Consider the following 42137-nt stretch of genomic DNA (forward strand, 5'->3'; position numbering starts at 1 on the left):
CCGATCCGTGGGTGGTTGCGGCAGGTGTCCGGGCGCTTGTCATAAATGGTGCACATGCGGCTTTTACGATCCAGATAGAGGCAATCGTCGTTGCTCATCTGCGCCAGGGTGAAAATCCCCGACTTCTGGTTGAAGCGCTGGATAATCCCGTCCTTCTGCAAACGCTTGGCAATGTTCTTCGGCGGCTCACCCACTTCGAACTCATCCACCACGCCCATGCGGATCAGGTCTTTGATTTTCACTTCCGTCGGCAAGGTGCAGCAGGTCGAGTTGCAGCCTCCGCACATATGGCTTTGGTACTTCTGCCAGGTTTCCAGGCGGTCGACTTCGGCGGCGGCAATCAGGGTCGGTTTCATCAGGTTCAGGTTTTAGAGGTTCTAGTAGGCGCGCGATCATACCGGAGTTGGTCAAAATGTGAACAACCATTTGCCGGTTCCACCAATGCCGACCGCTGTTTTTGTACAGAAACTCCAGAACCTGCGCTTTCGCTCTGTGTCGAACGGTCTAGGCTGAGAAATCTCCATCCGCATTCGTCAACCTGATCGAGGACGTCGCATGTCTCAGGAACCACTCGCTCGTGACGCAGAGGTGGCCGCTTTTCGCACCGCTGTACTGGACAAATTGACCTACGCGGTCGGCAAGGACCCGGAGCACGCCTTCGAACATGACTGGTTTGAGGCCATTGCCCTGGCAGCCCGTGATCACATGGTCGATCACTGGATGGACCATACCCGGCAGATTTATCGCAAGAGCCAGAAGCGGGTGTACTACCTGTCCCTGGAGTTCCTCATCGGGCGTTTGCTGTACGACAGCTTGAGCAACCTGGGCCTGCTGGACATTGCCCGGGAGGCGCTGAGCGGCCTGGATGTCGACCTTGAGCGCATTCGCTTGCTGGAGCCGGATGCGGCCTTGGGTAACGGTGGCCTTGGGCGTCTGGCGGCGTGTTTCATGGAGAGCATGTCGACCTTGGGCATCGCGGCCCACGGTTATGGCATTCGCTACGAGCACGGCCTGTTCCGCCAGGCGGTGGTCGATGGCTGGCAGCAGGAGCAGACCGAGAACTGGCTGGACTTCGGCAACCCCTGGGAATTCGAGCGGGCCGAGGTGATCTATCCGATCAGTTTCGGTGGCAGCGTCGAAACCGTGCATGACGCCAATGGCCAGCAACGCCAGGTGTGGTGGCCGGCCGAAACCGTGCGGGCGGTAGCCTATGACACACCGGTCGTCGGCTGGCGTGGCGCGAGCGTCAACACCTTGCGCCTCTGGCGTGCACGAGCGCTGGAGGAGTTGCACCTGGAGCGCTTCAACGCCGGCGACCACTTGGGCGCCGTGGCCGAGGTGGCCCGCGCCGAAAGTATCTCACGCGTGCTGTACCCGGCTGACAGTACCGAGGCCGGGCAGGAACTGCGCCTGCGTCAGGAGTACTTCTTCGTCTGCGCCTCGCTGCAGGATTTGCTGCGTCGCCACCTGAACATGCACGACAGCCTGCTCAATCTGCACGAATCGGCGGCAATCCAGCTCAACGACACCCACCCCTCGATTGCCGTGGCCGAATTGATGCGTCTGCTGGTCGATCAGCACGAGGTGCCCTGGGATACCGCCTGGCAACTGACCGTCGATACCCTTGCCTACACCAATCACACCCTGCTGCCCGAGGCTCTGGAAACCTGGCCGGTCAGCCTGATGGAACGCATGCTGCCGCGGCATATGCAGATCATCTACCTGATCAACGCGTTTCACATCGACGCCCTGCGGGCCAAGGGTATCCATGATTTTGACGTGCTGCGCGCGGTGTCGCTGATCGAGGAGGACAACGGCCGGCGAGTGCGCATGGGTAATGTGGCGTTTCTCGGTTCGCACAGCGTCAACGGCGTGTCGGCGCTGCACAGCAAGTTGATGCGCAGCACGGTGTTCGCCGAACTGCACAAGCTCTACCCCGAACGGATCAACAACAAGACCAACGGCATTACCTTCCGCCGTTGGTTGTATCAGGCTAATCCGCAGCTGACAGGCATGCTGGTCGAGGCGTTGGGAGAGGATGTGCTCGACAACCCGGAAGGCCGTCTGCGCGACCTCGAGCCTTTCGCTGACAAGGCGGCGTTTCGCAAGCAATTTGCCGAGCAGCGACTGCACAGCAAGAAAGCGCTGGCCAGTCTGATTCAGGAGCGTCTGGGTATTACCGTCAACCCGCAGGCGATGTTCGATGTGCAGGTCAAACGTATCCACGAGTACAAGCGCCAGTTGCTCAACCTGCTGCACACGGTGGCCTTGTACCAGGCAATACGCGCCGAGCCCGGAACCGGCTGGGCACCACGGGTGAAGATCTTCGCTGGCAAGGCGGCGGCCAGCTATCACCAGGCCAAGCTGATCATCAAGTTGAGCAATGACATCGCCCGGGTGGTGAACAACGACCCGACGGTGCGTGGCCTGCTCAAGGTGGTGTTTTTGCCCAACTACAACGTCAGTCTGGCGGAGAGCATCATTCCGGCGGCCGACCTTTCCGAGCAGATCTCCACCGCCGGCTATGAAGCCTCCGGCACCAGCAACATGAAGTTCGGCCTTAACGGCGCGCTGACCATCGGCACCCTGGACGGTGCCAACGTCGAGATGTGCGAGCAGGTGGGGGCTGAGAACATGTTCATCTTCGGCCTGACCGCGCAGCAGGTGGAGGCGCGCAAGCGCAGTGGCGACTTTGGCGCCAATGCGGCGATCAGCGCCTCGTACCGGCTCAATGATGTGCTCCAGGCCATTCGCAGCGGCGTGTTCTCTCCGGATGATCCGGCCCGTTACGTGGGGCTGGTGGACTCGCTGGTGGCCCATGACCGCTTCCTGGTTTGCGCCGACTTCGATGCCTACTGGGATGCTCAGTTACGCGTCGAAGCGCTCTGGCACGATCCCAAGGAGTGGTGGCGCATCGCGGTGCTGAACACTGCGCGGATGGGCTGGTTCTCCTCGGACCGGACCATTCGCGAGTACGCCACGCAAATCTGGAAAGCCCTCGACTAAGCTGTGCAGGACGGCCCGGGAGCGGTGAACTCTCGGGCCGATGTGCCGTCTGATCGGGCAAGCGTATCGGATTGCTCGCTAGCGCTGCACTCTCCCTGTAAACTGCGTGGGTTTTTATTACCCCTTCCTTCGGAGCCTTACATGTCCCGCGTTACCCTGAGTCGCTATTTGATTGAGCAGACCCGCAGCAACAGTACCCCTGCCGATCTGCGCTTCCTGATCGAAGTGGTGGCGCGTGCGTGCAAGGAGATCAGCCATAACGTTTCCAAGGGCGCCCTGGGCGGTGTTCTGGGCAGCATGGGCACCGAAAACGTGCAGGGCGAAGTCCAGAAGAAACTGGACGTGATTTCCAACGACATCCTCCTCGAAGCCAACGAGTGGGGCGGTCACCTGGCCGGCATGGCGTCCGAAGAAATGGACAATGCCTACCAGATCCCGGGCAAATACCCGAAAGGTGCCTACCTGCTGGTATTCGACCCACTGGACGGTTCGTCGAACATCGACGTCAACGTGTCGGTCGGCACCATCTTCTCGGTTCTGCGTTGCCCTAACGAGTACCTGAGCCAGAACGAAAGCCTCAACGAACAGGCCTTCCTGCAGCCGGGCACCAAGCAAGTAGCAGCCGGTTATGCGATCTATGGTCCGCAGACCATGCTGATCCTGACCCTGGGTAACGGCGTCAAGGGTTTCACCCTGGACCGCGAGCTGGGCAGCTTCGTCCTGACCCACGAGAACATCCAGGTTCCGGAAACCACCGCCGAATTCGCCATCAACATGTCCAACCAGCGTCACTGGGAAGAGCCGGTAACCCGCTATGTGGGCGAGCTGCTGGCCGGTGAGACCGGTCCGCTGAACAAGAACTACAACATGCGCTGGATCGCCTCGATGGTTGCCGACGTGCATCGCATCCTGACCCGTGGCGGCCTGTTCATGTACCCGCGTGATGCCCGTGAGCCTTCCAAACCAGGCAAGCTGCGTCTGATGTACGAAGCCAACCCGATGTCCTTCATCATCGAACAGGCCGGCGGTGCTTCCACCGACGGTCGCCAGCGCATCCTCGACATCCAGCCAGAGAGCCTGCACCAGCGCGTAGCGGTGTTCCTCGGCTCCAAGCAGGAAGTCGAGCGCGTTACCGGTTATCACCAGGAGTAAGTCATGCTCGCACCTTGGCAGCCGTTACTGGAATGGTGGTTCGGCTGGGGCACCAGTCCCCAGGACGTCGCTGACGAGAAGAGCACGCTGTGGTTCGGCAAGCACCATGACGTCGAGGCGCAAGAGCGTTTCGGCGATCTGGTCGAGCAGGCCCTGGCGGGTGGTCTGGATGAGTGGCTGCAGAGCCCGCAGGGCTGGTTGGGTCTGGTCCTGTTGCTCGATCAGTTGCCGCGCATGATCCATCGCGACACACCGCGCGCCTTCGATGGCGACCGGCGTGCTCAGGTCCTGGTAATGCAGGGTCTGGACAAGGCCTGGGATTACCAGCTGCTACCGATCCAGCGGGTGTTCATCCTGCTGGTGCTGGAGCATGCTGAAGTGCTGGATTGGCAGAACACCAGTGTCGAGCGTTATCAGCTGTTGCTTGATGCGCAGCCGGACGCTGACCGGCGTCTGTTCGAAGGTTTCCTCGACTATGCCGAGCAGCACCAGCGGGTGATTGCCCGCTTTGGCCGGTTCCCGCATCGCAATCTGCTGCTGAATCGGCCGAGTACCGATGAAGAGATGGATTTCCTGCTGGAGCCTGGGTCGCGGTTTTGAGTTGAATTCGATCGCGGGGCAAGCCCGCTCCCACAGGGTACCGGTGGGAGCGGGCTTGCCCCGCGATTAGTTTCAAATCCTGAAACTGCCCACCAACTGCTTCAACCGGTTGGCCTGATTCTCCAGGTCATTGCAGGCACGCAAGGTCGCTTGCAGGTTCTCCACCCCTTCCTGATTCAGCGTATTGATCTCGGTGATGTCGACATTGATCGACTCGACCACGGCCGTCTGTTCTTCGGTTGCGGTGGCTACTGACTGGTTCATGCCATCGATCTCGCCGATCCGCTGGGTCACGCTACCGAGGCGCTCACCAGCCTGGTTGGCAATGCCGACGCTGTGCTGGCTGTGGCTCTGGCTTTCGGTCATGGTGCTGACCGCCACTTGAGCACCGGCCTGCAGTTCTTCAATGATGCGCTGGACCTGTTGCGCCGAATCCTGGGTGCGATGGGCAAGGTTGCGCACCTCATCCGCCACTACCGCGAAACCACGACCGGCTTCACCTGCGCGTGCCGCTTCAATGGCAGCGTTTAGCGCCAGCAGGTTGGTCTGCTGGGAAATGCCGCTGATCACTTCAAGGATCTGGCCAATGTTCACCGTGTTGGCATTGAGGGTTTCGATGTTGCCGCACGAGTCGCTGATTTTTGCCGACAACTGGTTCATCACCTCGATGGTCTGGTCGACCACCTGTTGACCTTCCGCCGCCAGATTGCGTGCATCACTGGAGTGTTGCGAGGCGAGGGCGGCGTTCTGGGCGATCTCCTGGGCGGCGGCGCCCAGTTGGTTGATCGCCGCAGCAACGCTGCTGGTGCGGCTCGATTGCTGGTCGGCATTGTGGATCGAGGCATTCGAGGCACTGATGACGCGCAAGGCCACTTCGTTGACCTGGCCGGTGGCCGAGGACACTTCACGGATCGATTCGTGGATGCGTTCGACAAAACGGTTGAACGACTGGCCGAGGCTGCCGAATTCGTCCTGGCCGTGGATACGCAGGCGGCGAGTGAGGTCGCCTTCACCTTCGGCGATATCGTGCATAGCCCGGCCCATGACGTGCAGCGGCTCCATCAGAACGCGGATCAGGACACCGAGCAGGGCAATGATGATCAGCACGGCAATCACCGTGGCGACAATGGCCGAGGTGCGCAGTTCGCTGAGCATGGCGAAGGCGAAGTCCTGATCGAGCACCAGGGCCACATACCAGTCAGCCGAAGGCACGCCATTGACCTTGGTGAAGGTGATGAACTGTGAGTGCCCAGCTTGCTCAGTCTCTTTTAGACCGCTGCCGATCTGTGGAGTGTTGTGCGGGTAGGCCTCGCTGAGGTTTTTCAGCACCAGCTTGGCATCGGGGTGGACCAGAATCTTGCCGTCACCGTTGACGATGAATGCCTGACCGTGGCCGTCGAAGTTCAGCGCGTTGATGATGGCGCTGATGCTGTCCAGGTCGGTGTCGGCACCGTTGACGCCGATCAGCCGGCCTTGGTGCTGAACCGGCGTGGCCAGGGTGATCACCAGTTTGTTCGCGGACACCGAAATGTACGGCTCGGTGATGATCGTCTGGCCGGCGCTGCTGGCAGCCTTGTACCAGCCGCGCACCCGCGGATCATAATCGGCAGCGCGATTGCCCAGTGGCACCGACTGCATGTAGCCATCCTGGCCGCCGAAATAGGTCAGGAGGAAGTTGCTTCTGTACACCGGCAGGTTGAGGCTACGGGTCAGGCTGTCCTTGCTGGCGCCATCGATGGCCACTTGCTGGGACAGCGACTGGAGGATCTGCATGCGGCTTTGCAGCCAGGTCTGGATGTTGCTGCTGGTCAGGTTGCCGAGCTCCTGCATGGAAGCTTCGGTATTGCTGCGCAGGGTCTGACGCTGGCGGTAATCGTTGAACAGGACAAAACAGGTAAAGGCGACAGCGACCACCAGGGCGGCGGCGAGCAGAATCTTGTGGCTGAACTTCAGGTTTTTTGTCATTGCGGGGTCTGTCTGCACACGGCGGGTCAACGGGAGGGGCGCGGCAATACGTCGCAGCGCCTACCTGTGTCGTCCGGTGAATGGAAAAGATTAACGCGCAAATCGGTCTATTCGACCAAAGGCAGGGAATTGGCGTCAGGAAAGCGCAATCGCTCGGGAACCAGAGGCGCTTTTTCCCTTCTAAGCTGTCGGTAGGCCATCGCGCCTGCACCCTCATGTCCAGGAGTGACCCCTTCATGTCGTTGCGTTCCCTCGCCCTGCTGTCCTTGTGCGTGTTTCTGACTGCGTGCAACAAGATCAACCAGGAAAACTATTCAAAGCTTCAGGCGGGTATGGCCAAGGCCGAGGTAGAAAAGCTGCTCGGTTCGCCCAAGGAGTGTTCCGGCGCACTGGGCATGTCCAGCTGCACCTGGGGTGACGAGAAGAGCTTTATCAGCGTGCAGTACGCCGCCGACAAGGTACTGATGTATTCCGGGCAGGGACTCAAATGAAATCGCTACAGCTGCTGCTGGTCCTGTGTGCTGGCCTGATCCTCGGAGGCTGTGCCAGTACGGACAGCGGACCGATCCCGCCGAAGACCGCCAACAGCGTCGATCTCAAGCGCTACCAGGGCAAATGGTTCGAACTGGCGCGCCTGCCGATGTTTTTCCAGCGCGATTGCGCCCAGTCCGAGGCCCACTACAACCTCAAGCCTGATGGCTCGGTGGGTGTGCTCAACCGCTGCCAGACCCTTGAGGGTGAATGGCAGGAAGCCAGCGGCAACGCCACGCCACAAGTGCCGGGCAAGACCGACAAGCTCTGGGTGGTGTTCGACAACTGGTTCTCGAAAGTGCTGCCTGGGGTAGCCAAGGGCGAATACTGGGTGCTGTATGTCAGCGACGACTACCAGACCGCGCTGGTTGGCAATCCGGATCGCAAATACCTGTGGATTCTTTCGCGCACGGCGACCGTTCCGGCCTGGCAGCGTGAAAGCCTGCTGGCCAAGGCACGGCAGCAAGGCTACGACACCAATCGTTTGATCTGGCGGGTGGCGGACAGGGATATTGCTGCGCACAAGCAGTGAGACTTTTTCGCGGGGCAAGCCCGCTCCCACCGATGCTGATAAGTAGCCGGTGGGAGCGGGCTTGCCCCGCGATAATTCAGCCCAGCAAAGCCCGCAGCACCCCGGCAAACGCCTGGGCGCTTTCTTCTTCCTGGGCATGCCGCCCCTGGCGCACCACCCACTGGCCATTGACCATCACATCTCGCACCTGACGATCCCCACCGGCAAACAGCCAGCGGTTGAGAATGCCGTCCTCGCTGGCAGTCGCCAGATATGGATCGTTGCCATCGAGCACCAGCCAGTCTGCTCGCTTACCTACCGCCAGCTCGCCAATCGGCTGCCCCATTGCTTGGGCTCCACCGCTCAATGCCGCGTCATACAGGGTGCGCCCAACCATCGGCTGATCGCCACGATACAGACGGTTGCGGCGTTGGTCGCGCAGGCGCTGGCCGTATTCCAGCCAGCGCAGTTCTTCGACCACGCTCAGCGACACATGGCTATCGGAACCAATCCCCAGGCGACCGCCCTGGGCGAGGTAGTCCACTGCCGGGAAGATACCGTCGCCGAGGTTGGCCTCGGTGGTCAGGCACAAGCCGGCAACTGCTCCGCTGCGGGCCATGAGCGCGACTTCGTCAGGTTCGGCATGGGTGGCATGGACCAGGCACCAGCGTTGATCGACTTCAGTGTTTTCATACAGCCATTGCAGCGGCCGACGCCCACTCCAGGCCAGGCAGTCGTCGACTTCCTTTTGCTGCTCGGCGATATGGATGTGCACCGGGCACGCTTTGTCACTGGCTGCCAGCACCTGGGCAATCTGCTCCGGGGTGACCGCGCGCAGGGAGTGGAAGCACAAGCCCAGTGCTTGCGCGGGTTGTTCGGCCAGCAGTGGTGCCAGGCGCGCTTGCAGGTTCAGGTACTGTTCGGTGCTGTTGATAAAGCGCCGTTGGCCCTCGTTAGGCTTCTGCCCGCCAAAACCCGAATGGCTGTAGAGCACCGGCAGCAAGGTCAGGCCGATACCGCTGGCGCTGGCCGCCTGGCTGATGCGCAGGGACAACTCGGCCGGGTCTGCGTAGGCCTGGCCCTGGGTGTCATGATGCACATAGTGGAATTCGGCGACCGAGGTGTACCCGGCCTTGAGCATTTCGATGTACAACTGGCGGGCGATGACCTGCAGTTGCTCGGGGCTGATCTTGCCGACCAGGCGATACATCAGTTCGCGCCAGGTCCAGAAACTGTCATTGGGATTACCAGCCACTTCGGCTAGGCCGGCCATGGCTCGCTGGAACGCATGCGAGTGCAGGTTAGGCATGCCCGGCAGCAATGGGCCGGCGAGGCGCTCGGCCGCTTCGGCCGAGCCGTTGGCCTGAACACTGGCCAGCAGGCCATCGGCACCGACCTCGATTCGGACGTTTTCGGCCCAGCCCGTAGGGAGCAAAGCGCGTTCGGCAAAGAAGACGGACATCGACGCGGCACCTCATTGTGATTATTTGTATATACATATACAGACGTTTGCCTGCTGGGTAAACTCCGGCAAGCTACCGTTCATTCAACCGAACAAGGATATTTTCCGTGCCGACACCTCCTGTCTCCGCGCTGGTTGCCCAGATGGGCGAGGGGCCGGCGCCGCTATATGCCCGGGTCAAACAAATGATCGCCCAGCAGATCCAGAATGGCAGCTGGCCGCCGCATCACCGTGTGCCCTCGGAGAGCGAACTGGTCAACGAACTGGGCTTCAGTCGCATGACCATCAACCGCGCCTTGCGTGAGCTGACCGCCGAAGGTTTGTTGGTGCGCATGCAGGGGGTCGGCACCTTTGTGGCCGAGCCCAAGACCCGTTCGGCGCTGTTCGAGGTCAATAACATTGCCGATGAAATTGCCGCACGTGGCCACCAGCACACCTGCCAGGTGATCACCCTCGCCGAGGAAGCTGCGGGCTCCGAGCGCGCCCTGGCCCTGGACATGCGCGAAGGTCAGCGGGTGTTCCACTCGCTGATCGTCCATTACGAAAACGGCATTGCCGTGCAGATCGAAGACCGCTTCGTCAACGCACAGATCGCCCCGGACTACCTCAAGCAGGACTTCACCCGGCAGACGCCTTACGCCTACCTGTCCCAGGTTGCGCCGCTGACCGAGGGCGAACACGTGGTCGAAGCGATCCTTGCCGAGCCGGAAGAGTGCCGCTTGCTACAAATCGAACAGGGCGAGCCGTGCCTGCTGATCCGCCGCCGCACATGGTCGGGTCGTCAGCCAGTGACTGCCGCTCGTCTGATTCATCCCGGTTCCCGTCACCGTCTGGAAGGACGCTTCAGCAAATGAGCCAGTTGCAGGTATTACGCGCCAAAGACTACCCCCGCATGCCGTGGAAGAACGGCGGCGGCAGCACCGAAGAGATCACCCGTGATGCCGGCGAAGGCCTGGACGGTTTCGGCTGGCGCCTGTCGATTGCCGACATTGCCGAGTCCGGTGGCTTTTCCAGCTTTGCCGGTTACCAGCGAATCATCACCGTACTCGAAGGCGATGGCATGTGCCTGCAGGTCGATGGCCAGGCTACACGCTCGTTGCTGCCTTTCGATGCCTTCGCCTTCAAGGGTGAAAGCCAGGTCAGTTGCACCTTGCTCGGTGGCTCGATTCGCGATTTCAACCTGATCTATGCCCCCGAGCGTTACCGTGCCCGCCTGCAGTGGCTGGACGGCAGCCAACGGGTGTTCAGTTCGGCCTCGACGGTGTTGCTGTTTGCCGCCGCGTCTCAGGTGGACGTCGCGCTGGCGGGGCAGGGTGAATATAAGCTCGGACGCTATGACTGCCTGCATCTGGAAGGTAATGCCAGCCTGCAGACCTTGAATGTGCAGGGCCGCTGCTGCCTGATCGAGCTGTCGGCACACTGAAGCTGTTACGCCTCGGCCGAGCACTTCGGCCGAGGCTGTTACCGATTGACCCAAGGTGGTGCAACGCCACTGGTCGGCCGCATTTCACCGCTCATCCCCTGAAAATTATTTCTACGCGCCAAAGCCAGGCATTGCGGGGCTCTGGCGCCTGCATTTACGCCTGTGCAGCGGGTGCTCTGATGAGTTGGCACTTCAATTGCCTATGCTTGTACATACAAGTAAAGATGTGTTTGTATAAGTACCCATGACACACCCAATGCCTGGGTTGCCTTGGACTGATTGCTTAGGAGCCATTTCCGTGACTGACAACAACTTCAAAAAATTCCGTGACGTCGAAATCTGCGCAGCCCGCGGCAACACGCTGACCGCCAAAAGCTGGCTGACTGAAGCACCGTTGCGCATGCTGATGAACAACCTCGACCCGGAAGTCGCCGAGAACCCGAAAGAGCTGGTGGTCTACGGTGGCATCGGCCGTGCCGCACGTAACTGGGAGTGCTACGACAAGATCGTCGAGAGCCTGACCAATCTCAACGAAGACGAAACCCTGCTGGTGCAGTCGGGCAAGCCGGTCGGCGTGTTCAAGACCCACAGCAACGCGCCACGCGTGCTGATCGCCAACTCCAACCTGGTACCGCACTGGGCCAACTGGGAACACTTCAACGAACTGGATGCCAAAGGCCTGGCCATGTACGGCCAGATGACCGCCGGCAGCTGGATCTACATCGGCAGCCAGGGCATCGTCCAGGGCACCTACGAAACCTTCGTCGAAGCCGGCCGCCAGCACTACAACGGCAGCCTCAAGGGCAAGTGGGTACTGACCGCCGGCCTCGGTGGCATGGGCGGCGCCCAGCCACTGGCCGCGACCCTGGCCGGCGCCTGCTCGCTGAACATCGAATGCCAGCAGAGCCGCATCGACTTCCGCCTGAGCAGCCGTTATGTCGACGAGCAAGCCAAGGACCTCGATGACGCCCTGGCGCGTATCGCCAAGTACACCGCCGAAGGCAAGGCCATCTCCATCGCCCTGCTGGGTAACGCCGCCGAGATCCTGCCTGAGCTGGTCAAGCGTGGCGTGCGCCCGGACATGGTCACCGACCAGACCAGCGCCCACGACCCGCTCAACGGTTACCTGCCAGCCGGCTGGACCTGGGAACAGTACCGCGACCGTGCGCAGACCGAACCGGCTGCGGTGGTCAAGGCCGCCAAGCAATCCATGGCCGTGCATGTCCAGGCCATGCTCGACTTCCAGAAGCAGGGCGTACCGACCTTCGACTACGGCAACAACATCCGCCAGATGGCCAAGGAAGAAGGCGTGAGCAATGCCTTTGATTTCCCCGGCTTCGTCCCGGCCTACATCCGTCCGCTGTTCTGCCGCGGTATCGGTCCGTTCCGCTGGGCGGCGCTGTCGGGTAATGCCGAAGACATCTACAAGACCGACGCCAAGGTCAAAGAGCTGATCCCGGACGATGCCCACCTGCACAACTGGCTGGACATGGCCCGCGAGCGCATCAGCTTCCAGGGCCTGCCAGCCCGTATCTGCTGGGTCGGCCTGGGCCTGCGCGCCAAGCTCGGCCTGGCGTTCAACGAAATGGTCCGCAGCGGCGAGCTGTCGGCGCCGATCGTCATCGGTCGCGACCACCTGGACTCGGGTTCGGTGTCCAGCCCTAACCGCGAAACCGAGTCGATGCAGGATGGCTCCGACGCCGTCTCCGACTGGCCACTGCTCAACGCCCTGCTCAACACCGCCAGTGGCGCGACCTGGGTCTCGCTGCACCACGGTGGTGGTGTCGGCATGGGCTTCTCACAGCACTCGGGCATGGTCATCGTCTGCGACGGTACCGACGAGGCGGCTGAGCGTATCGCTCGCGTCCTGCACAACGACCCGGCTACCGGGGTCATGCGTCACGCCGATGCCGGTTACCAGATCGCCATCGACTGCGCCAAGGAACAAGGCTTGAACCTGCCGATGATCACAGGCTGATCTGCGGTAAATGGTTGATACTGATATCTATGCAGGCGAATACGCCTCACGAGTACGGAGCATTAACGTGACTGAATTGACCCTGAAGCCCGGCACCCTGACCTTGGCTCAGCTGCGTGCGATTTTCCAACAGCCAGTGAAACTCAAGCTGGACGCCAGCGCTGACCAGCAGATCGATGCCAGCGTCGCCTGTGTCGAGCAGATCCTGGCCGAAGACCGCACGGCCTACGGCATCAACACCGGTTTTGGCCTGCTGGCTTCGACCCGCATCGCCAGCCACGACCTGGAAAACCTGCAGCGCTCGTTGGTGCTGTCGCACGCCGCCGGCGTTGGCCAGCCAATCGACGATGCCCTGGTACGGTTGATCATGGTGCTCAAGGTCAACAGCCTGAGCCGTGGTTTCTCCGGCATTCGCCGCAAGGTGATCGACGCGCTGATCGCGCTGATCAACGCCGAGGTTTATCCGCACATTCCGCTGAAAGGTTCGGTGGGCGCTTCCGGCGACCTGGCACCGCTGGCGCATATGTCGCTGGTGCTGCTCGGCGAAGGCAAGGCGCGCCACAACGGCCAATGGCTGTCGGCCACCGAAGCCCTGGCGGTTGCCGGCCTCGAGCCGCTGACCCTGGCGGCCAAGGAAGGTCTGGCCCTGCTCAACGGCACCCAGGCTTCCACGGCCTATGCCTTGCGCGGCTTGTTCGAAGGTGAAGACCTGTTCGCCGCCGCCACCTCGATTGGCGCGCTGACGGTTGAAGCGGTTCTGGGCTCGCGCTCGCCGTTCGATGCACGTATCCACGAAGCCCGTGGTCAGCGTGGGCAGATTGACTCTGCTGCTTGCTACCGTGACCTGCTGGGCGATGGCAGCGAGGTTTCCGCCTCGCACCAGAACTGCGGCAAGGTTCAGGACCCGTACTCGCTGCGCTGCCAGCCACAAGTCATGGGCGCCTGCCTGACCCAGTTGCGTCAGGCTGCCGAAGTACTGGTCATCGAAGCCAACGCCGTCTCCGACAACCCGCTGGTATTCGCCAAGGAAGGGGACGTGATCTCCGGTGGCAACTTCCACGCCGAGCCGGTGGCCATGGCCGCTGACAACATGGCCCTGGCCATTGCTGAAATCGGCTCGCTGAGCGAGCGCCGCATCTCGCTGATGATGGACAAGCACATGTCCCAGCTGCCGCCGTTCCTGGTGGCCAATGGTGGGGTCAACTCGGGTTTCATGATCGCTCAGGTGACCGCTGCCGCGCTGGCCAGCGAGAACAAGGCGCTGGCCCATCCGCACAGCGTCGACAGCCTGCCGACTTCGGCCAACCAGGAAGACCACGTGTCGATGGCCCCGGCTGCTGGCAAGCGTCTGTGGGAAATGGCCGAGAACACCCGTGGCGTCATCGCCGTCGAGTGGCTGGCTGCAGCGCAGGGCCTGGACCTGCGCGAAGGCCTGAAAACCTCGCCGAAACTGGAGCAAGCCCGCCAGATCCTGCGCACCAAGGTCGCGTTCTACGAGAAAGACCGCTTCTTCGCCCCGGACATCGAGGCGGCCATCGCCCTGTTGGCTGAAGGGCGCCTGACTGGCCTGTTGCCGGCCAAGGTCCTGCCTAGCCTGTAATGTCCTGGGGCTGCTTCCCAGCCCTTCGCGGGGCAAGTCGGGTCGCCGCACCGCGATGGCTGACGAAAAAGCCCAATCATTCTCACGACCAGAACAAAAATAAGGACGTGACATGCAAGAAGCTCAAGGCCTCAAGCGCGGGCTGACCGCGCGGCATATTCGATTTATGGCCCTCGGTTCAGCAATCGGTACCGGGTTGTTCTATGGCTCTGCCGCGGCGATCCAGATGGCTGGCCCCGCCGTGCTGCTGGCCTACCTGATTGGCGGCGCCGCAGTGTTCATGGTTATGCGCGCCCTCGGCGAGATGGCCGTGCACAATCCGGTCTCCGGTTCATTCGGCAGCTATGCCACCACCTACCTGGGGCCGATGTCGGGTTTCATCCTGGGTTGGACCTACGCCTTTGAAATGATCATCGTCTGTATTGCCGACGTGACCGCATTCGGCATTTATATGGGCTTCTGGTTTCCCGAGGTTGCCCGTTGGATCTGGGTGCTGGGCATCGTTTTCCTCATTGGCGGCCTGAACCTGTGTAACGTCAAAGTCTTCGGCGAGATGGAGTTCTGGCTGTCGCTGCTTAAAGTCAGTGCCATTGTCGCGATGATCCTGGCCGGCTTCGGCATCATGATTTTTGGCCTGAACAACGCCAGTGCCGACAACGCGGTGGGTATCAGTAACCTGTTCGAGCATGGCGGTTTCATGCCCAATGGCATTGGTGGTCTGATCGCTTCCTTCGCCGTGGTGATGTTTGCCTTTGGTGGCATCGAAATCATCGGCATCACCGCCGGTGAAGCCAAGGACCCGCAGCGCGTGCTGCCCAAGGCAATCAACGCCGTGCCGATGCGCATCCTGCTGTTCTATGTGCTCACCCTGTTCGTGCTGATGTGCCTGTACCCGTGGCCGCAGATCGGCAGCCAGGGCAGTCCGTTCGTACAGATCTTCAGCAACCTGGGGATTGGTTCGGCGGCGACTGTGCTGAATATCGTGGTGATCTCGGCGGCCGTGTCGGCGATCAACAGCGATATCTTCGGTGCCGGCCGCATGATGTATGGTCTGGCCCAGCAAGGGCACGCGCCCAAGGGCTTCGCGAAGATCTCCCGTCACGGTGTGCCGTGGATGACCGTGTTGGTCATGGGCGCGGCGTTGCTCGGCGGCGTGGTGCTCAACTACCTGATCCCGGAAAACGTGTTCCTGCTGATTGCCTCGATCGCCACTTTCGCGACCGTCTGGGTCTGGCTGATGATCCTGGTGACCCAGGTTGCCATGCGTCGCAGCATGAGCCGTGAAGAAGTGGCTGAACTGAAGTTCCCGGTACCGTTCTGGCCTTACGGCCCGGCCGCGGCGATTGCCTTCATGCTGTTTGTGTTCGGTGTGCTCGGTTACTTCCCGGATACCCAGGCAGCCTTGCTGGTCGGCGTGGTCTGGGTACTGTTCCTGGTCGCCTCCTACCTGCTGTGGTGCAAGCCACGGGCAGCCAAGGGCAAGGCGCCGGTGGCCCAGGATGCGTCCTAACTACAACGCTTGAAACGGAGACATTGGATGAAAACCCTCTGGCAGCACTGCCATGTGGCGAGCATGGCCCAAGGCACTTACTCGATCATCGAGGATGCGGCGATCGTTACCAGCGCCGGCCACATCGAGTGGATCGGCCCACGCCAGTCATTGCCGGCCCTGACCGCTGACAGAAGCGTGGACCTGGGCGGTGCCTGGGTCACTCCGGGGTTGATCGACTGTCACACCCACGCGGTGTTTGGTGGTAATCGCAGCGGCGAGTTCGAGCAGCGCCTGCAAGGGGTGAGCTATGCCGAGATCGCCGCGCAAGGTGGTGGCATTGCCAGCACCGTGCGGGCGACCCGGGCTGCCAGCGAAGATGAATTGTTCGTCAGTGCCCGCCAGCGGGTCCAGGCGTTGATGCGCGATGGTGTCACCACCCTGGAGATAAAGTCCGGCTACGGCCTGGATCTGGCCAGCGAGCGCAAGCTGCTCAAGGTCATCCGCCGCCTGGGCGAGGAGTTGCCGCTGACCGTGCGCAGCACCTGCCTGGCGGCACATGCCTTGCCGCCGGAGTACAAGGACCGGGCTGACGATTACATCAGCCATATCTGCGACGAGATGCTTCCGGCCCTGGCGGCCGAAGGTCTGGTCGATGCGGTGGATGCCTTCTGCGAGTACCTGGCCTTTTCCCCGGCCCAGGTCGAGCGGGTGTTCATCAAGGCACGTGAGTTGAAGCTGCCGGTGAAACTGCATGCCGAGCAACTGTCATCCTTGGCGGGTTCCAGCCTGGCGGCGCGCTACCAGGCACTGTCGGCTGATCATCTGGAGTTCATGACCGAGGACGATGCGGTTGCCATGGCGGCGGCCGGAACCGTGGCCGTGCTGTTACCCGGGGCGTTCTACTTCTTGCGTGAGACCCAGTTGCCGCCAATGGACGCGTTGCGCAAGCACGGGGTGAAGATTGCCATCGCCAGTGACCTCAACCCCGGCACCTCGCCGGCGCTTTCGCTGCGCCTGATGTTGAACATGGCCTGTACCCTGTTCCGCATGACCCCGGAAGAAGCCTTGGCCGGTGTCACCACCCATGCCGCAACAGCCTTGGGGCTGGGTGACAGCCATGGCTCGCTGGAAGTGGGCAAGGTAGCGGACTTCGTTGCCTGGCAGATCGAGCGTCCGGCGGATCTGTGTTATTGGCTAGGCGGTGACTTGCCCAAGCGGGTAGTACGCCTGGGCCGTGAAATTTTCAATTGAAGGAAGGCTAATGGACAAGGTACTGAGTTTTCACCAGGGCAGTCTGCCGCTGCTGATCAGCATGCCTCACGCCGGCTTGCGCCTGACGCCGGTGGTCAAGGCCGGGCTGGTGACGCAGGCGCAAAGCTTGCCCGATACCGACTGGCATATCCCGCAGCTGTACGACTTTGCCCGTGAACTGGGTGCCAGCGTGGTAGCGGCCGAGTACTCGCGCTTTGTCATCGACCTGAACCGCCCGGATGACGACAAACCCCTGTACGCCGGCGCTACCACCGGTCTGTACCCGGCCACCCTGTTCGAGGGCGAGCCACTGTTTCAGGCGGGCAAAGAGCCGTCGGCAGAAGAGCGTGCGGAATACCTGGAAGGCATCTGGCGCCCCTACCACGACACTCTCCGTCGTGAGCTGGAGCGCCTGCGTGAGCAGTTTGGTTATGCACTGCTCTGGGATGCTCATTCGATTCGTTCGCACATCCCGCACCTGTTTGAAGGCAAGTTGCCGGACTTCAACCTTGGTACCTTCAATGGCGCCAGTTGCGACCCTGAGCTGGCCGAGCGCCTGCAGGGTGTCTGCGCCGGGTTTGCTCAGTACAGCCACGTGCTCAATGGCCGCTTCAAGGGCGGGCATATCACCCGTCACTATGGCGACCCGGCCAACAATATCCATGCTGTGCAGCTGGAGCTGGCGCAGAGTACCTACATGGAGGAGGTTGAGCCGTTTGAGTATCGCGAAGACCGCGCGCAACCGACACAAGTAGTTCTGCGACAGCTATTGGAGGCGCTGTTGGCGTGGGGCAAGCAGCGGTATGGCAAATAAAAGCCTTGGGCCTGTCCGCTTGGCCAGGCCCAAGGCAAGGTTCAGCTAGGTGGAACCTGTGATCAGTTGTCTCGGGAATAATCGTTTGTCAGCGCGCGGAGCAGTTCCATCTCCTGTTGATCCTTGTTCTTGTGCAGGCGTTCCTGCAAGGCCAGTTCTTCCTCCAGTGTGACGTCGAGTGCGGCCGCAGCAAGTACCCGGGCGCCAAAATCCTGTTCAATTTCGGCGAAGCGATCGCTGTGTTCGGCGCGCAAACGGCGGGTCCAGTCTTCGTTGGCCAGCAAGTAGTTGATGAACGCGTCACTGCTTTCGCGTTCTCGGATCGTATTCAGCACGCGAGTCAGCTCATCGGGTCGCAGCTGGGCGGCACTACGGAAGCGCATGCTGTCAGCTATCGGCAGATCCAGCTCTTTGGCGAGCGAACGGCGGTAGGCGAGGCGAACCGAGACGAGATCTCCAGGGTCGCTGCGTTGGTGGGCCAACAGGTCCAGTTGCCCGGTTCGATACAGTTGTCGCAGGCGTCGATGCAGAGACTTCAAGGTATCGCCAGCGTCGGTCAGCACCCGCTTTCCCATCAGGTACAGTTCTATATTGTTGAATTCCTGGAGCGCGCCATCGTGGCAAGTCTGCGAGCCGGTGAGTGGGTCGGGTACCCCCGCCGCAGCGATGGCGTTCATGGTTGGCCGCTCTGCGTCGTTGCTTGCGGCAGTGATCAGTACCATGCGAACGCGCTCGCTGAACGAGGCTTGCGAGGTCGGGTCGAGATAGGGGCCGGCGTTGCGCAAGCGGCCGACAAGATGAAACAGGTTGCTGCCATCCTCCAGTGTTTGAATGCGCTCCCAGCTATCTCTGAGCGCCTCGTTTTGTGCTTCGGTGCCCAGCATCCAGTCTTCGAGCCTGGGGGTATCGTCGCCACTGTAAGGAATTGGGAAATGTGGATGGCCCAGGAGCGAGCCTTCATCCGAGGAGTCGACCAGCATCAGGTTGTCAGGCAGGTCGAGGGCGAAGGAGTAGCTGTGCTGGCTATCCGAGAACGTGCGAACGCGTTGCACTGTTTCAACTGAAAGCGGGTTGTCGAACAGTGATATTGAAGAGATTGGCATCGGATTATTGATGTTGTGCAGGATATGGTCAGGCAATTGCGTGATGTTGTTTGAGCTCAAGTCCAGAAACTCCAGCGGCAGCAAACGGTCGCACCAGCTTGGCCAACCTTGCAGGTTCATGTTGGTCAGGGCCAGCGTTGTCAAATTCAAGGACAGGTTTTCGGGTACCTGGGAAATGACACCTAATCGGTTGCCTGATAGGTCGAGTGACGTGAGCTGCTGCAACTCGCCGAGGATATCGAGCGTGGCCTGATCGATTTCAAGGTCCATGTTGCGCAACTCAAGATCGGTCAGCCGGGGTAAGCGCGCCAGGACTGATGGTAACGACGGCATTGGCGCCACGTGCGCGTCAATGGTCAACCGGGTGATGTTGGGGAAGCGTCTGAGCAGCTCGTCAAGCTGCGAGGTAGATCCCCTCAGGCGTGTCAACGTCAAGGCGTTCACGCGCTCACCGAAGAAGGCCGGGAGCCGTCTGGGGAAATTTTCCAGTGCGACATCTTCGAGTCGCAGCCAGAGGTGTGGCAGGCCTCGCTCCTGACGATTCCAGAACTCGGTTAGCGCGGATTCGATGCGCTGCCGGTCCGCCAGAATCTCCTGGGTCAGTGGCGCGCTCGAACTCGAGGCATGCGCCCAGCCATCAATGGCGTCGCGCATCTGTTGGCGTTCACGGCGGATTTGCTCGAGCTGCTCGGTGAGCGCTGGTGACTGATCCACATTGAATCGTGTAGTTGAGCGTCTCTCGTTCAGCAGCAGACGCTGCAGCTGGGTTTCATTGAAGGCGTTACCTTCCAGCGAGAGAATAAACTGGTTGGGGAGCGTGTCGGGCTCACTGAGCAAGAACGATGGCAGTGTTCTGAGGTTGTTGTTACGCAGCGATAACCGCGTGATTCGACCGAGGGCCTCGCTGCCAAGGCCAATGGGCCATTGACTCAGTTGCATATGATCGAGGCCCAGGTAGTCCAGGCTCAGCTCGTGGAAACCGGGACTGTGGTGCTGCGCGAATCGATTGCCGCTCAGGTCCAGGTGCCTGAGCTGGCGCAGCCCGGCGAGCAGGTTCAGGTCGCTGGATGAAAGCGGGATGTTCTGGTTGGTGAAGGCCAGTGTATGTAAAGCAGGCAAGTGCTGGGTGATTGTCGGGATGCTGAAAATAGAAGAGGAGGGGGTTGCCCTGGGGTCATAGGCTCGGCTGATTTCCAGCGTCTCGAGCTGCGGCATCTGTCTGAACAGGCGTTGCAGCAGTCGTTCATGCTGCGCCCAGCCGGCCAGGGTGCCAGGTGCTAGATCCAGCAACCGGAGCGTGCGCACACGGGAGGTGAAGGACGCGGGCAAGGTCAACGGAATATCGGCCAGCGGTACCCGCTCCAGGTTCAGCTCCGCCGTGTGTTCGGCATGTTCGACCAGTGCGGTGTCGTACCAGTGCTGCATGATTGCATTGCGCAGATTGTCGTGGTCTCGTGCTGCCTGGTCGTCGGAAGGCGAAAAAGCTTCGTTCCAGTCGTCCAGCCTGCTTTGCAGCTCATTGCGCTGTTCGAGCAGTTCTTGCAGTCGCTCAAGAACTTGCAGCCGGGTACGACCTGGGTTGGCAAGGATCATCATGATCTGGTCCACCGACCTTGGGGTGTGCTCAGTCAGCCCGGTTGCGGCAACGGCGTCGAGTAAGGCCTGGCGCGTGATGCCCTGCTCAGCAGGCATACCGCCACTCAGCGGATAACCCAGGCGACCGTCGGCCAGACGCATGGGTGAACGGTAGCCGGGACGTACGGGTTGCATGCCCAGCACCTGGCGCAACGAGGAGCGGGGCAACAGCGGGCTTTCCTGCACCAGGCGCCGCAGTTCGTCTGCATTCACGCAACCCAGTTGAGCCATGACCTCAGGCAGTGCCTCATACAGTGCTGCATAAAGATTTGAATGTGCAGTGACCGCTGCGTCTGCCTGGAGCTCGTCGTGGACGATGTATCCGACCTCGGCGCTGGTGATGGTCTTATAGGGCTGCGCGTTCAGTATGCCAATGCTGGCACGCTGGCTTGGCCAGCGCCTGTTCTGGAGGAGTTCGAGCTTGGTCTGCGTCGGCCAGTCTGGCAGCTGTTCGAGTGTGTGCAGGGTCAGTCGGTCGGTATCCCAACTTCGCACACCCGTCAGGTACAACCCTTCATAGGCACGGTTAAGACGGATTTGCTGCTGGTAGACGCGGATTTCCTCAGCGAGGCGTAAAGGCACCTTGCCTGCACTGAGTGTTTGCCGTTCGTGCAGGCTGGCGTTGTCTATCAGCTCATCAGTGACGGCGGCTGGCAACGTCGGGTACACCCGCTGGATAACCTTGGCTCCGGGTGCTTGGCTTGCGGGCAGACGCGCGTAGGCGCGTTCGAACTCGGCTGGCTGGCCGTCGGCGTCGGGCAGCTGGCGAACGATCCGGTCCAGCTTGAAGCGCGCCATGCTGTCCTGGAGCATGGCCGGTAACCGCTGGCTCTCGGTCAGTGCGCGTCGCAGTATGTCCTCGTGGGTGTCGCTGACGCGTAATGCCTGCAGGGCTTCTTCATCAGTCAGCGGTGCGCCCATTCGTTGCAGCAGGGTGTTGAGTGGCCATTGCAGCGGTTGCTCGAAAGGCAGTAGCCAGGCGCCTGCGCCGTTGTGACGCAAGACGGGTTCATGCGCCAGGGTTCTGCTCGGATGTTCGAGGTGATACTCACCGGTCGAGGGGGCTTGCTTGACGACGTACTGGTTGTCCTGCAAAAGCAGCCAGCGCTTGCCTTGATGGTGGCGCAGGCCGACTTCATCCGGCTCCAGTTCTTCGGGCAGTACCTGGGCATGGCGATAAGGCACCAGGTCGGGCTTCCACAGGCGAGTCTCGCCGTTGGGCAATTCGACGTCCTCCAGCTCTTCGATGAAGGAGGGGGCTTCGACAGGCATGGGTTTTTCTGCGGGCGGTTCCTTTATGACCTCGACACCGTCCTTTATTGCAGAGGCTGCGGCGGCAAACGCAGCCATGATCGCTACGTTCTCGACCACATCGACGAGATAGCCGTAGGCTTGGTCTTTTTCGTCGTTTTCCCAGCTTTCGATGCCCTCATAGACCTCATGTGCCAATTGCACAACGTAAACGGCAAGCATTGCTTCGCCCAGGCCCGGTACAAAAAAGCCGGCAATGTTGAGTGCGGTCAGCACCCGCCCGGCGATCAATTCCCGATGGGCTTTGGCCGTGCGCAGGTCGACGACGTAGGTCGGGACAGCGTGGAAAACCACGTCTCTTTCATGGCGCTCGACTTTCTGAAACGCCATGACACTCAGGAACGAGTACCGGAAAGGACGCATGACCGGATTCAGCGTGGCGTGTGGGTCCGGGTTGCGTTCTTGTAGGCCGCGGATGCTCCATTCGATAGGTGTAAGGCGGTTCTTGAGCCGGGTGCTCACCGAGCCTTTGTCGCGGTCAGCGATATAGGTTTCCAGATAGCTGATATCTGCCAGTAGCCTGTTACGTAAGTCGGCTTTCAACGCGTCTACCGATACAAACTCTTTGATCGGCGTTGTGCTGTCGTCAGGGGTGTAGAGCGCCACGCTGTTTTGCCCGGCGATCTTGCAGGTGATGAGCGCGATGCCGGCCAACTCCACTTCCCAGAGCGTGACCAGGCTGAAGGTAATGTTGGACGCTGCAGGCGCGGGCAGTTCAGTTTCAAGTGGTGTGGCGAGCGCGGCGGTGTACAGCACCTCGCTTATGTCGCCCTTAAGGAACGCGAAGTGTAGCGACTGTCTGAATGCGGATGCCTCAGCACGGCCCAGGGTCTGGTACACCGTCAAAGCGTTTTCATCGGCGCTCTGTCCAGGCTCCGCAGCCGGGTAGTAAATGGTATGAAGCATGTCGTGATACTTGCCGCCGATGTCCAGGGTGCGGCACAAATCGGCGAAATCTTCGGCATGGATGTCCAGCGCATTGGTGATCGGAACGGTGCCCATGAAACGCCGGTGATCGAGGATGACGGACTTGTGCAGCAGGCCGTCTGCCGCATCCATCCCGTTGTTGACGGCAGCCGTGGCGTCGAAATTGTTCATGGCACAGCGCAGCAGTGAGCGCGTTGCCCGGTCGATGGCCTGGCGGGCGTCGATGGAGCTTGCCGTGTCGATAAGCCGTGCGTCCAGCAGAAAGGTGTTGTCCACGTCGACGGTGAGTCCAAAGCGCTGCTCGATGGCGTTGCTCAGTACCTTTCTGGCGAACGCCGTGAGGTCTGGAATATGTTCGAACAGTTTCCTGACCTGTGCCTGGTTTTCACGATGTCGGGCATGCTCGTCGCTCCATGCCTTGGCTACAGTGGGTTGTTCCTGAATCGCTGCTGTCAGCCAGGCAGGCGCTTGCTTCCAGTTGCGCAAAGACTGGTGCGTTTCTGCCGGTGCAGCTTTCAGCCATTCGGGGATCTTTCCCTCGATTGTGGTGTAGTGAACACTTGGCGGGGTGCGTGTTTCGGTCTGGTTTGGCATGTCGTAGCCCATTGCGTAGTTCGTGGGCTACGGACTATGGACGGCCGACTTTCGCATGATGTGGTAGATATATCAGGCGCGATTCATGGGCTACCGCTAGACGCGAACGCTTGGTCGGCTTCGACAGTGGCGTCAGAAACATGCTCAAAGCGCAATTCAGGTTTATGATGCCCAACGGCAGAATAATTCCCACACGGAGTGCGTAATGCAGACCTTGTACCCGCAGATCAAACCCTACGCCCGGCACGATCTGGCCGTGGAAGCACCGCATGTGCTGTATGTCGACGAGAGCGGTTCGCCGGAAGGTCTGCCGGTGGTGTTCATCCATGGTGGACCCGGAGCAGGCTGCGATGCGCAAAGCCGCTGCTACTTCGACCCCAACCTGTACCGCATCATTACCTTCGATCAGCGCGGCTGCGGCCGCTCGACCCCGCATGCCAGCCTGGAAAACAACACCACCTGGCACCTGGTCGAAGACCTGGAGCGCATCCGCAAGCACCTGGGGATCGACAAATGGCTGCTGTTCGGCGGTTCCTGGGGCTCGACCCTGGCCCTGGCCTACGCCCAGACTCACCCTGAACGCGTTCATGGCCTGATCCTGCGCGGAATCTTCCTGTGCCGTCCGCAAGAGATCGAGTGGTTCTACCAGGCGGGCGCCAGCCGGCTGTTCCCGGATTATTGGCAGGACTACATCGCGCCGATCCCGGCCGAAGAGCGCGGTGACCTGGTCAAGGCGTTCCACAAACGCCTGACTGGCAACGACCAGATTGCCCAGATGCATGCAGCCAAAGCCTGGTCCACCTGGGAAGGGCGCACCGCTACCCTGCGGCCGAACCCGCTGGTGGTCGATCGCTTCTCCGAGCCGCAGCGCGCGCTGTCGATTGCTCGTATCGAATGCCACTACTTCACCAATAATGCCTTCCTCGAGCCGGACCAACTGATCCGCGACATGCCCAAGATCGCCCACCTGCCGGCAGTGATCGTGCATGGTCGCTACGATGTGATCTGCCCACTGGATAACGCCTGGGAGCTGCACCAGGCCTGGCCGAACAGTGAGTTGAAGGTGATTCGCGACGCCGGCCATGCTGCTTCAGAGCCGGGTATCACCGATGCGCTGGTGCGTGCCGCCGACCAGATGGCCCGGCGCTTGCTCGACCTGCCGCTGGAAGAAGCATGAAGGGCTTGCTGCAACGCGTGCGTGGCGCGCGGGTAGATGTCGAGGGCAAAACAGTCGGTGCCATCGATCAGGGCCTGCTGGTGCTGGTCGCGGTAGAGCCCGGTGACACCCGGGCTCACGCCGACAAACTGCTGCACAAGCTGCTCAACTACCGGGTGTTCAGCGATCCCCAGGGCAAGATGAACCTGTCGCTCAAGGACATTGGCGGCGGTTTGTTGCTGGTCTCGCAGTTCACCCTGGCCGCGGATACCCAGAATGGCCTGCGCCCGAGCTTTTCCACGGCGGCACCACCGGCCCTCGGCGCCGAGCTTTTCGACTATTTACTGGCTCAGGCCCAGGCACTGCATGCCACGGTGGCCAGTGGTCAGTTCGGGGCTGACATGCAGGTGCATCTGGTCAATGATGGCCCCGTAACATTTATGTTACAAATCTGATGGCAAAAAACCCCTGTTTGCAGGAAAACAAGGGGTTTTGTAGCATAAATAGTTGGTTTGCCCTGATGCGTTGTAACGCGCCCTGCTGGATAATCGCGCGCTATGTGGGCCTGCGTTCGCAGGTTCGTTTCACTCTGACTTGAGACTGTCCGGAACCGTTTGGGGAATCATTGCGCCCTTTCGGAGTCCGAACAGTGCTCGCCAACTTGGCATATGTCGCTGGCCGTTGGTTTTCTGATCTGTTTTCGGCGAGGGTAGCTCGTGATTGTTAGTTTCTGTAATGCACCAAGAACCCCCGGCAATCGGCTGCGCAAGGCCCTGTTGGCCGGCGCAACGCTGGTAGGCCTGTTCAGCGCTGGCCAGCTCTGGGCGTTCAACCTTGACGACGTGGCGGCCAAGGCGAAGGATCTTGCCGGACAGAAATACGAGGCGCCGAAAAGCAATCTGCCAGCCGTGTTCCGTGACATGAAGTACGGCGACTACCAGCAGATCCGCTTCCTGACGGAAAAAGCCGAATGGGCCAACGACAAAACCCCGTTCAAGCTGTCCTTCTATCACCAGGGCATGCATTTCGACACGCCGGTGAAAATCAACGAAGTGACCGCGACCAAGGTCGAGGAAATCAAGTACGACCCGAGCCGCTTCGATTTCGGCAGCGTGCAGTTTGATCCCAAGGCCACCGAAAACCTCGGCTATGCCGGTTTCCGCGTGCTGTACCCGATCAACAAGGCCGACAAGCAGGATGAAATCATGACCCTGCTTGGCGCCAGCTACTTCCGCGTCGTCGGCAAGGGCCATGTGTATGGCCTGTCCGCCCGTGGCCTGGCTATCGACACTGCGCTGCCGTCTGGTGAAGAATTCCCGCGTTTCACCGAGTTCTGGATCGAAAAGCCCAAGGCCACCGACAAGCACCTGGTGATCTACGCGCTGCTCGATTCGCCACGCTCCACTGGCGCCTACAAGCTGACCCTGCGTCCGGGCAGCGACACCATTGTCGACGTCAAGTCCAAGGTGTTCCTGCGTGACCACGTCAGCCGCCTGGGCATTGCCCCGCTGACCAGCATGTTCCTGTTCGGCGGCAACCAGCCATCGAAAGTGCTCAACTACCGTCCGGCCCTGCACGATTCCGAAGGCTTGTCGATCCACGCGGGCAACGGCGAATGGCTGTGGCGTCCGCTGAACAACCCGAAACACCTGGCCGTGAGCAACTTCAGCGTCGAGAACCCGCGTGGTTTCGGCCTGCTCCAGCGTCAGCGTGAGTTCAGCCAGTTCGAAGACCTCGATGACAACTACCAGAAGCGCCCAAGCGCCTGGATCGAGCCAGTTGGCGACTGGGGCAAAGGCACCGTCGACCTGGTCGAGATTCCGACCGCCGACGAAACCAACGACAACATCGTTGCGTTCTGGAGCCCGGAAAAGCTGCCGGAGCCGGGTACACCATTCGAGTACAACTACCGCCTGCACTGGACCATTGACGAGTCCGAGTTCCACTCGCCGAACCTGGGCTGGGTCAAGCAAACCCTGCGCTCGACCGGTGACGTCAAGCAATCCAACCTGATCCGTCAAGCCGACGGCACCGTCGCTTTCCTGGTCGACTTCGAAGGCCCGGTACTGGCTAAACTGCCGGAAGACACCGCTGTACGTAGCCAGGTGAGCATTGGCGACAACGCTGAACTGGTCGAGAACAACCTGCGTTACAACCCGGAAATCAAAGGCTGGCGCCTGACCTTGCGGATGAAGGTCAAAGACCCGAGCAAGTCCGTGGAGATGCGTGCAGCGCTGCTGCGTGACGTTCCGGTCGAAGCGGCCAAGCCAGCCAAACCGGCTAAACAGGACAAGGCAGCAGTCAAGGCTGCCAAGGCCGAGAAGCCTGCCGAGCAACCCGCCGCCGACGCGGCATCCACCACTGGGGCACCGGCCACCACCGAACAGGTGTTGACCGAGACCTGGAGCTATCAGTTGCCTGCCGATGAGTAACTCTCAAGCACGGCCAGAATCGCTTGGCGAATACCTGGCCCACTTACCACTGAGCGATGAGCAGCGGGCAGAACTTGCCAGCTGCACCTCGTTCAGCGAGCTGCATCAACGTTTGTCGGCCCAGCCGGGTACTTTCGCTGCCGAAGCCGTGCAGGCTTCGGTGGGGGAGCGCCTGACCCTGACCAGCGCCCAGGACCTGCACGACGCCGAGATGCTTGCGGTGGATGGCAGCGGCCGGCTCTGCCTCAAGGCCACGCCGCCGATTCGCCGTACCCGGGTAATTCCCGAGCCATGGCGAACCAACATCCTGATCCGTGGCTGGCGCCGCCTGACCGGGCGCCGCAATGCCCCGGCACCGGAAAAGCGCGAGCTGCCCAAGGCGCGCTGGCGCTGGGTCGGCTCCATGCGCCGCTATATCCTGCTGGCGCTGATGCTCGGTCAGACCATCGTTGCCGGCTGGTACATGAAAGGCATCCTGCCGTACCAGGGCTGGTCGTTTGTCGATCTCGACGAAATCACCCACCAGTCGCTGTGGCAGACCGCTACTCAGGTCTGGCCGTATGCGTTGCAAACCAGCATCCTGATTCTGTTCGGCATCCTCTTCTGCTGGGTGTCGGCCGGGTTCTGGACCGCGCTGATGGGCTTTCTCGAGCTGCTCACCGGTCGCGACAAGTACCGTATTTCCGGCAGCAGTGCCGGTAACGAGCCGATCGAGGCGGGGGCGCGTACGGCCATCGTCATGCCGATCTGCAACGAAGATGTGCCACGGGTATTTGCCGGCTTGCGCGCAACCTTCGAGTCGGTTGCCGCCACCGGTGACCTGGACCGCTTCGACTTCTTCGTGCTCAGCGACACCAACGCCCCCGATATCGCCGTAGCCGAGCAACAGGCGTGGCTGGAAGTCTGCCGCGAGGCCAAGGGCTTCGGGCGCATTTTCTACCGTCGCCGGCGCCGCCGCGTGAAGCGCAAGAGCGGTAACCTCGACGACTTCTGCCGCCGCTGGGGCAGCGACTACCGCTATATGGTGGTTCTCGATGCCGACAGCGTGATGAGTGGCGAATGCCTGACCAGTCTGGTCCGCTTGATGGAAGCCAATCCCGATGCCGGGATCATTCAGACCGCGCCGAAGGCGTCGGGCATGGATACCCTGTATGCGCGCATGCAGCAGTTCGCGACCCGCGTCTACGGCCCGCTGTTCACCGCCGGTCTGCACTTCTGGCAGCTGGGTGAGTCGCACTACTGGGGGCATAACGCAATCATCCGCATGAAGCCGTTCATCGAGCACTGCGCCTTGGCACCGTTGCCGGGCAAGGGCGCGTTTGCCGGTGCGATTTTGTCTCACGACTTCGTCGAAGCGGCACTGATGCGTCGCGCTGGCTGGGGCGTGTGGATTGCCTATGACCTGCCGGGCAGTTATGAAGAGTTGCCGCCGAACCTGCTCGACGAGCTCAAGCGCGACCGGCGCTGGTGCCACGGCAACCTGATGAACTTCCGCCTGTTCCTGGTCAAGGGCATGCACCCGGTGCACCGTGCGGTGTTCCTCACCGGGGTGATGTCGTACCTGTCGGCGCCGTTGTGGTTCTTCTTCCTGGTGCTGTCGACCGCGTTGCTGGCGACCAACACCCTGATGGAGCCGCAGTACTTCCTCGAGCCGCGCCAGCTCTATCCGCTGTGGCCACAGTGGCACCCGGAGAAGGCCATTGCGCTGTTCTCGACCACCATCGTGCTGCTGTTCCTGCCCAAGTTGCTCAGTGTCATCCTGATCTGGGCCAAGGGTGCGAAAGAGTTCGGCGGGCGCTTCAAGGTGACGTTGTCGATGTTGCTGGAGATGCTGTTCTCCATGCTGCTGGCACCGGTGCGGATGATTTTCCACACCCGTTTCGTCCTGGCCGCCTTCCTCGGCTGGGCCGCGACCTGGAACTCGCCGCAGCGTGACGACGACTCTACCCCCTGGAGCGAAGCGGTGCGCCGCCATGGTCCACAGACCCTGCTGGGTGTGGCCTGGGCCTTGCTGGTGGCCTGGCTGAACCCGAGCTTCCTGTGGTGGCTGGTGCCAATCGTCGGTTCGCTGATGCTGTCGATCCCGGTGTCGGTGATTTCCAGCCGGGTACACCTGGGCTTGCGCGCCAAGGACGAGAGCCTGTTCCTGATTCCTGAGGAATACGCCACGCCGCACGAACTGCTGGCAACCGACCAGTACACCCACGAAAACCGCTGGCATGCCATGCACGACGGTTTCGTCCGGGCCGTGGTCGACCCGCAGCAGAACGCACTGGCCTGTGCCCTGGCGACAGCGCGTCATGGTGTCGCGGCTCCAATCGAGTCGTTGCGTGCCGAGCGCATCGACAAGGCGTTGGATCTTGGTCCGAGTGGTCTGGACGGCAACACCCGTCTGGCCCTGCTCAGTGATCCGGTCGCCCTGGCGCGGTTGCACACCCGCGTTTGGGACGAGAAGAACGAGGCCTGGCTGGGCGTCTGGCGTCAGTCGATCGCCAACGACCCGCATTCGCCATTGTTGCCTCTGCATCCGGAGCCTGTGGCGCAGCCTTCATTGGCCAGCGCCTGATTTATCGCGGGGCAAGCCCGCTCCCACAAGGACTGCACCAGTCAATGGTGTCCCTGTGGGAGCGGGCTTGCCCCGCGATTTGTTTCAGCCCTTTTTCTGATACCCACAACGCCGCCCATGCGTTAGCATCCCCTCCGAATATCTCGCACCCGTCTGTAGGACGGTTCGCGCCAAAAATAAAATTCGAGCTTTCTTGCTGGGGGATCTGGTGATGTTGAAAAAGTTTCTGTCGACCCTGCTGATCGGCGTCACCGCGCTGGTCGCGGTCAATGCCGCCCAGGCGGCCGGTGCCATTGACGAGGCGGTCAAGCGTGGCACTCTGCGTGCAGGCATGGACCCGACCTACATGCCGTTTCAGATGACCAACAAGCGTGGCGAGATCGTCGGCTTTGAAGTCGATATCCTCAAGGCCATGGCCAAGTCCATGGGCGTCAAGCTGGAGATGGTGTCCACCTCCTACGACGGCATCATCCCGGCCCTGATGACCGACAAGTTCGACATCATCAGCAGCGGCATGACCCTGACCCAGGAACGTAACCTGAAGCTCAACTTCAGCGAACCCTTCATTGTTGTCGGCCAGACCCTGCTGATCCGCAAGGAGCTGGCGGGCGAGATCAAGTCCTACAAGGATTTGAACAACGAGAAATACCGCCTGACCTCCAAGCTCGGCACTACCGGTGAGATGGTTGCCAAGAAGCTGATCGGCAAGGCCAAGTACCACGGCTACGACAACGAGCAGGAAGCGGTAATGGACGTGGTCAACGGCAAGGCCGATGCCTTCGTCTACGACGCGCCGTACAACGTGGTGGCGGTGAACAAGGCTGGCGCTGGCAAGCTGCTGTTCCTGGACAAGCCATTCACCTTCGAACCGCTGGCGTTCGGCCTGAAGAAGGGCGACTACGACAGCCTGAACTTCATCAACAATTTCCTGCACCAGATCAAGCACGACGGTACCTATGATCGAATCCACGACAAGTGGTTCAAGGACACCGCCTGGCTCAAGGACATGGAATAAGGCCACGGCGTAACGCCTGGTTTGAAACCCGACGCGCAGGCTGGCCCTGCGCGTTCGCTTTTACGGAAGTCCCCTTAAGTGATCAAACACAAAAAATCCCAGTGGCCCTGGCACGGGCTCACCGCGCTGGTCCTGGTGGGCCTGGCGTTGAGCCTGTATTACGCGACCTCGATGATTTCCTACGAGTGGAGCTGGAACCGCGTACCGCAGTACTTCGCCTACCAGTCCGAAGTTGCCCAGCGCGCCAGCGACAATGGCACCATCGAATCGATTACGCCCAAAGGTGACATGGCCAGCGTCACCCTGCGTGACGAGAGCGGCGCCGAGCAGGTGTTCGATGTCGAGCTGGCCAGTGTGCTGCTGTCGCGTGGTGACGATGTTGCCGAGGGCGACCTGATCGGTGTGACCCATCACTGGGCCGCCGGCCCCTTGGCCTGGGGCCTGTGGACCACGGTGTGGATCTCGGTGGCCTCGGGCGTGCTGGGCCTGGTGATCGGGCTGTTTGCCGGCCTTTGCCGCCTGTCGAGCAACCCGACCCTGCGTGACCTGTCCACGGTCTACGTCGAGTTGGTGCGGGGCACGCCGCTGCTGGTCCAGATCTTCATTTTCTACTTCTTCATTGGTACCGTGCTCAACCTGTCCCGCGAGTTCGCCGGGGTCGCGGCGCTGGCGCTGTTTACCGGCGCCTACGTGGCCGAGATCGTCCGCGCCGGTGTGCAGTCGATTGCCAAGGGGCAGGGCGAAGCTGCGCGCTCGCTGGGCCTGAGTGCGGGCCAGTCGATGCGTCACGTGGTGCTGCCGCAGGCGTTCAAGCGCGTGCTGCCACCGCTGGCCGGGCAGTTCATCAGCCTGGTCAAGGACACCTCGCTGGTGTCGGTGATCGCCATTACCGAACTGACCAAGAGCGGCCGTGAAGCGATCACCACCTCGTTCTCGACCTTCGAGATCTGGTTCTGTGTCGCTGGCCTGTACCTGTTGATCAACCTGCCGCTGTCGCACATGGCCAGCCGGCTTGAGCGGAGGCTTGCGCAAAGTGATTGAAGTCCGTGATCTGGTAAAAGTCTTCGATACCCGTGGCCAGGTGGTGCGCGCGGTCGATCACGTCAGCACCAATGTGGCCAAGGGCGAAGTCCTGGTTGTGCTCGGGCCGTCCGGTTCGGGCAAATCGACCTTCCTGCGCTGCCTCAACGGCCTGGAGTCGTTCGACGAAGGCACCGTGGCCATCGATGGCCTGCAACTGGCGGACCCGAAGACCGACGTCAACGCCTACCGCCGTGAAGTCGGCATGGTGTTCCAGCACTTCAACCTGTTCCCGCACATGACTGTGCTGGAGAACCTGTGCCTGGCGCAGAAAGTCGTGCGCAAGCGCGGCAAGGCCGAGCGTGAGGCCAAGGCCCGGGCGTTGCTGGAGAAAGTCGGCATCAGCCAGAAAGCCAATGAATACCCTTCGCGCCTGTCAGGCGGCCAGCAACAGCGGGTTGCGATTGCCCGGGCCCTGGCCATGGAGCCGAAGGTGATGCTGTTCGATGAGCCGACCTCGGCGCTCGACCCGGAAATGGTCGGGGAAGTGCTCGATGTCATGAAGACCCTGGCCCTGGAAGGCATGACCATGGTCTGCGTAACCCACGAAATGGGCTTTGCCCGGGAAGTGGCGGACCGGGTGTTGTTCTTCGACCACGGCAAGTTGCTCGAAGACTCGCCGCCCGAGGCGTTCTTCACCTCTCCGAAGGACCTGCGCGCCCAGGCGTTCCTGCGTCAGGTGCTTTGATCCCGTAGGAGCGGATTTACCGGTCCGGCGTCCCGGTGAATCCGCTCCTACAAACATCGCGATGGCCTCAGAGCTGGAATTTACCCACCAGGCCCTGCAAGTGGGTGCCCAGGCGTGCCAGTTCGACGCTGGAGGCGGCAGTTTCTTCGCTGGCGGCGGAGGTCTGGTCCGAAACATCGCGCACATTCATTACGCTGCGGTTGATCTCTTCAGCCACGGCGCTTTGTTGCTCGGCCGCTGCGGCGATTTGTTGGTTCATCGCCTGAATCGAGGAAACGGTGCGGGTAATGGTGTCCAGCGAGGTGCCCGCGCGACGGGTCAGTTCGACACTGCTGTCGGTCAGGTTGCGGCTGGCATCCATGGTGCTGACGACCTGTTGCGTGCCACTCTGCAAGCCGGCAATCAAGGTTTCGATCTCTTCGGTTGACTGCTGGGTACGCTGGGCCAGGCTACGCACTTCATCGGCCACCACGGCAAAGCCGCGCCCGGCTTCCCCGGCACGGGCGGCTTCGATGGCAGCGTTGAGGGCCAGCAGGTTGGTCTGCTGAGCCACCGACTTGATTACATCAAGCACGCTGCCGATCTTGTCGCTTTCGCTCTTGAGCTGGCCCATGGCGTCGCTGGAATGGTTCATTTCAGTGGCCAGGCGCTCGATCTGGGCGATGGCTTCAGCGACCACCCGATCACCCTCGCGGGCCTGCTGGTCGGCCACCAGCGCAGCCTCAGAGGCTTCTTCGGCATTGCGTGCGACTTCCTGCACCGTAGCGGCCATCTCGTTCATGGCGGTGGCAACCTGATCGGTCTCGACCTTTTGGTTGTTGACCCCGGCGCTGGTCTGTTCGGTTACCGCCGACAGCTCTTCAGCAGCGCTGGCAATCTGCGTGACACCATCGCCAATGCCACCAATCAACTCGCGCAGACTGACGGTCATGCGTTGCATGCTGCGTTGTAGCTGGCCGAGCTCGTCGCGACGCTCGGTGTTCAGGTCCTGGCGCAGGTCGCCGCTGGCGACGCGGTCGGCGGCGCTGAGGGTCTGGCGCAGGGGAATGACGATCTGGCGGGTGATGGCCCAGGCGGCGAGCAGGCCGAACACCAGGGCCAGGACGGTGGCCAGGGTGAGCATCGACTTGGCGTGCTGGGATTCATCGTCGCGCAACTGGGTCAAGGTGGTGGTCAGTTGCTGGCTTTGATCCAGCAGGATCTGGCCCTGCGCAGACATTTGCTGTGCCGCCTGTTCGGCGGCGGATTGTGCGGTACCGAAGTCGATCACCGCTGCCCGGTAGTTGCCAAGAGCACGTGCCGCCTGGTTGAGGTTGCCAGCGTAATTGGCGGGCAGTACTTCGGCCAGGGTCTGCAGCTGCGAGGTGGCCTGGTCGATGGCTGCAAGCGCCGTCTGCTGGAACTCGGCCTTGCCACTGTAGGTGTAACCGCGGACCTGGAAGCGTGCCTGTTGCAGCAGTTTACTGGCGCCGACGACACTGTTGAACAGGTTCAGGTCGCTGCCGCTGAGCAATTGTTGTTCGACCTCGGCGGTCAGGGCTGCGGCCTGGTCGGCGCTGTTGCCGAGTACCGCGCGGCTGGCTTCGCGCTGCTGCGCGGCTTTCTCGGCATGACCCAAGGCCAGGCGGTACTGACGTGCGGCTTCGATCTGCTGTTCGATACGGCGCTTGTTTTCTGCAAGCACAATGCGCTTTTCGACAGCCTGCAACTGAGTATCCAGTTTGGCCAGGGCGTTATTGAGGTTTTGGGTTGCGGCCTCGTCACCCTTGAGCTGGAGGTTCTGTCTGGCAATGCGTAGTTCGAGGGTTGCCTCCAGCACTTGGGAGACGCCTCCCAGTGTGTCGCCACGCTGAGTGACGCCGCTGATGCCCTGCCAGCCGGTCAGGGTAATGCTCAAGGTCAGCAGCAAGACCAGGCCGAAGCCGATGCCGAGTTTTCGGTTGACGCTCACGTTACCCAGGTGCTGGGCTAACCAACGGTACATGGTGGGACTCCATTGCGATCGGCAGAGGCGATTTATTTTTCTGATGCCCATGCATCGGCGCCGGATCGCAAAACTGAAGTCAGAACAGACGGGCGAGCAGGGCGGTAACCGCCGTCTCCACACGCAGGATGCGCTCGCCAAGTTGCACCGGGGAAAGCCCTGCTTTGCCCAGCAGGTCTATCTCGTAGGGGATCCAGCCACCTTCGGGGCCGATCGCCAGGGTCACCGGCTCATCCAGGCCGCGCGGGCAGGGTGGGAACGGCCCGGGATGGCCGATCAGACCGAGGGTGCCCTGGGCAATGGCGGGCAGACGATCTTCGACGAAGGGTTTGAAGCGCTTCTCGATGATGACTTCGGGCAGGATCGTGTCGCGGGTCTGCTCCAGGCCCAGGATCAGTTGCTCGCGAATGGCCTCGGGTTCGAGAAAAGGGGTTTGCCAGAAGCTTTTCTCGACCCGGTAGCTGTTGACCAGAATCAGTTTCGGCACACCCATGGTGGCCACGGTCTGGAACACCCGGCGCAGCATTTTCGGGCGTGGCAGGGCCAACACCAGGGTCAGTGGCAGCTTGCTCGGTGGTTCGCGATCAAAACTCACCGACAGTTCGGCTTCGTGGCCTTCCAGGCGCAGCACCCGGGCTTCGCCCATCAACCCGCCAATGCGCCCCACGCGTAGCGCGTCGCCCACCGCCACGCGATGGATTTCTTGCATATGGGTAAAGCGCCGATCAGCCAGAACGACGCGATCGGCCGCGATGAAGTCGGCTTCTTCGAGTAACAGCAGGTTCACGGCTGGGTCGCTGGCGGCTGGTCGTTGTGATCGTCGGCAGCGTCATCATGATGCTCACTGCGCTTGCGGATCAGCCCGCCGAACAGCACGCCGATCTCGAACAGCAGCCACATCGGCACGGCCAGCAGGGTCTGCGAGAAGATGTCCGGCGGCGTAAGGATCATGCCGACCACGAAGCAGCCGATGATCACATAAGGGCGGATCTTCTTCAGGTACTTCACATCGACCACGCCGATCCAGACCAGCAGCACCACGGCCACCGGGATCTCGAAGGCCACGCCGAAGGCGAAGAACAGGGTCATGACGAAATCAAGGTAGCTGGCGATGTCGGTCATCATCGACACCCCTTCCGGGGTAGCGCTGGCGAAGAAGCCGAAGATCAGCGGGAACACCAGGAAGTAGGCAAAGGCCATTCCGGCGTAGAACAGGATGATGCTGGAGATCAGCAGCGGGATGGCGATGCGCTTTTCATGGCGGTACAGGCCGGGTGCGATAAAGCCCCAGATCTGCTGGAGGATCAGCGGAATGGCCAGGAACAGCGAAACGATCATGGTCAACTTGAACGGCGTCAGGAACGGCGAGGCCACGTCGGTGGCAATCATCGTTGCGTTGGCCGGCAGGTGCTCACGCAGTGGCGCCGAGACCAGGGTGTAGATCTGCTGTGCGAAGGAAAACAGCCCGGCGAAGATCAGGAAGATGGCCGCGACGCAGCGCAGCAGGCGTGTACGCAGCTCGGTGAGGTGCGAAACCAGCGGCATGGGCTGGTCGTTTTCCGGAATATCGCTCATGGGGCTCGCGGCGGCTGTGTCGGTTCGGAGGTCGCGTTGGCAACCGGGGTGGCCTCGGCTTGGGCTGCAGCCGGAGCCGCAGGGGCTTCGCTGCTGGCGACCGGGGCGGCAGGGGGCTCAGGCGTCACGCTCTGCGGGTTGAGGATCTTGCGCGCTTCCTGCTCCATGGAGAGGATGTGCTCGTTATGCAACTGACGACGGATGTCATCGGCGCCGATCTCACGCTCCACTTCCTGCTTGATCGCATTGAAGCTGCGCTTGAGGCGGCCAATCCACAACCCGGCGGTGCGCGCGGCACCCGGCAAGCGCTCGGGGCCGAGCACCAGCAGGGCCACCAGGCCCACGAGCAACAGTTCGCTGAAGCTGATCCCGAACATTGATCAATCTTTCCTGATCGGCTCTTCGACCTTGTGCGCCTGGCCGTCGATGGTCTGTGGCTGGTTCAGCGGCGAAGCGGCCTGTGGCTGGACGGGTTGCACCGGAGGTGGAGTCTGCTCTTCAGGCTTGGTCTCTTCCTCGTTCATGGCTTTCTTGAAGCCCTTGATCGATTCGCCCAGGTCGCTGCCGAAGTTCTTCAGCTTCTTGGTACCGAACACCAGTACCACGACCACCAGCAGAACGATCCAGTGTTTCCAGTCAAAAATACCCATGGTGCAATCCCTCGAAATAATTCAGTTAGGCCGACGGCTGACGCGCTGCTTTCTCGGCGTGCCCGGACAGGCCGAAACGGCGGTCCAGTTCATCCAGCACTGCCTGTGGGTGCTGGCCCAGCTGGGCGAGCATGACCAGGCTATGGAACCACAGATCGGCGGTCTCGTAGATGACATCGCTGTAATCTCCGCTGTGGGTGGCATCCTTGGCAGCGATGATGGTCTCGATCGACTCTTCGCCGAGCTTTTCCAGAATCTTGTTCAGGCCCTTGTGATACAGGTTGGCCACGTAGGAGCTGTCAGGTTCGGCGCCTTTGCGCGCTTCCAGCACTTCGGCCAGGCGGGTCAGGGTGTCGCTCATGTCAGTGTCCTGCGTTGTAGATGGCGTGGGGGTCTTTGAGGACCGGATCGACGGTCTTCCACTCACCGTGCTCGTAGACACGGTAGAAGCAGCTTTCACGGCCAGTATGGCAGGCGATATGCCCCAGTTGCTCGACCATCAGGATGATCACGTCGGCGTCGCAGTCCAGGCGCATTTCATGCAGTTTTTGCACGTGCCCGGACTCTTCGCCCTTGCGCCACAGTTTGCCACGCGAACGCGACCAATAAATGGCCCGCTGCTCGGCGGCGGTCAGGGCCAGCGACTCGCGGTTCATCCAGGCCATCATCAGCACGCGCCCGGTTTTGTGGTCCTGGGCGATAGCCGGTACCAGGCCATCGCTGTTCCAGTTGATCTCGTCCAGCCAGTCTTTCATGTACGACTCCAAAACTAGAGGCCCGATCCTCTGCCGACCCCTTGCGCTAGTGTGCCAGTCAGCGGCGCGGCTGGCTATCGACGCACGATCAGGTATAGCCCGGCCGCGAGCATCAGCCACGCAGGCCAGGCCGCCGGGGCACTGAGGCTGACCGCACCGGTGGCGAGGGTCGCGCCGCCGCCGAGCAAGCCGGCACCGAGCAGGCGCAAGGCCCAGCCATCGCCCTTCTGTTGCCAGGGGGCGGGCGGATCGGCCAGGTGCGGCTGCGACATGCGCTCGAGCAGGTCGCGAGTCATGCCGGCCAGATGCGGGATCTGTTCGACCTGGCCGTGCAGGTTCTGCAGCAGGGTCTTGGGGCTTACGCGCTCACGCATCCAGCGTTCGAGGAACGGCTGGGCGGTGCTCCACAGGTCCAGCTCGGGGTACAGCTGGCGACCCAGGCCTTCGATGTTCAGCAGGGTCTTCTGCAAAAGAACAAGCTGCGGCTGGACCTCCATGTTGAAGCGCCGCGCCGTCTGGAACAGGCGCATCAGTACCTGTCCGAAGGAAATATCTTTTAACGGTTTTTCGAAGATCGGCTCGCACACGGTACGGATCGCCGCTTCGAACTCGTTGAGCTTGGTGTGCGCCGGCACCCAGCCCGAATCGATATGCAACTGGGCGACGCGGCGGTAGTCGCGCTTGAAGAAGGCAAACAGGTTGCGCGCCAGGTAGTCCTGGTCTTCCGGCGTCAGGCTGCCGACGATGCCACAGTCGATGGCAATGTACTGCGGGCTCCACGGCTTGACGGTACTGACGAAGATGTTGCCCGGGTGCATGTCGGCATGGAAGAAACTGTCGCGGAACACCTGGGTGAAGAAAATCTCCACGCCGCGTTCGGCGAGCATTTTCATGTCGGTGCGCTGGTCGGCGAGGGTGGCCAGGTCGGTAACCTGGATGCCGTAGATGCGCTCCATCACCAGTACCTTGGGGCGGCACCAGTCCCAGTACACCTGGGGCACGTACATCATCTCCGAGCCTTCGAAGTTGCGCTTGAGCTGGCTGGCGTTGGCCGCCTCGCGCAGCAGGTCGAGCTCGTCGTAGATGGTTTTCTCGTAATCGTTGACCACTTCCACCGGATGCAGAAGGCGGGCATCGGCAGACACCCGCTCGGCACCGCGGGCAATCAGGAACAGCCAGGCCAGATCCTGGGCGATAATTGGCTTGAGCCCGGGCCGTACGACCTTGACCACCACTTCTTCGCCACTTTTGAGCTTGGCCGCATGGACCTGGGCCACCGAGGCCGAGGCCAGCGGTTCGACGTCGAAGCGGCTGAACACTTCGCTGATCTTCGCGCCGAGCTGTTCTTCGATCAGCGCCACGGCATGTTGCGGATCGAACGGCGGTACCCGGTCCTGCAGCAGCATCAGCTCATCGGCGATGTCTTCGGGGAGCAGGTCGCGACGGGTTGAAAGCAGCTGGCCGAACTTGATGAAGATCGGCCCCAGGTCTTGTAGAGCCAGGCGCAAGCGCGCACCACGGCTGAGATCCAGGGTCTTGCGCGGCAACCAGCGCCAGGGCATCAGATGCCGTAGAGCCATCAGCCACCAGGGCAGCGGCAGTTCGAACAGCAGGTCATCGAGGCGGTAGCGGATAACCACACGCTGGATGCGAAACAGACGGCGGACGGCAAGCAGCTTCATGCGTTATCGCTGGTATCAAGGGATCGGGCAAGGCGCTCAATGCGCGCCTCGAGGCGTTCGATATCGACTTTTAGCGTGTCGAGTTCGCTGAAACGGGCTTCGGCTTCGCGTTGGCCAACCAGGGTCCGTGCCTCCTCGGCGAGGTACTCGGAGAGGTTCTGGTTGATCGCGGCCAGGCCTTGGCGCGTCCAGTTGGCGCGGCTGCGCAGGTGGCCACTGAGCAGTTGCGTGGCGACCGGCCCGAGCCAGCGCGAGACTTCGTACTCCCAGTCCAGCTCCAGGTCCTGAAGCACCGCGACCAAGTCCAGGAGGACGGCGCTGTCGCCTTCAAGCTCGACCTGCGGGCTGTGCAGCACGGCACTCTTGTCCTGGCTCAATGCCAGGCGCAGCAGGCTGCTGGCCGGGGCGCGCAAGGTGCAGTCGGCCTCATTGGCCCAGTGCGCGGCAAGCATCAGGCCTTCGTCGCTGGGCAGAATGAACAGCTGCAGTGCGGGCTGGCGGCAGTCGATGGCAATGACTTTGCCATCGAGCGGGCGCAGGCGCGGCAGCGCTGTGCTGTCCAGGCGCAGGACACGGTTCAGGCCGTGCTCGACGCTGGCAAGAAGGCCGGCCAGGAGCATCAGGGTTTGATACCCCGGTGCAGGGCCACGATGCCGCTGGTCATGTTGTGGTAAGTGACGCGGTCAAAGCCGGCCTCGACCATCATCGACTTGAGGGTTTCCTGGTCCGGGTGCATGCGGATCGATTCGGCCAGGTAGCGGTAGCTTTCCGAGTCGTTGGTGATCAGCTTGCCGGCCAGCGGCATGAAGGCGAACGAATAGGCATCGTAGACCTTGGACATGAACTTGTTGGTCGGCTTGGAGAACTCCAGCACCAACAGGCGGCCACCGGGCTTGAGCACGCGCAGCATCGAGCGGATCGCGTCTTCCTTATGGGTCACGTTGCGCAGGCCGAAGGCAATGGTCACGCAATCGAAGTGGTTGTCCGGGAACGGCAGCTTTTCAGCGTCGGCCTGGACGAACTCGATATTACCGGCCACACCGCGGTCGAGCAGGCGGTCGCGACCGACCTTGAGCATCGACTCGTTGATGTCTGCCAGCACGACCTGGCCAGTCGGGCCGACCAGTTGCGAGAACTTGGCGGCCAGGTCACCGGTACCACCGGCGATGTCCAGTACCCGGTTGCCACTGCGTACACCGGACAGTTCGATGGTAAAACGCTTCCACAGGCGGTGCATGCCGCCGGACAGCACATCGTTCATCAAGTCGTACTTGGCGGCTACCGAGTGGAAAACCTCAGCGACTTTCTCCGCTTTCTGGCTTTCCGGCACGTTCTGGTAGCCGAAATGGGTGGTGGGTTCGGCGTGGTCGCCTTTGCGCTGATCGTTCATATCGCTTCACCGGAAAAAATTACTGGCCATTCTAGGGCGTACGGTCGGATTTGTCTTGGCGGGGTGTGTCGCAGGTCGGGGTGCGGGCATAATAGAAGTATGCCTCTGAACCCAGGATTGAATGAATGACCCAGATCAGCGTTGAGCGCAAACACAGCCTGGGCCGCGAAGCGGCCCGGGAAAAGGCCCAAACTCTGGTCGACAAGCTGGCCCGCGAGTACGACCTCAGCGCCCGCTGGAACGGCGACCGGGTCGAGGTCAAGCGCAGCGGTGCCACTGGCAGTGTGCAGATCGGTGAAGACACCATCAGGGTCGAACTGAAGCTGGGCATGATGCTGTCGATGATGAGCACCACCATCAAAAGCGAAATCGAGCGGGCGCTGGACAAAGCGCTGGCGTGAAACCTTATCGCGGGGCAAGTCGAGTCGTCGCACCGCCGCTCCCACCGGGATTGTGAATACCGGTGGGAGCGGGCTTGCCCCGCGGTGCTTTTTTCTCCCTTAGGGTGAGGATTCTAATTTTTCTCCCTACCTTATGCTCAAGCCCAGCTTCCATGGGCAGTTCCTCCATATCTATTCGAGCGTGAGGTGCAGAGCATGGCCAAAGTGATTTTGAAGAAAAAAGACGACACCCAGAGCACAGTGGGTGAGGTGCGCGGCTACGCGCGCAAGATCTGGCTGGCAGGCCTGGGCGCTTATGCCCGGGTCGGTCAGGAAGGTGCCGACTACCTGAAAGAGCTGGTCAAGGCTGGTGAAACCGTCGAGAAGCGTGGCAAGAAACGCATCGACCACGAGCTGGACGCCGCCAACACCCAGATCGATTCGGTCAAAGGTGAGATCAGCAGCGTCAAGGGCAAGGTCGAAGTTCAACTCGATAAAATCGAAAAGGCTTTCGACACACGGGTCGCCAGCGCCTTGAATCGCATCGGCATTCCGTCTAAACATGACGTGGAGGCACTTTCTGCCAAGCTCGATGAGCTGACGGCATTGCTCGAACGTGTCGCACGTAAACAATAAGGAGAGCGGGATGGCTGGCAAGAAGAATAGCGAAAAAGAAGGCAGCTCCTGGGTCGGGGGGATCGAGAAGTATTCCCGCAAGATCTGGCTGGCTGGTCTGGGTATCTACTCCAAGATCGACCAGGACGGCAACAAGCTGTTCGAGTCCCTGGTCAAGGATGGTGAGAAGGCTGAGAAGCAGGCTAAAGATTCTGTTGACGCCGCCAAGGCTTCGGCCAAGTCGGCCACTTCTCGCGTAGGTGACGTCAAAGATCGCGCGCTGGGCAAATGGAGCGAACTCGAAGAAGCTTTCGACAAGCGCCTGAACAGTGCCATCTCGCGTCTGGGCGTGCCGAGCCGCAATGAAGTCAAGGCGCTGCACCAGCAGGTCGACACCTTGACCAAGCAGATCGAGAAACTGACCGGTGCTTCGGTCAAGCCGGTCTCCAGCAAGCCGGCCGCAAGCAAGACCGCAGCCAAGCCACTGGCCAAGGCGGCACCGAAAGCTGCAGCCAAGCCTGCGGCAAAAACTGCGGCGGCCAAGCCTGCTGCAGCGAAAACCGCAGCGGCCAAACCTGCTGTCAAAGCAGCGGCGAAACCGGCAGCAGCCAAGCCAGCTGCGGCGAAAAAGCCTGCAGTGAAAAAAGCCCCGGCCAAGCCTGTCGCCAAGCCAGCAGCACCAGCTGCCAGCGCCGCGCCAGCACCGAGCGCAGCGCCCGTAGTAACCGCAGCACCGACCGCGCCGGCACCTTCGGCTCCGGTCAGCCCGATCAGCCAGTCCTGATTCGGGCCTAATCGCGGGGCAAGCCCGCTC

36 protein-coding genes and 2 pseudogenes are annotated in these 42137 nt (G+C 61.3%); 22 read left to right on the forward strand and 16 right to left on the reverse strand.

The genetic code is table 11. The features are described 5' to 3' along the window. A partial coding sequence (locus tag ACO6VD_RS26905; protein WP_422422867.1) for a YkgJ family cysteine cluster protein occupies positions 1-356 on the reverse strand: 356 nt, incomplete at its 3' end. 199 nt (positions 357-555) lie between these two features. Between ACO6VD_RS26905 and ACO6VD_RS26910 the strand changes: the two genes are divergently transcribed. The 3 genes from ACO6VD_RS26910 to ACO6VD_RS26920 all read left to right on the forward strand — a co-directional run bounded on the left by ACO6VD_RS26910 (position 556) and on the right by ACO6VD_RS26920 (position 4758). Continuing rightward, positions 556-3006, forward strand: coding sequence for a glycogen/starch/alpha-glucan phosphorylase (locus ACO6VD_RS26910; protein ID WP_422417921.1), 2451 nt, complete (start codon positions 556-558; stop codon positions 3004-3006). Between the two features lie 141 nt (positions 3007-3147). After that, entirely contained in the window at positions 3148-4158 is a 1011-nt protein-coding gene (locus ACO6VD_RS26915; RefSeq protein WP_045181833.1) for a class 1 fructose-bisphosphatase, read from the forward strand. Positions 4159-4161: 3 nt separating this feature from the next. After that, positions 4162-4758 carry a DUF924 family protein gene (locus tag ACO6VD_RS26920; protein ID WP_422417919.1) on the forward strand — a complete coding sequence of 199 codons (597 nt, stop codon included), beginning with the start codon at positions 4162-4164 and terminating at the stop codon, positions 4756-4758. A 72-nt stretch (positions 4759-4830) separates the two neighbouring features. Here ACO6VD_RS26920 and ACO6VD_RS26925 read toward each other — a convergent pair whose 3' ends face one another. Then, positions 4831-5661, reverse strand: a complete 831-nt coding sequence (locus tag ACO6VD_RS26925; RefSeq protein ID WP_400172324.1) for a methyl-accepting chemotaxis protein — start codon at positions 5659-5661, stop codon at positions 4831-4833. Between the two features lie 24 nt (positions 5662-5685). Then, positions 5686-6723 (reverse strand): annotated as a pseudogene (locus tag ACO6VD_RS26930) (HAMP domain-containing protein); the annotation flags it as partial. Between the two features lie 236 nt (positions 6724-6959). On the opposite strand from ACO6VD_RS26930, the gene bamE reads away from it, so the two are divergent. Continuing rightward, positions 6960-7214, forward strand: a complete 255-nt coding sequence (bamE, locus tag ACO6VD_RS26935; protein ID WP_400172299.1) for an outer membrane protein assembly factor BamE domain-containing protein — start codon at positions 6960-6962, stop codon at positions 7212-7214. Continuing rightward, complete coding sequence (locus ACO6VD_RS26940) at positions 7211-7786, forward strand: lipocalin family protein (protein ID WP_422417916.1); 576 nt, start codon at positions 7211-7213, stop codon at positions 7784-7786. Before bamE ends, ACO6VD_RS26940 begins: the two co-directional genes overlap by 4 nt. Before the next feature lie 76 nt (positions 7787-7862). On the opposite strand, the gene ACO6VD_RS26945 is transcribed toward ACO6VD_RS26940, so the two are convergent. Further along, positions 7863-9227, reverse strand: a complete 1365-nt coding sequence (locus ACO6VD_RS26945; RefSeq protein WP_422422868.1) for a formimidoylglutamate deiminase — start codon at positions 9225-9227, stop codon at positions 7863-7865. A 143-nt stretch (positions 9228-9370) separates the two neighbouring features. Between ACO6VD_RS26945 and hutC the strand changes: the two genes are divergently transcribed. From hutC to hutG, 7 genes are all read left to right on the forward strand, one after another. Then, entirely contained in the window at positions 9371-10081 is a 711-nt protein-coding gene (gene hutC / locus ACO6VD_RS26950; protein ID WP_400172323.1) for a histidine utilization repressor, read from the forward strand. Continuing rightward, positions 10078-10650, forward strand: a complete 573-nt coding sequence (locus ACO6VD_RS26955) for a HutD family protein (protein ID WP_422422869.1) — start codon at positions 10078-10080, stop codon at positions 10648-10650. Before hutC ends, ACO6VD_RS26955 begins: the two co-directional genes overlap by 4 nt. Before the next feature lie 298 nt (positions 10651-10948). Continuing rightward, the gene (gene hutU, locus ACO6VD_RS26960; protein WP_422422870.1) at positions 10949-12628 is read left to right on the forward strand and encodes a urocanate hydratase; all 1680 of its coding nucleotides are present in this window, start codon (positions 10949-10951) and stop codon (positions 12626-12628) included. Between the two features lie 67 nt (positions 12629-12695). Further along, positions 12696-14228 carry a histidine ammonia-lyase gene (hutH, locus tag ACO6VD_RS26965; protein WP_422422871.1) on the forward strand — a complete coding sequence of 511 codons (1533 nt, stop codon included), beginning with the start codon at positions 12696-12698 and terminating at the stop codon, positions 14226-14228. A 112-nt stretch (positions 14229-14340) separates the two neighbouring features. Next, positions 14341-15738: an amino acid permease gene (locus ACO6VD_RS26970; protein ID WP_422422872.1), complete on the forward strand. Its 1398-nt coding sequence runs from the start codon at positions 14341-14343 to the stop codon at positions 15736-15738. 27 nt (positions 15739-15765) lie between these two features. Further along, positions 15766-16971: an imidazolonepropionase gene (gene hutI / locus ACO6VD_RS26975; protein ID WP_422422873.1), complete on the forward strand. Its 1206-nt coding sequence runs from the start codon at positions 15766-15768 to the stop codon at positions 16969-16971. A 10-nt stretch (positions 16972-16981) separates the two neighbouring features. Beyond that, positions 16982-17785: an N-formylglutamate deformylase gene (gene hutG / locus ACO6VD_RS26980; RefSeq protein ID WP_422422874.1), complete on the forward strand. Its 804-nt coding sequence runs from the start codon at positions 16982-16984 to the stop codon at positions 17783-17785. A 62-nt stretch (positions 17786-17847) separates the two neighbouring features. Here hutG and ACO6VD_RS26985 read toward each other — a convergent pair whose 3' ends face one another. Then, positions 17848-23367, reverse strand: a complete 5520-nt coding sequence (locus ACO6VD_RS26985; RefSeq protein WP_422422875.1) for a dermonecrotic toxin domain-containing protein — start codon at positions 23365-23367, stop codon at positions 17848-17850. Positions 23368-23560: 193 nt separating this feature from the next. Between ACO6VD_RS26985 and pip the strand changes: the two genes are divergently transcribed. The 7 genes from pip to ACO6VD_RS27020 all read left to right on the forward strand — a co-directional run bounded on the left by pip (position 23561) and on the right by ACO6VD_RS27020 (position 32292). Further along, positions 23561-24532 (forward strand): prolyl aminopeptidase, encoded by a 972-nt coding sequence (pip, locus tag ACO6VD_RS26990; protein WP_400173965.1) that lies wholly within the window; start codon positions 23561-23563, stop codon positions 24530-24532. Beyond that, positions 24529-24966, forward strand: a complete 438-nt coding sequence (gene dtd / locus ACO6VD_RS26995) for a D-aminoacyl-tRNA deacylase (RefSeq protein ID WP_422422876.1) — start codon at positions 24529-24531, stop codon at positions 24964-24966. The genes pip and dtd overlap by 4 nt, the downstream gene beginning before the upstream one ends. A gap of 261 nt (positions 24967-25227) precedes the next feature. Further along, the gene (locus ACO6VD_RS27000; RefSeq protein WP_422422877.1) at positions 25228-26943 is read left to right on the forward strand and encodes a glucan biosynthesis protein G; all 1716 of its coding nucleotides are present in this window, start codon (positions 25228-25230) and stop codon (positions 26941-26943) included. Continuing rightward, positions 26936-29509, forward strand: coding sequence for a glucans biosynthesis glucosyltransferase MdoH (gene mdoH, locus ACO6VD_RS27005; RefSeq protein ID WP_422422878.1), 2574 nt, complete (start codon positions 26936-26938; stop codon positions 29507-29509). Before ACO6VD_RS27000 ends, mdoH begins: the two co-directional genes overlap by 8 nt. Positions 29510-29720: 211 nt before the next feature. After that, the gene (locus tag ACO6VD_RS27010; RefSeq protein WP_422422879.1) at positions 29721-30524 is read left to right on the forward strand and encodes a transporter substrate-binding domain-containing protein; all 804 of its coding nucleotides are present in this window, start codon (positions 29721-29723) and stop codon (positions 30522-30524) included. A 78-nt stretch (positions 30525-30602) separates the two neighbouring features. Next, positions 30603-31565, forward strand: a complete 963-nt coding sequence (locus ACO6VD_RS27015) for an amino acid ABC transporter permease (protein ID WP_422422880.1) — start codon at positions 30603-30605, stop codon at positions 31563-31565. Further along, positions 31558-32292 carry an amino acid ABC transporter ATP-binding protein gene (locus ACO6VD_RS27020; RefSeq protein ID WP_422422889.1) on the forward strand — a complete coding sequence of 245 codons (735 nt, stop codon included), beginning with the start codon at positions 31558-31560 and terminating at the stop codon, positions 32290-32292. The genes ACO6VD_RS27015 and ACO6VD_RS27020 overlap by 8 nt, the downstream gene beginning before the upstream one ends. A 67-nt stretch (positions 32293-32359) precedes the next feature. Here the strand turns inward: ACO6VD_RS27020 and ACO6VD_RS27025 are convergent, their stop codons facing one another. The 11 genes and pseudogenes from ACO6VD_RS27025 to ubiE all read right to left on the reverse strand — a co-directional run bounded on the left by ACO6VD_RS27025 (position 32360) and on the right by ubiE (position 40328). Then, on the reverse strand, positions 32360-33232 hold the full coding sequence (locus ACO6VD_RS27025; RefSeq protein WP_422422890.1) for a methyl-accepting chemotaxis protein: 873 nt from the start codon (positions 33230-33232) through the stop codon (positions 32360-32362). After that, positions 33215-34327: pseudogene (locus ACO6VD_RS27030) on the reverse strand (methyl-accepting chemotaxis protein); the annotation flags it as partial. The pseudogene ACO6VD_RS27030 and the gene ACO6VD_RS27025, both read right to left, overlap by 18 nt. A gap of 28 nt (positions 34328-34355) precedes the next feature. Next, the gene (locus ACO6VD_RS27035) at positions 34356-35063 is read right to left on the reverse strand and encodes a 16S rRNA (uracil(1498)-N(3))-methyltransferase (protein ID WP_422422881.1); all 708 of its coding nucleotides are present in this window, start codon (positions 35061-35063) and stop codon (positions 34356-34358) included. Beyond that, complete coding sequence (tatC, locus tag ACO6VD_RS27040; RefSeq protein ID WP_038615432.1) at positions 35060-35851, reverse strand: twin-arginine translocase subunit TatC; 792 nt, start codon at positions 35849-35851, stop codon at positions 35060-35062. The genes ACO6VD_RS27035 and tatC overlap by 4 nt, the downstream gene beginning before the upstream one ends. After that, positions 35848-36228, reverse strand: a complete 381-nt coding sequence (gene tatB, locus ACO6VD_RS27045) for a Sec-independent protein translocase protein TatB (RefSeq protein WP_400173832.1) — start codon at positions 36226-36228, stop codon at positions 35848-35850. The genes tatC and tatB overlap by 4 nt, the downstream gene beginning before the upstream one ends. A gap of 3 nt (positions 36229-36231) precedes the next feature. Next, positions 36232-36501: a twin-arginine translocase TatA/TatE family subunit gene (locus ACO6VD_RS27050; protein WP_157194504.1), complete on the reverse strand. Its 270-nt coding sequence runs from the start codon at positions 36499-36501 to the stop codon at positions 36232-36234. Between the two features lie 25 nt (positions 36502-36526). Then, positions 36527-36862, reverse strand: a complete 336-nt coding sequence (locus ACO6VD_RS27055; protein ID WP_422422882.1) for a phosphoribosyl-ATP diphosphatase — start codon at positions 36860-36862, stop codon at positions 36527-36529. Between the two features lies 1 nt (position 36863). Then, positions 36864-37256 (reverse strand): phosphoribosyl-AMP cyclohydrolase, encoded by a 393-nt coding sequence (hisI, locus tag ACO6VD_RS27060; protein ID WP_422422883.1) that lies wholly within the window; start codon positions 37254-37256, stop codon positions 36864-36866. A 74-nt stretch (positions 37257-37330) separates the two neighbouring features. Then, positions 37331-38938, reverse strand: a complete 1608-nt coding sequence (ubiB, locus tag ACO6VD_RS27065) for a ubiquinone biosynthesis regulatory protein kinase UbiB (RefSeq protein ID WP_422422884.1) — start codon at positions 38936-38938, stop codon at positions 37331-37333. Further along, the gene (locus ACO6VD_RS27070; RefSeq protein ID WP_422422885.1) at positions 38935-39558 is read right to left on the reverse strand and encodes a ubiquinone biosynthesis accessory factor UbiJ; all 624 of its coding nucleotides are present in this window, start codon (positions 39556-39558) and stop codon (positions 38935-38937) included. Before ACO6VD_RS27070 ends, ubiB begins: the two co-directional genes overlap by 4 nt. Then, positions 39558-40328 (reverse strand): bifunctional demethylmenaquinone methyltransferase/2-methoxy-6-polyprenyl-1,4-benzoquinol methylase UbiE, encoded by a 771-nt coding sequence (gene ubiE, locus ACO6VD_RS27075; protein ID WP_422422886.1) that lies wholly within the window; start codon positions 40326-40328, stop codon positions 39558-39560. The genes ACO6VD_RS27070 and ubiE overlap by 1 nt, the downstream gene beginning before the upstream one ends. Before the next feature lie 125 nt (positions 40329-40453). Here ubiE and ACO6VD_RS27080 point away from each other — a divergent pair, with 125 nt between their 5' ends. The 3 genes from ACO6VD_RS27080 to ACO6VD_RS27090 all read left to right on the forward strand — a co-directional run bounded on the left by ACO6VD_RS27080 (position 40454) and on the right by ACO6VD_RS27090 (position 42107). Beyond that, positions 40454-40729: a polyhydroxyalkanoic acid system family protein gene (locus ACO6VD_RS27080; protein WP_197878547.1), complete on the forward strand. Its 276-nt coding sequence runs from the start codon at positions 40454-40456 to the stop codon at positions 40727-40729. 195 nt (positions 40730-40924) lie between these two features. Next, positions 40925-41344, forward strand: a complete 420-nt coding sequence (locus ACO6VD_RS27085; RefSeq protein WP_422422887.1) for a phasin family protein — start codon at positions 40925-40927, stop codon at positions 41342-41344. Positions 41345-41354: 10 nt separating this feature from the next. Next, the gene (locus ACO6VD_RS27090; protein WP_422422888.1) at positions 41355-42107 is read left to right on the forward strand and encodes a phasin family protein; all 753 of its coding nucleotides are present in this window, start codon (positions 41355-41357) and stop codon (positions 42105-42107) included. Positions 42108-42137 lie beyond the last annotated feature (30 nt).

This window comes from Pseudomonas sp. GZD-222, assembly GCF_049310525.1.
In the GTDB taxonomy this organism is placed as follows: domain Bacteria; phylum Pseudomonadota; class Gammaproteobacteria; order Pseudomonadales; family Pseudomonadaceae; genus Aquipseudomonas.

Coding starts and splice junctions, on each gene's coding strand:
- ACO6VD_RS26910 (WP_422417921.1), top strand. CDS start 556: ATGTCTCAGGAACCACTCGCTCGTGACGCAGAGGTGGCCGCTTTTCGC.
- ACO6VD_RS26915 (WP_045181833.1), top strand. CDS start 3,148: ATGTCCCGCGTTACCCTGAGTCGCTATTTGATTGAGCAGACCCGCAGC.
- ACO6VD_RS26920 (WP_422417919.1), top strand. CDS start 4,162: ATGCTCGCACCTTGGCAGCCGTTACTGGAATGGTGGTTCGGCTGGGGC.
- bamE (WP_400172299.1), top strand. CDS start 6,960: ATGTCGTTGCGTTCCCTCGCCCTGCTGTCCTTGTGCGTGTTTCTGACT.
- ACO6VD_RS26940 (WP_422417916.1), top strand. CDS start 7,211: ATGAAATCGCTACAGCTGCTGCTGGTCCTGTGTGCTGGCCTGATCCTC.
- ACO6VD_RS26945 (WP_422422868.1), bottom strand. CDS start 9,227: ATGTCCGTCTTCTTTGCCGAACGCGCTTTGCTCCCTACGGGCTGGGCC.
- hutC (WP_400172323.1), top strand. CDS start 9,371: ATGGGCGAGGGGCCGGCGCCGCTATATGCCCGGGTCAAACAAATGATC.
- ACO6VD_RS26955 (WP_422422869.1), top strand. CDS start 10,078: ATGAGCCAGTTGCAGGTATTACGCGCCAAAGACTACCCCCGCATGCCG.
- ACO6VD_RS26970 (WP_422422872.1), top strand. CDS start 14,341: ATGCAAGAAGCTCAAGGCCTCAAGCGCGGGCTGACCGCGCGGCATATT.
- hutI (WP_422422873.1), top strand. CDS start 15,766: ATGAAAACCCTCTGGCAGCACTGCCATGTGGCGAGCATGGCCCAAGGC.
- hutG (WP_422422874.1), top strand. CDS start 16,982: ATGGACAAGGTACTGAGTTTTCACCAGGGCAGTCTGCCGCTGCTGATC.
- ACO6VD_RS26985 (WP_422422875.1), bottom strand. CDS start 23,367: ATGGGCTACGACATGCCAAACCAGACCGAAACACGCACCCCGCCAAGT.
- pip (WP_400173965.1), top strand. CDS start 23,561: ATGCAGACCTTGTACCCGCAGATCAAACCCTACGCCCGGCACGATCTG.
- dtd (WP_422422876.1), top strand. CDS start 24,529: ATGAAGGGCTTGCTGCAACGCGTGCGTGGCGCGCGGGTAGATGTCGAG.
- mdoH (WP_422422878.1), top strand. CDS start 26,936: ATGAGTAACTCTCAAGCACGGCCAGAATCGCTTGGCGAATACCTGGCC.
- ACO6VD_RS27010 (WP_422422879.1), top strand. CDS start 29,721: ATGTTGAAAAAGTTTCTGTCGACCCTGCTGATCGGCGTCACCGCGCTG.
- ACO6VD_RS27025 (WP_422422890.1), bottom strand. CDS start 33,232: ATGCAACGCATGACCGTCAGTCTGCGCGAGTTGATTGGTGGCATTGGC.
- tatC (WP_038615432.1), bottom strand. CDS start 35,851: ATGAGCGATATTCCGGAAAACGACCAGCCCATGCCGCTGGTTTCGCAC.
- tatB (WP_400173832.1), bottom strand. CDS start 36,228: ATGTTCGGGATCAGCTTCAGCGAACTGTTGCTCGTGGGCCTGGTGGCC.
- ACO6VD_RS27050 (WP_157194504.1), bottom strand. CDS start 36,501: ATGGGTATTTTTGACTGGAAACACTGGATCGTTCTGCTGGTGGTCGTG.
- ACO6VD_RS27055 (WP_422422882.1), bottom strand. CDS start 36,862: ATGAGCGACACCCTGACCCGCCTGGCCGAAGTGCTGGAAGCGCGCAAA.
- hisI (WP_422422883.1), bottom strand. CDS start 37,256: ATGAAAGACTGGCTGGACGAGATCAACTGGAACAGCGATGGCCTGGTA.
- ubiB (WP_422422884.1), bottom strand. CDS start 38,938: ATGAAGCTGCTTGCCGTCCGCCGTCTGTTTCGCATCCAGCGTGTGGTT.
- ACO6VD_RS27070 (WP_422422885.1), bottom strand. CDS start 39,558: ATGCTCCTGGCCGGCCTTCTTGCCAGCGTCGAGCACGGCCTGAACCGT.
- ubiE (WP_422422886.1), bottom strand. CDS start 40,328: ATGAACGATCAGCGCAAAGGCGACCACGCCGAACCCACCACCCATTTC.
- ACO6VD_RS27080 (WP_197878547.1), top strand. CDS start 40,454: ATGACCCAGATCAGCGTTGAGCGCAAACACAGCCTGGGCCGCGAAGCG.
- ACO6VD_RS27085 (WP_422422887.1), top strand. CDS start 40,925: ATGGCCAAAGTGATTTTGAAGAAAAAAGACGACACCCAGAGCACAGTG.
- ACO6VD_RS27090 (WP_422422888.1), top strand. CDS start 41,355: ATGGCTGGCAAGAAGAATAGCGAAAAAGAAGGCAGCTCCTGGGTCGGG.